The sequence below is a fragment of the Streptomyces coffeae genome (assembly GCF_016741875.1).
GTDB classification, from domain to species: Bacteria; Actinomycetota; Actinomycetes; order Streptomycetales; family Streptomycetaceae; genus Streptomyces; species Streptomyces coffeae.
The window spans coordinates 1-55,287 of sequence record NZ_JAERRF010000042.1 but is presented as its reverse complement, the minus strand read 5'-3'; the positions used below and the strand labels follow the sequence as shown (position 1 = coordinate 55,287).

The 55,287-nt window shown below is 68.6% G+C and carries 64 protein-coding genes and 3 tRNA genes (1 of these 67 only partly in view); 8 read left to right on the top strand and 59 right to left on the bottom strand.

Annotated elements, in window-relative coordinates; genetic code table 11:
- From rpsD to JK363_RS37950, 32 genes are all read right to left on the bottom strand, one after another.
- A protein-coding gene (rpsD, locus tag JK363_RS38105) for a 30S ribosomal protein S4 (RefSeq protein ID WP_201882642.1) crosses the window boundary here: on the bottom strand, positions 1-9 show its 5' end (the start). 618 nt of this gene lie to the left of the window's left edge; only the first 9 of its 627 coding nucleotides appear in the window; its start codon is at positions 7-9; the stop codon falls past the left edge of the window.
- Between the two features lie 27 nt (positions 10-36).
- Positions 37-441: a 30S ribosomal protein S11 gene (rpsK, locus tag JK363_RS38100; RefSeq protein WP_009715860.1), complete on the bottom strand. Its 405-nt coding sequence runs from the start codon at positions 439-441 to the stop codon at positions 37-39.
- A 66-nt stretch (positions 442-507) separates the two neighbouring features.
- Positions 508-888 carry a 30S ribosomal protein S13 gene (gene rpsM, locus JK363_RS38095; RefSeq protein ID WP_009715861.1) on the bottom strand — a complete coding sequence of 127 codons (381 nt, stop codon included), beginning with the start codon at positions 886-888 and terminating at the stop codon, positions 508-510.
- Between the two features lie 185 nt (positions 889-1,073).
- Positions 1,074-1,187 (bottom strand): 50S ribosomal protein L36, encoded by a 114-nt coding sequence (rpmJ, locus tag JK363_RS38090; RefSeq protein WP_003956441.1) that lies wholly within the window; start codon positions 1,185-1,187, stop codon positions 1,074-1,076.
- A gap of 29 nt (positions 1,188-1,216) precedes the next feature.
- Positions 1,217-1,438: a translation initiation factor IF-1 gene (infA, locus tag JK363_RS38085; RefSeq protein ID WP_003956442.1), complete on the bottom strand. Its 222-nt coding sequence runs from the start codon at positions 1,436-1,438 to the stop codon at positions 1,217-1,219.
- A 178-nt stretch (positions 1,439-1,616) separates the two neighbouring features.
- On the bottom strand, positions 1,617-2,453 hold the full coding sequence (gene map / locus JK363_RS38080; RefSeq protein WP_201882640.1) for a type I methionyl aminopeptidase: 837 nt from the start codon (positions 2,451-2,453) through the stop codon (positions 1,617-1,619).
- 92 nt (positions 2,454-2,545) lie between these two features.
- On the bottom strand, positions 2,546-3,202 hold the full coding sequence (locus JK363_RS38075) for an adenylate kinase (RefSeq protein ID WP_201882638.1): 657 nt from the start codon (positions 3,200-3,202) through the stop codon (positions 2,546-2,548).
- Positions 3,202-4,515: a preprotein translocase subunit SecY gene (secY, locus tag JK363_RS38070; protein WP_201882636.1), complete on the bottom strand. Its 1,314-nt coding sequence runs from the start codon at positions 4,513-4,515 to the stop codon at positions 3,202-3,204. The genes JK363_RS38075 and secY overlap by 1 nt, the downstream gene beginning before the upstream one ends.
- A 204-nt stretch (positions 4,516-4,719) precedes the next feature.
- Positions 4,720-5,175 (bottom strand): 50S ribosomal protein L15, encoded by a 456-nt coding sequence (gene rplO, locus JK363_RS38065; RefSeq protein WP_201882635.1) that lies wholly within the window; start codon positions 5,173-5,175, stop codon positions 4,720-4,722.
- Position 5,176: 1 nt separating this feature from the next.
- Complete coding sequence (rpmD, locus tag JK363_RS38060; protein WP_009715866.1) at positions 5,177-5,359, bottom strand: 50S ribosomal protein L30; 183 nt, start codon at positions 5,357-5,359, stop codon at positions 5,177-5,179.
- A 2-nt stretch (positions 5,360-5,361) separates the two neighbouring features.
- Positions 5,362-5,967, bottom strand: coding sequence for a 30S ribosomal protein S5 (gene rpsE, locus JK363_RS38055; RefSeq protein WP_201882633.1), 606 nt, complete (start codon positions 5,965-5,967; stop codon positions 5,362-5,364).
- 43 nt (positions 5,968-6,010) lie between these two features.
- The gene (gene rplR / locus JK363_RS38050) at positions 6,011-6,394 is read right to left on the bottom strand and encodes a 50S ribosomal protein L18 (protein WP_201882623.1); all 384 of its coding nucleotides are present in this window, start codon (positions 6,392-6,394) and stop codon (positions 6,011-6,013) included.
- Between the two features lie 4 nt (positions 6,395-6,398).
- The gene (rplF, locus tag JK363_RS38045) at positions 6,399-6,938 is read right to left on the bottom strand and encodes a 50S ribosomal protein L6 (RefSeq protein WP_201882621.1); all 540 of its coding nucleotides are present in this window, start codon (positions 6,936-6,938) and stop codon (positions 6,399-6,401) included.
- Positions 6,939-6,961: 23 nt separating this feature from the next.
- Complete coding sequence (rpsH, locus tag JK363_RS38040) at positions 6,962-7,360, bottom strand: 30S ribosomal protein S8 (protein WP_055556099.1); 399 nt, start codon at positions 7,358-7,360, stop codon at positions 6,962-6,964.
- Positions 7,361-7,568: 208 nt separating this feature from the next.
- The gene (locus tag JK363_RS38035; protein ID WP_003948630.1) at positions 7,569-7,754 is read right to left on the bottom strand and encodes a type Z 30S ribosomal protein S14; all 186 of its coding nucleotides are present in this window, start codon (positions 7,752-7,754) and stop codon (positions 7,569-7,571) included.
- Between the two features lie 3 nt (positions 7,755-7,757).
- Positions 7,758-8,318: a 50S ribosomal protein L5 gene (gene rplE / locus JK363_RS38030; protein ID WP_176181322.1), complete on the bottom strand. Its 561-nt coding sequence runs from the start codon at positions 8,316-8,318 to the stop codon at positions 7,758-7,760.
- Positions 8,318-8,641, bottom strand: a complete 324-nt coding sequence (rplX, locus tag JK363_RS38025) for a 50S ribosomal protein L24 (RefSeq protein WP_014054173.1) — start codon at positions 8,639-8,641, stop codon at positions 8,318-8,320. The genes rplE and rplX overlap by 1 nt, the downstream gene beginning before the upstream one ends.
- A 3-nt stretch (positions 8,642-8,644) precedes the next feature.
- On the bottom strand, positions 8,645-9,013 hold the full coding sequence (gene rplN, locus JK363_RS38020; protein ID WP_003998823.1) for a 50S ribosomal protein L14: 369 nt from the start codon (positions 9,011-9,013) through the stop codon (positions 8,645-8,647).
- Positions 9,014-9,116: 103 nt separating this feature from the next.
- Positions 9,117-9,404, bottom strand: coding sequence for a 30S ribosomal protein S17 (gene rpsQ / locus JK363_RS38015; RefSeq protein ID WP_014054172.1), 288 nt, complete (start codon positions 9,402-9,404; stop codon positions 9,117-9,119).
- Positions 9,404-9,628, bottom strand: a complete 225-nt coding sequence (gene rpmC / locus JK363_RS38010; protein ID WP_065963002.1) for a 50S ribosomal protein L29 — start codon at positions 9,626-9,628, stop codon at positions 9,404-9,406. The genes rpsQ and rpmC overlap by 1 nt, the downstream gene beginning before the upstream one ends.
- Positions 9,628-10,047 (bottom strand): 50S ribosomal protein L16, encoded by a 420-nt coding sequence (rplP, locus tag JK363_RS38005; protein WP_009715875.1) that lies wholly within the window; start codon positions 10,045-10,047, stop codon positions 9,628-9,630. Before rplP ends, rpmC begins: the two co-directional genes overlap by 1 nt.
- 5 nt (positions 10,048-10,052) lie before the next feature.
- Entirely contained in the window at positions 10,053-10,883 is an 831-nt protein-coding gene (gene rpsC, locus JK363_RS38000) for a 30S ribosomal protein S3 (RefSeq protein ID WP_201882620.1), read from the bottom strand.
- Entirely contained in the window at positions 10,883-11,230 is a 348-nt protein-coding gene (gene rplV, locus JK363_RS37995) for a 50S ribosomal protein L22 (RefSeq protein WP_014054168.1), read from the bottom strand. Before rplV ends, rpsC begins: the two co-directional genes overlap by 1 nt.
- A gap of 43 nt (positions 11,231-11,273) precedes the next feature.
- Positions 11,274-11,555: a 30S ribosomal protein S19 gene (gene rpsS, locus JK363_RS37990; RefSeq protein ID WP_009715878.1), complete on the bottom strand. Its 282-nt coding sequence runs from the start codon at positions 11,553-11,555 to the stop codon at positions 11,274-11,276.
- A gap of 12 nt (positions 11,556-11,567) precedes the next feature.
- On the bottom strand, positions 11,568-12,404 hold the full coding sequence (gene rplB, locus JK363_RS37985) for a 50S ribosomal protein L2 (protein WP_201882619.1): 837 nt from the start codon (positions 12,402-12,404) through the stop codon (positions 11,568-11,570).
- Between the two features lie 47 nt (positions 12,405-12,451).
- Complete coding sequence (gene rplW / locus JK363_RS37980) at positions 12,452-12,778, bottom strand: 50S ribosomal protein L23 (protein WP_201882618.1); 327 nt, start codon at positions 12,776-12,778, stop codon at positions 12,452-12,454.
- Positions 12,778-13,431, bottom strand: coding sequence for a 50S ribosomal protein L4 (gene rplD, locus JK363_RS37975; protein WP_201882617.1), 654 nt, complete (start codon positions 13,429-13,431; stop codon positions 12,778-12,780). Before rplD ends, rplW begins: the two co-directional genes overlap by 1 nt.
- Positions 13,432-13,439: 8 nt before the next feature.
- The gene (rplC, locus tag JK363_RS37970) at positions 13,440-14,084 is read right to left on the bottom strand and encodes a 50S ribosomal protein L3 (RefSeq protein WP_201882616.1); all 645 of its coding nucleotides are present in this window, start codon (positions 14,082-14,084) and stop codon (positions 13,440-13,442) included.
- A 13-nt stretch (positions 14,085-14,097) separates the two neighbouring features.
- Positions 14,098-14,406, bottom strand: coding sequence for a 30S ribosomal protein S10 (rpsJ, locus tag JK363_RS37965; protein WP_003948644.1), 309 nt, complete (start codon positions 14,404-14,406; stop codon positions 14,098-14,100).
- Positions 14,407-14,814: 408 nt separating this feature from the next.
- Positions 14,815-15,510: a hypothetical protein gene (locus tag JK363_RS37960; protein WP_201882615.1), complete on the bottom strand. Its 696-nt coding sequence runs from the start codon at positions 15,508-15,510 to the stop codon at positions 14,815-14,817.
- 43 nt (positions 15,511-15,553) lie between these two features.
- Entirely contained in the window at positions 15,554-17,845 is a 2,292-nt protein-coding gene (locus JK363_RS37955; protein ID WP_201882614.1) for a hypothetical protein, read from the bottom strand.
- On the bottom strand, positions 17,842-18,261 hold the full coding sequence (locus JK363_RS37950) for a type VII secretion target (protein ID WP_201882612.1): 420 nt from the start codon (positions 18,259-18,261) through the stop codon (positions 17,842-17,844). Before JK363_RS37950 ends, JK363_RS37955 begins: the two co-directional genes overlap by 4 nt.
- 239 nt (positions 18,262-18,500) lie before the next feature.
- On the opposite strand from JK363_RS37950, the gene JK363_RS37945 reads away from it, so the two are divergent.
- Positions 18,501-20,648 carry a PIG-L family deacetylase gene (locus JK363_RS37945; RefSeq protein WP_215911654.1) on the top strand — a complete coding sequence of 716 codons (2,148 nt, stop codon included), beginning with the start codon at positions 18,501-18,503 and terminating at the stop codon, positions 20,646-20,648.
- A gap of 52 nt (positions 20,649-20,700) precedes the next feature.
- On the opposite strand, the gene JK363_RS37940 is transcribed toward JK363_RS37945, so the two are convergent.
- The 16 genes from JK363_RS37940 to JK363_RS37865 form a co-directional block, all read right to left on the bottom strand.
- Entirely contained in the window at positions 20,701-21,726 is a 1,026-nt protein-coding gene (locus tag JK363_RS37940) for an SRPBCC family protein (protein ID WP_201882611.1), read from the bottom strand.
- A complete protein-coding gene (locus JK363_RS37935; protein ID WP_201882609.1) occupies positions 21,719-22,234 on the bottom strand; it encodes a hypothetical protein in 516 nt (171 codons plus the stop codon). The genes JK363_RS37940 and JK363_RS37935 overlap by 8 nt, the downstream gene beginning before the upstream one ends.
- Positions 22,235-22,387: 153 nt before the next feature.
- On the bottom strand, positions 22,388-23,581 hold the full coding sequence (gene tuf / locus JK363_RS37930; RefSeq protein ID WP_201882607.1) for an elongation factor Tu: 1,194 nt from the start codon (positions 23,579-23,581) through the stop codon (positions 22,388-22,390).
- A gap of 228 nt (positions 23,582-23,809) precedes the next feature.
- Positions 23,810-25,930: an elongation factor G gene (gene fusA / locus JK363_RS37925; RefSeq protein ID WP_201882606.1), complete on the bottom strand. Its 2,121-nt coding sequence runs from the start codon at positions 25,928-25,930 to the stop codon at positions 23,810-23,812.
- A 38-nt stretch (positions 25,931-25,968) separates the two neighbouring features.
- On the bottom strand, positions 25,969-26,439 hold the full coding sequence (rpsG, locus tag JK363_RS37920) for a 30S ribosomal protein S7 (RefSeq protein WP_014178748.1): 471 nt from the start codon (positions 26,437-26,439) through the stop codon (positions 25,969-25,971).
- A 2-nt stretch (positions 26,440-26,441) separates the two neighbouring features.
- Positions 26,442-26,813, bottom strand: a complete 372-nt coding sequence (rpsL, locus tag JK363_RS37915) for a 30S ribosomal protein S12 (RefSeq protein ID WP_014054153.1) — start codon at positions 26,811-26,813, stop codon at positions 26,442-26,444.
- A 332-nt stretch (positions 26,814-27,145) separates the two neighbouring features.
- Positions 27,146-31,045, bottom strand: a complete 3,900-nt coding sequence (locus JK363_RS37910; protein WP_201882605.1) for a DNA-directed RNA polymerase subunit beta' — start codon at positions 31,043-31,045, stop codon at positions 27,146-27,148.
- A gap of 100 nt (positions 31,046-31,145) precedes the next feature.
- Entirely contained in the window at positions 31,146-34,628 is a 3,483-nt protein-coding gene (rpoB, locus tag JK363_RS37905) for a DNA-directed RNA polymerase subunit beta (protein ID WP_201882604.1), read from the bottom strand.
- Positions 34,629-35,210: 582 nt separating this feature from the next.
- Positions 35,211-35,600 carry a 50S ribosomal protein L7/L12 gene (rplL, locus tag JK363_RS37900; RefSeq protein ID WP_201882644.1) on the bottom strand — a complete coding sequence of 130 codons (390 nt, stop codon included), beginning with the start codon at positions 35,598-35,600 and terminating at the stop codon, positions 35,211-35,213.
- A 78-nt stretch (positions 35,601-35,678) separates the two neighbouring features.
- Complete coding sequence (gene rplJ, locus JK363_RS37895) at positions 35,679-36,242, bottom strand: 50S ribosomal protein L10 (protein WP_201882603.1); 564 nt, start codon at positions 36,240-36,242, stop codon at positions 35,679-35,681.
- Positions 36,243-36,530: 288 nt separating this feature from the next.
- The gene (locus JK363_RS37890; protein ID WP_504752584.1) at positions 36,531-37,412 is read right to left on the bottom strand and encodes an SCO4651 family lipoprotein; all 882 of its coding nucleotides are present in this window, start codon (positions 37,410-37,412) and stop codon (positions 36,531-36,533) included.
- Between the two features lie 132 nt (positions 37,413-37,544).
- Positions 37,545-38,267: a 50S ribosomal protein L1 gene (gene rplA / locus JK363_RS37885; RefSeq protein WP_201882601.1), complete on the bottom strand. Its 723-nt coding sequence runs from the start codon at positions 38,265-38,267 to the stop codon at positions 37,545-37,547.
- A gap of 201 nt (positions 38,268-38,468) precedes the next feature.
- Positions 38,469-38,903, bottom strand: coding sequence for a 50S ribosomal protein L11 (gene rplK / locus JK363_RS37880; protein ID WP_009715899.1), 435 nt, complete (start codon positions 38,901-38,903; stop codon positions 38,469-38,471).
- 174 nt (positions 38,904-39,077) lie between these two features.
- Positions 39,078-39,920, bottom strand: coding sequence for a transcription termination/antitermination protein NusG (gene nusG, locus JK363_RS37875; RefSeq protein ID WP_201882600.1), 843 nt, complete (start codon positions 39,918-39,920; stop codon positions 39,078-39,080).
- A gap of 81 nt (positions 39,921-40,001) precedes the next feature.
- On the bottom strand, positions 40,002-40,292 hold the full coding sequence (gene secE / locus JK363_RS37870; RefSeq protein ID WP_201882598.1) for a preprotein translocase subunit SecE: 291 nt from the start codon (positions 40,290-40,292) through the stop codon (positions 40,002-40,004).
- A 107-nt stretch (positions 40,293-40,399) separates the two neighbouring features.
- Positions 40,400-40,472 (bottom strand) — tRNA-Trp (locus JK363_RS37865).
- A gap of 238 nt (positions 40,473-40,710) precedes the next feature.
- On the opposite strand from JK363_RS37865, the gene JK363_RS37860 reads away from it, so the two are divergent.
- Both JK363_RS37860 and JK363_RS37855 read left to right on the top strand, forming a co-directional pair.
- The gene (locus tag JK363_RS37860; RefSeq protein WP_201882595.1) at positions 40,711-41,949 is read left to right on the top strand and encodes a pyridoxal phosphate-dependent aminotransferase; all 1,239 of its coding nucleotides are present in this window, start codon (positions 40,711-40,713) and stop codon (positions 41,947-41,949) included.
- Positions 41,950-42,106: 157 nt separating this feature from the next.
- Positions 42,107-43,120, top strand: coding sequence for an adenosine deaminase (locus JK363_RS37855; protein ID WP_201882593.1), 1,014 nt, complete (start codon positions 42,107-42,109; stop codon positions 43,118-43,120).
- Between the two features lie 25 nt (positions 43,121-43,145).
- Here the strand turns inward: JK363_RS37855 and JK363_RS37850 are convergent, their stop codons facing one another.
- From JK363_RS37850 to JK363_RS37825, 6 genes are all read right to left on the bottom strand, one after another.
- Positions 43,146-44,201, bottom strand: a complete 1,056-nt coding sequence (locus JK363_RS37850; protein ID WP_201882591.1) for a UDP-N-acetylmuramate dehydrogenase — start codon at positions 44,199-44,201, stop codon at positions 43,146-43,148.
- 112 nt (positions 44,202-44,313) lie between these two features.
- Complete coding sequence (locus JK363_RS37845) at positions 44,314-44,748, bottom strand: MaoC family dehydratase (RefSeq protein ID WP_201882589.1); 435 nt, start codon at positions 44,746-44,748, stop codon at positions 44,314-44,316.
- Positions 44,745-45,209: a MaoC family dehydratase N-terminal domain-containing protein gene (locus tag JK363_RS37840; protein ID WP_201882587.1), complete on the bottom strand. Its 465-nt coding sequence runs from the start codon at positions 45,207-45,209 to the stop codon at positions 44,745-44,747. The genes JK363_RS37845 and JK363_RS37840 overlap by 4 nt, the downstream gene beginning before the upstream one ends.
- A gap of 85 nt (positions 45,210-45,294) precedes the next feature.
- On the bottom strand, positions 45,295-45,459 hold the full coding sequence (rpmG, locus tag JK363_RS37835) for a 50S ribosomal protein L33 (protein WP_009715907.1): 165 nt from the start codon (positions 45,457-45,459) through the stop codon (positions 45,295-45,297).
- 85 nt (positions 45,460-45,544) lie between these two features.
- Positions 45,545-45,617 (bottom strand) — tRNA-Met (locus tag JK363_RS37830).
- Positions 45,618-45,674: 57 nt separating this feature from the next.
- Positions 45,675-45,747, bottom strand: a tRNA-Thr gene (locus JK363_RS37825).
- Positions 45,748-45,962: 215 nt separating this feature from the next.
- On the opposite strand from JK363_RS37825, the gene JK363_RS37820 reads away from it, so the two are divergent.
- Positions 45,963-47,264 (top strand): amidohydrolase family protein, encoded by a 1,302-nt coding sequence (locus tag JK363_RS37820; RefSeq protein ID WP_201882585.1) that lies wholly within the window; start codon positions 45,963-45,965, stop codon positions 47,262-47,264.
- Positions 47,265-47,355: 91 nt separating this feature from the next.
- Complete coding sequence (locus JK363_RS37815; RefSeq protein ID WP_201882583.1) at positions 47,356-48,021, top strand: SDR family oxidoreductase; 666 nt, start codon at positions 47,356-47,358, stop codon at positions 48,019-48,021.
- A 15-nt stretch (positions 48,022-48,036) separates the two neighbouring features.
- Here the strand turns inward: JK363_RS37815 and JK363_RS37810 are convergent, their stop codons facing one another.
- Both JK363_RS37810 and JK363_RS37805 read right to left on the bottom strand, forming a co-directional pair.
- Positions 48,037-48,492 carry a DUF3574 domain-containing protein gene (locus JK363_RS37810; RefSeq protein WP_236076466.1) on the bottom strand — a complete coding sequence of 152 codons (456 nt, stop codon included), beginning with the start codon at positions 48,490-48,492 and terminating at the stop codon, positions 48,037-48,039.
- 353 nt (positions 48,493-48,845) lie between these two features.
- Positions 48,846-49,697, bottom strand: coding sequence for a DUF1206 domain-containing protein (locus JK363_RS37805; RefSeq protein ID WP_307822032.1), 852 nt, complete (start codon positions 49,695-49,697; stop codon positions 48,846-48,848).
- Positions 49,698-49,907: 210 nt separating this feature from the next.
- Between JK363_RS37805 and JK363_RS37800 the strand changes: the two genes are divergently transcribed.
- Positions 49,908-51,194 (top strand): amidohydrolase family protein, encoded by a 1,287-nt coding sequence (locus JK363_RS37800; protein WP_236076465.1) that lies wholly within the window; start codon positions 49,908-49,910, stop codon positions 51,192-51,194.
- 236 nt (positions 51,195-51,430) lie between these two features.
- On the opposite strand, the gene JK363_RS37795 is transcribed toward JK363_RS37800, so the two are convergent.
- The 3 genes from JK363_RS37795 to JK363_RS37785 form a co-directional block, all read right to left on the bottom strand.
- Positions 51,431-52,090 (bottom strand): hypothetical protein, encoded by a 660-nt coding sequence (locus JK363_RS37795; protein WP_201882577.1) that lies wholly within the window; start codon positions 52,088-52,090, stop codon positions 51,431-51,433.
- A gap of 183 nt (positions 52,091-52,273) precedes the next feature.
- Entirely contained in the window at positions 52,274-52,558 is a 285-nt protein-coding gene (locus JK363_RS37790; protein ID WP_201882576.1) for a hypothetical protein, read from the bottom strand.
- Between the two features lie 110 nt (positions 52,559-52,668).
- On the bottom strand, positions 52,669-52,920 hold the full coding sequence (locus tag JK363_RS37785; RefSeq protein ID WP_201882575.1) for a ricin-type beta-trefoil lectin domain protein: 252 nt from the start codon (positions 52,918-52,920) through the stop codon (positions 52,669-52,671).
- A 227-nt stretch (positions 52,921-53,147) separates the two neighbouring features.
- Here JK363_RS37785 and JK363_RS37780 point away from each other — a divergent pair, with 227 nt between their 5' ends.
- A complete protein-coding gene (locus JK363_RS37780; protein WP_372444934.1) occupies positions 53,148-54,245 on the top strand; it encodes a methyltransferase in 1,098 nt (365 codons plus the stop codon).
- Between the two features lie 14 nt (positions 54,246-54,259).
- Positions 54,260-55,087 carry a menaquinone biosynthetic enzyme MqnA/MqnD family protein gene (locus tag JK363_RS37775; RefSeq protein WP_201882573.1) on the top strand — a complete coding sequence of 276 codons (828 nt, stop codon included), beginning with the start codon at positions 54,260-54,262 and terminating at the stop codon, positions 55,085-55,087.
- Positions 55,088-55,287 lie beyond the last annotated feature (200 nt).

Genomic DNA, 55,287 nt, shown 5'->3' with positions numbered 1-55,287 from the left:
ACGCGCCATTGTCCAGTTGTCTCCTGCTTCGACGGGTCAGACGCGCCGGCGCTTCGGCGGGCGGCAGCCGTTGTGCGGAGTCGGGGTGACGTCCTGGATCGAGCCCACCTCGAGGCCGGTGGCCTGGAGCGAGCGGATCGCGGTCTCACGGCCGGAGCCCGGACCCTTGACGAACACGTCGACCTTGCGCATGCCGTGCTCCTGGGCGCGGCGGGCGGCCGACTCGGCGGCCATCTGCGCGGCGAACGGAGTGGACTTGCGCGAGCCCTTGAAGCCGACGTGGCCGGCCGAGGCCCAGGAGATCACGTTCCCGGTGGGGTCGGTGATCGAAACGATGGTGTTGTTGAACGTGCTCTTGATGTGAGCGTGCCCGTGGGCGACGTTCTTCTTCTCCTTGCGGCGCACCTTCTTGGCGCCGGCCGTACGGCTCTTCGGAGGCATTCCTGAATTCTCCCGTGGAGGTGGTCGGTCCTACAGCCCGGACCGCTTGGCGGCGTCCGGTGTGGACTACTTCTTGCCCGGCTTCTTCTTACCGGCGATGGCGCGACGCGGGCCCTTGCGGGTGCGGGCGTTGGTGCTGGTGCGCTGACCGTGGACCGGCAGGCCGCGGCGGTGACGCAGACCCTGGTAGCAGCCGATCTCGACCTTGCGGCGGATGTCAGCCTGGATCTCGCGACGGAGGTCACCCTCGGTCTTGATGTTGTTGTCCACGTACTCGCGGATCTTGACCAGGTCCTCTTCGGCCAGGTCGCGAACGCGGGTGTCCGGGTTCACACCGGTGTTGGCGAGCGTCTGCTGGGCAAGGGTGCGACCGATGCCGAAGACGTAGGTGAGGGCGACCTCGACGCGCTTTTCGCGCGGGAGATCAACGCCTGCGAGGCGTGCCATGAATCTGGCTCCAGATGGTTGTCGGAGGTCTTCCGCAGCACCGCTCCCGGCTCTCGGGCCGGGTCCCCGGCCTCCGACCGGGGGTGTCGTCCCCGCGGCAACGGGAACGGGTGACTGCGTATGTACATGTCGTTATGCGTCGCGCGAAGATGCTGCGAAAGTGCAGGTCTGCGGCCGGACGTGCGTCAGCCCTGGCGCTGCTTGTGGCGCAGGTTGTCGCAGATGACCATGACCCGGCCGTGGCGGCGGATCACCTTGCACTTGTCGCAGATCTTCTTGACGCTCGGCTTGACCTTCATGGGATGTGAGGTTCTCCGGGTCGTGAGATCTACTTGTAGCGGTAGACGATCCGTCCGCGCGTGAGGTCGTACGGAGAGAGCTCCACCACGACCCGGTCATCGGGCAGGATGCGGATGTAGTGCATGCGCATCTTGCCGCTGATGTGCGCGAGGACCTTGTGACCGTTCTGGAGCTCCACCTTGAACATCGCGTTCGGCAGAGACTCGATCACGGTGCCCTCGATTTCGATGGCGCCTTGCTTCTTGGCCATGTCCTGCTTTCGGGATCGGCTACCTTGATCGGCTCGCGACATGCGGGAGGGCATGCGTGAGCCGACGTGTCAGTCTACGTCAGCGCATCCCGAAACACGAATCCAGGCCAGCATGCCCGAATCCTGAGATCTTTATGCAACGGTTCACGCCCACGGGTAGAGCGGGGCGGAGCGGGCTTTACGCCAGTGGGTCGGGAGCGGTCTCCACGCCCAGCTCGGCCAGCTTGGCCTTGCCGCCGTCCACGGCGGTCAGCACCAGCGGCCCCTCCTCGGTCAGCGCGACCGAGTGCTCCCAGTGACTGGACCAGGTCCCGTCGTCGGTCTTGACGGTCCAGTCGTCGGCCAGGACATGGGTCTTCGCGGTGCCCAGGCTCACCATGGGCTCGATCGCGATACAGAAGCCGGGCACCAGCTTCGGTCCCTTGCCGCGCTTGCGGGAGACGTAGTTCAGCAGATGCGGGTCCATGTGCATCTGGCTGCCGATGCCATGGCCGCCGTAGTCCTCGATGATCCCGTACTTGCCGGAGGCCGGACGCGGCTGCCGCCGGATGTAGCCCTCGATCGCCTTGGAGATGTCGACCAGCCGGTTGCCCTTGCGGACCGCGGCGATCCCGGCCCACATCGACTCCTCGGTCACCCGGCTGAGCTCATGCAGCTCCGGAGCGTGACCTTCGCCGACGAAGACGGTGAAGGCGGCGTCGCCGTGCCAGCCGTCGATGATCGCGCCCGCGTCGATGGAGATGATGTCGCCGTCCTTGAGCACGGTCTCCCGGTCCGGGATGCCGTGCACCACGACCTCGTTCACCGAGGTGCAGATGGTGGCGGGGAAGCCCCCGTAGCCCAGGAAGTTCGACTTGGCGCCATGGTCGGCGATCACCTTGCGGGCGACGTCGTCCAGGTCCTTGGTGGAGGCGCCGGGGACGGCCGCCTCACGTGTCGCCTGGTGGATGGCGGCGACGACCAGCCCCGCCTCGCGCATCTTCGCGATCTGCTCGGGGGTCTTGATCTCCACCATCGTCCATACCTTCCGCAACACGTCGGTCGTCTTTGCAACAGTACGGCCGCGACGCCCGTGCCGGGCATCGCGGCCGTAGCCGTACCGCTTGCTCAGGCCGCCTTGGCGGCCAGGGCGTCCATGGCCCGCTGGGTGACCTCGTTCACCTTGCCGAGCGCCGAGATCGTCACGACCAGGCCCTTGGACTTGTAGTAGTCGATGATCGGCTCCGTCTCGCGGTGGTAGACCTCCAACCGCTTGCGGACCGTCTCCTCGCTGTCGTCCTCGCGCTGGTACAGCTCACCGCCGCACTCGTCGCACACGCCCTCGGCCTCGGGCTTCTTGTACTCCACATGGAAGGTGTGTGCGCTGTCGTTGCGGCAGGTCCGGCGGCCGGCGATGCGCTTGACCACCTCGGCCTCGGGGACCTCCAGGTCCAGCACCGCGTCCAGCGAGAGGTCGTGCTCGCGCAGGTAGCCGTCCAGGGCCTCGGCCTGGGCCAGGTTCCGGGGGAAACCGTCGAGCAGGAAGCCGCCCGCGGCGTCCGGCTGGTTCATCCGGTCCTCGGCCATGCCGATGGTGACCTCGTCGGGGACCAGCTGGCCGGCCCGCATGTACTCCTGCGCCTGCTTGCCGAGCGGTGTGCCCTGGCTGATGTTGGCGCGGAAGAGGTCGCCCGTGGAGATGTGCGGGATCGACAGGTTCTCGGCGAGGTACGCAGCCTGCGTACCCTTGCCGGCTCCAGGAGGCCCGACGAGGACGATTCGCATCAGCGGAGGAACCCTTCGTAGTGTCGCTGCTGAAGCTGGCTCTCGATCTGCTTCACGGTCTCCAGGCCGACACCCACGATGATCAGGATGCTCGTGCCGCCGAACGGGAAGTTCTGATTGGCGTTGAGCGTCACCAGTGCCACCGTGGGCACGAGGGCAATCAACCCCAGGTAGAGCGCGCCAGGCCACGTGATGCGATTCAGCACGTAGCTCAGGTACTCCGCAGTGGGACGACCAGCCCGAATACCCGGGATGAACCCACCATACTTCTTCATGTTGTCGGCAACTTCTTCGGGGTTGAAGCTGATGGCGACGTAGAAGAAGGCGAAGAAGACGATCAGCAGGAAGTACGTGGCGATGTAAATGGGGTGGTCACCCTTGACGAAGTTCTGCGAAATCCAGTTCGCCCACCCCGCCTTCGACTGACTGAACTGGACGATCAGCGCCGGGATGTAGAGCAGCGATGAGGCGAAGATCACGGGGACCACACCCGCCTGGTTGACCTTCACCGGGATGTAGGTGGACGTACCGCCGTACGATCGACGGCCGATCATGCGCTTGGCGTACTGCACCGGGATCCGGCGCTGTGCCTGCTCGACGAAGACCACCAGGCCGACCATGGCCAGACCGCAGGCGATGACGAGGCTGAACTCCAGCCACCCGCCGAGGATCTTGCCCTGCTGCTTGATGCTCCACATGGAGCCGGGGAAGGCGGCGGCGATCGAGATGAACATCAGGATCGACATGCCGTTGCCGATGCCGCGGTCGGTGATCAGCTCACCGAGCCACATGATCAGCGCGGTACCGGCGGTCATGGTGATGACCATCACGACGGTGGTGAAGATCGTGTCGTCGCGGACGATCTGGTTGCCGACCGGGCAGCTCTGGAAGAGCTGGCCACTGCGGGCGGTAGCCACCAGTCCGGTGCCCTGGAGGATCGCGAGGGCCACCGTCAGATACCGGGTGTACTGCGTGATCTTCGCCTGCCCGGCCTGGCCCTCCTTCTTCAGGGCCTCGAGACGCGGGATCACCACGGTCAGCAGCTGAAGGATGATGCTCGCCGTGATGTACGGCATGATCCCGAGCGCGAAGATGGTGATCTGAAGCAGCGCGCCGCCGCTGAGCATGTTGACCAGGCCGAAGAGACCTTGCTGGCCCTTGGCCAGGTCCATACACGTCTGGACGTTCTTGTATTCGATGCCCGGCAGCGGGACATGTTGTCCGAGCCGGAAGAGCACGATGATGCCCAGCGTGAACAGCAGCTTCTTGCGCAGGTCGGGCGTCTTGAACGCTCGGGCGAACGCGGTGAGCACGGTGCCTCCTGCGCCCCCCGCGTGCATGCGCGAGAGGTGACGGTCTTGAGGATCGACGAATACTTATCAGCCAGGACCCGCACGGAGACGTACCGCGCGGAAGGTAACAACGCACGCCACCTTACCGGCGACCTGGCTCCCCTTGGAACGACCAACCGGGGATGCCCCAGAAGTGGGGCATCCCCGGCCAGTTGTGCACCGTGCTCAGACGAGCTCGGTGACGGTGCCACCGGCAGCGGTGATCTTCTCCTTGGCGGAACCGGAGACGGCGTCGACCGTCACCTGGAGCGCCACGGAGACCTCACCGGAACCCAGCACCTTGACGAGCTGGTTCTTGCGAACCGCACCCTTGGCGACCAAGTCGGCCACCGTGACCTCGCCACCCTGCGGGTAGAGCGCGGCCAGCTTGTCCAGGTTCACGACCTGGTACTCGGTGCGGAAGGGGTTCTTGAAGCCCTTGAGCTTCGGGAGACGCATGTGGAGGGGCATCTGCCCACCCTCGAAGCGCTCCGGAACCTGGTAGCGGGCCTTGGTGCCCTTGGTGCCACGACCAGCGGTCTTACCCTTGGACGCCTCACCACGACCGACACGGGTCTTGGCGGTCTTGGCGCCCGGGGCGGGCCGGAGGTTGTGGACCTTCAGCGGGTTGCTCTCCGCCATGTCAGTCGACCTCCTCGACCGTCACGAGGTGCCGCACGGTCGTCGCCATGCCGCGGAACTCGGGGCGGTCCTCCTTGACAACCACGTCGCCGAGCTTCTTCAGCCCGAGCGAACGCAGGGTGTCGCGGTGGTTCTGCTTGCTGCCGATGTACGACTTCGTCTGCGTGATCTTCAGGCGGGCCATGCTCACACACCCACCCCGGCACGCGCCCGCAGCAGAGCGGCGGGGGCGACGTCCTCGAGCGGCAGACCACGACGGGCGGCGATCTCCTCGGGACGCTGAAGTCCCTGGAGGGCCGTCACCGTGGCGTGCACGATGTTGATCGGGTTCGACGAACCGAGCGACTTGCTGAGCACGTCGTGGATGCCCGCGCACTCCAGCACGGCGCGCACCGGGCCACCGGCGATCACACCGGTACCGGGCGACGCCGGCTTGAGCAGCACGACACCCGCGGCCTTCTCACCCTGAATCGGGTGCGGAATGGTGCCCTGGATCCGGGGGACCTTGAAGAAGTGCTTCTTGGCCTCCTCCACACCCTTGGCGATGGCGGCCGGCACCTCCTTGGCCTTCCCGTAACCGACACCCACGGTGCCGTCACCGTCGCCCACCACGACCAGCGCGGTGAAGCTGAAGCGACGACCACCCTTCACAACCTTGGCGACGCGGTTGATCGCGACAACGCGCTCGACGTAAGCGGTCTTCTCGGCAGCTGCGCCGCCGTCCCGCCGGTCCTTCCGGTCCCGCCGCTCGCCGCCACCGGCGCCGCCACCGCGGCGCTGGGGTCCAGCCATTGGATTTACCTCTCTCGTTTCCGCTTTGCGTTGGAACCGGGGCTCAGAACTTCAGCCCGGCCTCGCGGGCGGCGTCCGCCAGAGCGGCGATCCGCCCGGCGTACTGGTTGCCACCACGGTCGAACACCACGGCCTCGACGCCCGCGGCCTTCGCCCGCTCGGCGACCAGGGCGCCGACCTGCTTCGCCTGTGCGCTCTTGTCGCCCTCGCCACCACGGATGGACGTGTCCAGGGTCGACGCCGAGGCCAGGGTGTGGCCCGCGATGTCGTCGATGACCTGCGCCACCATGTGGCGGTTGGACCGCGTCACGACCAGGCGGGGACGGACCGGCGTACCGGAGATCCGCTTGCGGACGCGAATGTGGCGGCGCTTGACGGCGGCAGCCTTGCGGGCGTTGCCCTTGGCGATCTTCACACCGTATGCCATGGCTTTACTTACCAGCCTTTCCGACCTTGCGGCGGATGACCTCGCCCGCGTACTTGACGCCCTTGGCCTTGTACGGGTCAGGCTTGCGCAGCTTGCGGATGTTCGCGGCGACCTCGCCGACCTTCTGCTTGTCGATGCCCTCGACGCTCAGCTTGGTCGGGGATTCCACCTTGAAGGTGATGCCCTCCGGGGCCTCGACCAGGATCGGGTGGCTGTAGCCCAGCGCGAACTCCAGGTTGGAGCCCTTCGCCTGGACTCGGTAGCCGACACCGCTGATCTCGAGCGCCTTGCTGTAGCCCTGGGTCACGCCGGTGATCATGTTCGCCACCAGCGTGCGGGACAGGCCGTGCAGGGCCTTGTTCTGACGCTCGTCGTTCGGGCGGGTGACAACGAGGTTGTTGTCCTCACCCTTGGCGACCTCGATCGGCGCGGCGACGGTGTGCGAGAGAGATCCCTTGGGACCCTTCACGGCGACCGTGCGGCCATCGATGGTGACGTCCACGCCAGCGGGAACCTGGATGGGCAGCTTGCCAATGCGCGACATTGACTTCTTTCCTCCGTTCCCTGTTACCAGACGTAGGCGAGGACTTCCCCACCCACGCCCTTCTTGCCGGCCTGCTTGTCGGTGAGGAGCCCGTGCGACGTGGAGATGATCGCCACGCCCAGGCCGCCGAGCACCTTCGGCAGGTTGGTGGACTTTGCGTAGACCCGCAGGCCCGGCTTCGAAATCCGCTTGATGCCGGCGATCGAGCGCTCGCGGTTCGGGCCGAACTTCAGCTCGAGGGTGAGGTTCTTGCCGACCTCGGCGTCCTCGACCTTCCAGCCGGTGATGTAGCCCTCCTGCTGGAGGATCTCCGCGATGTGCGACTTGATCTTGCTGTGGGGCATCACGACGGAGTCGTGGTACGCCGAGTTCGCGTTTCGCAGACGGGTCAACATGTCTGCGATCGGATCGGTCATGGTCATGATGGCCTTCGGCCTCTCTCGCCGGGGTTTCCTATCTGCGCCATCCCTCTCACCCACTCATGGTGGGCACGGGTGCGGCGCGGGGACCTACGGCGTAGTAAGGATTCAGGGCGGCGAGCGCCCAACCCTTCCACTCTACGGGAGTGGAAGAGCGGGGCTCGCCATCCTTATTGCTTACCGAGAGTCCGGTACCAGCCCGTAAGGGCTGTTACCAGGAGCTCTTGGTCACGCCCGGCAGCTCGCCACGGTGAGCCATCTCACGAAGGCACACGCGGCACAGGCCGAACTTGCGGTACACGGAGTGCGGACGGCCGCAGCGCTGGCAGCGGGTGTACCCACGCACGCCGAACTTGGGCTTGCGGGCGGCCTTGGCAATAAGAGCCTTCTTCGCCACGGCTCACGCCTCCTTGAACGGGAAGCCGAGGTGACGCAGCAGGGCCCGGCCCTCTTCGTCGTTGGTCGCCGTGGTCACCACGGTGATGTCCATACCCCGGACGCGGTCGATCTTGTCCTGGTCGATCTCGTGGAACATGACCTGCTCCGTGAGACCGAAGGTGTAGTTGCCCCGGCCGTCGAACTGCTTCGGCGACAGACCACGGAAGTCGCGGATGCGCGGCAGCGCGAGCGAGACCAGGCGGTCCAGGAACTCCCACATACGGTCACCCCGGAGGGTGACGTGGGCACCGATCGGCTGGCCCTCACGCAGCTTGAACTGCGCGATGGACTTACGAGCCTTGGTGACGGCCGGCTTCTGGCCGGTGATCGTGGTGAGGTCACGGATGGCGCCCTCGATCAGCTTGGAGTCGCGGGCGGCGTCGCCCACACCCATGTTGACCACGACCTTGGTCAGACCCGGGATCTGCATGACGTTCTCGTAGGAGAACTGCTCACGCAGCTTGCCCTGGATCTCTTCGCGGTAGCGCGTCTTGAGACGCGGTGCAGTGGTGGTGGCAGTCATCAGATGTCCTCACCGGTCCGCTTGGCAACGCGGATCTTGTTGCCCTCGTCGTCGAAGCGGTATCCGACGCGGGTGACGACCTTGTTGCCGTCCTTCTCCACCACGAGCTGCACATTGCTCACGTGGATCGGGGCCTCGGTCGTCACGATGCCGCCGGTCTTCGACCCACGAGCGGTCTGTCCGGCCTTGGTGTGCTTCTTGACCCGGTTGACACCCTCGACCAGGACGCGGTCCTCGCGCGGGAAGGCCGCGATGACCTTGCCCTGCTTGCCCTTGTCCTTACCGGTGATGACCTGGACCAGGTCGCCCTTCTTGATCTTCATCGGTTACAGCACCTCCGGCGCGAGCGAGATGATCTTCATGAACTTCTTCTCGCGCAGCTCACGGCCCACGGGGCCGAAGATACGGGTGCCGCGGGGGTCGCCATCGTTCTTGAGGATGACGGCCGCGTTCTCGTCGAAGCGGATGTACGAACCGTCCGGGCGGCGGCGCTCCTTGACGGTGCGCACGATGACCGCCTTGACGACGTCACCCTTCTTCACGTTGCCACCGGGGATCGCGTCCTTGACGGTGGCGACGATGACGTCACCGATGCCCGCGTAGCGGCGACCGGAGCCACCGAGAACACGGATGCAAAGGATCTCCTTCGCGCCCGTGTTGTCGGCGACGCGCAGTCGCGACTCCTGCTGGATCACGTCTATCTCCTGATCGTCTGCCGGTTCCCGGCGAGCTCCGCACGTGACGTGCGGAGCTCGCCGAGCCTGGCGGAACTGTCCAGAAGGCTGTTGCCTTCAGGAATTACTTGGCCTTCTCGAGGATCTCGACGACGCGCCAGCGCTTGGTCGCGGACAGCGGCCGGGTCTCCATCAGGAGGACGCGGTCGCCGACACCCGCGGCGTTCTGCTCGTCGTGCGCCTTGAGCTTGTTGGTACGGCGGATGACCTTGCCGTACAGCGCGTGCTTGACGCGGTCCTCGACGGCGACGACGACGGTCTTGTCCATCTTGTCGCTGACGACCAGACCCTCACGGGTCTTGCGGAAGCCGCGGTTCTGCGTTGCGTTCTCAGTCACATTCGTCTCGCTCATCAGGCGCTCTCCACCGTCTCGATGCCGAGCTCGCGCTCCCGCATCAGGGTGTAGATCCGGGCGATGTCCTTGCGGACGGCCTTCAGCCGGCCGTGGTTTTCGAGCTGTCCGGTCGCCGCCTGGAAGCGGAGGTTGAACAGCTCTTCCTTGGCCTCACGCAGCTTGGCAACGAGGTCCTCGTTGTTCAGCTCACGCAGCTCGGACGCCTTGGTACCGGCCGCCATCACGACTCACCTGCCTCGCGCCGCACGATCCGGCACTTCATCGGGAGCTTGTGAGCAGCGCGGGTGAGCGCCTCACGCGCAGTCTTCTCGTTCGGGTAGGACAGCTCGAACATCACCCGACCGGGCTTGACGTTCGCGACCCACCACTCCGGCGAACCCTTACCGGAACCCATGCGGGTCTCGGCAGGCTTCTTCGTCAGCGGACGGTCCGGGTAGATGTTGATCCAGACCTTGCCGCCACGCTTGATGTGGCGGGTCATCGCGATACGAGCGGCCTCGATCTGACGGTTGGTGACGTACGCCGGGGTGACGGCCTGGATGCCGTACTCGCCGAACGCCAGCTCCGTACCGCCCTTGGCCATACCGGACCGCTTGGGGTGGTGCTGCTTGCGGTGCTTGACCCTGCGAGGGATCAGCATGTCGGTCAGGCCTCCGTTCCGGTGCTCTCAGCGGCCGGAGCGGCAACGGCCTCGGCCTTGGGGGCCTCGGCAGCGGGGGCGCTCTGCTGCTGCTGCGGCTTACGGCCGCGGCCACCGCGCTCGCCACCACGGCGCTGCGGGCGGTCGCTGCCACCGCGCGACGGGCGGTTGCCGGCGCGGGCGGCGGCGTTCTCGGCACGGACCTCGGCGATGTTCTTCACGTCGCCCTTGTAGATCCACACCTTGACGCCGATGCGGCCGAAGGTGGTCTTGGCCTCGAAGAAGCCGTAGTCGACGTTGGCGCGGAGCGTGTGCAGGGGCACGCGGCCCTCGCGGTAGAACTCCGAGCGCGACATCTCGGCACCGCCGAGACGGCCACCACACTGGATCTTGATGCCCTTGGCGCCGGCCTTCATCGTGGACTGCATGCTCTTGCGCATGGCACGACGGAAGGAGACGCGGGAGGACAGCTGCTCGGCGACGGCCTGCGCGACCAGCTGAGCATCGGTCTCGGGGTTCTTGACCTCGAGGATGTTCAGCTGCACCTGCTTGCCGGTGAGCTTCTCCAACTCGCCGCGGATACGGTCGGCCTCCGCGCCGCGGCGGCCGATGACGATGCCCGGCCGGGCGGTGTGGATGTCGACGCGGACGCGGTCACGGGTGCGCTCGATCTCCACCTTGGAGATACCGGCGCGCTCCATGCCCTTCGTCATCATCCGGCGGATGGCGACGTCTTCCTTGACGTAGTCCTTGTACAGCTTGTCGGCGTACCAGCGGGACTTGAAGTCCGTGGTGATGCCGAGCCGGAACCCGTGCGGGTTAACCTTCTGGCCCATTACCGGGTTCCTTCCTTGCTGCTGACGACCACGGTGATGTGGCTGGTCCGCTTGCGGATCCGGTAGGCGCGGCCCTGGGCACGCGGACGGAACCGCTTCAGGGTCGGGCCCTCGTCGACGTAGGCCTCGGAGATGACGAGGCTGTCGGCGTCGGTGTGGTCGTAGTTGTGCGCCGCGTTGGCAATGGCGCTGTCCAGCACCTTGCCGACGGGCACGCTCGCGGCCTGCGGGGCAAAGCGCAGGACCGCCTGAGCCTCCGTGGCGCTCATGCCACGGATGAGGTCCACCACGCGGCGGGCCTTCATGGGCGTGACGCGGATGTACCGCGCCTGGGCCCTGGCTTCCATGGTTGTCCCTTCGGTGTCAGTCATAGTCTTCGCACTCCGCCGATCAGCGACGACGCGACTTGCGGTCGTCCTTCTCGTGGCCGCGGAAGGTGCGGGTCGGCGCGAACTCGCCGAGCTTGTGGCCGACCATCGACTCGGAGACGAACACCGGGACGTGCTTGCGGCCGTCGTGCACCGCGATCGTGTGGCCGAGCATGGCCGGGACGATCATCGAGCGGCGGGACCAGGTCTTGATGACGTTCTTGGTGCCGGCTTCGTTCTGGACATCCACCTTCTTGATCAGGTGGTCGTCGACGAAGGGCCCCTTCTTGAGACTGCGCGGCATCTAAACCCGCTCCTAGCGCTTCTTGTTCGTCTTGCGGCGGCGGACGATGTACTTGTTGCTGGCCTTCTTCGGCGAGCGCGTACGGCCCTCCTTCTGACCCCACGGCGAGACCGGGTGGCGACCACCGGAGGTCTTGCCCTCACCACCACCGTGCGGGTGGTCGACGGGGTTCATGACCACACCACGAACGGTCGGGCGGACGCCCTTCCACCGCATGCGGCCGGCCTTGCCCCAGTTGATGTTCGACTGCTCGGCGTTGCCGACCTCGCCGACAGTGGCGCGGCAGCGGACGTCGACCAGGCGGATCTCACCGGACGGCATACGAAGGTGGGCCATGGAGCCCTCCTTCGCCAGCAGCTGCACGGAGGCACCCGCGGAGCGGGCGAACTTCGCGCCGCCGCCGGGCCGCAGCTCGATGGCGTGGATCGTGGTACCGACCGGGATGTTGCGCAGCGACAGGTTGTTACCGGGCTTGATGTCGGCACCGGGGCCGTTCTCAATCCGGTCGTTCTGCTTCAGGCCACGCGGGGCGAGGATGTAGCGCTTCTCGCCGTCGGCGTAGTGCAGCAGCGCGATGCGCGCGGTGCGGTTGGGGTCGTACTCGATGTGCGCGACCTTCGCCGGGACGCCGTCCTTGTCATGACGGCGGAAGTCGATCACGCGGTACGCACGCTTGTGACCGCCACCCTGGTGGCGGACCGTGATGCGGCCGGCGTTGTTACGACCACCCTTGCTGTGCAGCGGGCGGACCAGCGACTTCTCCGGCGTGGACCGCGTGATCTCGACGAAGTCGGCGACGCTGGAGCCACGACGGCCCGGGGTCGTCGGCTTGTACTTGCGGATACCCATTTCTCAGTCCTCGGAAGATTCCGGACTTCTGGACGTTCCGATCTCCGTTAGGAGACCGGGCCGCCGAAGATGTCGATGCGGTCGCCCTCGGCGAGGGTCACGATGGCGCGCTTGGTGTCCTTGCGCTTGCCGTAGCCGGTCTTGGTCCGCTTGCGCTTACCCTGCCGGTTGATCGTGTTGACCCCGGTGACCTTGACCGAGAAGACCGCCTCGACGGCCTGCTTGATCTGGGTCTTGTTGGCGCCGGGCGCGACGATGAACGTGTACTTGTTCTCGTCGAGCAGCGCGTAGCTCTTCTCCGAGACCACCGGCTTGACGAGAACGTCGCGGGGGTCCGTGAAGGTCTTGCTGGTGACAGCGGTCGCCTCAGTCATCAGGCGGCGCTCCCTTCGGTCTTCTCAGCGGCCTTGGGACCAGCCACGAAGGACTCGAAGGCGGCCTTGGTGAAGACCACGTCGTCGGAGACGAGCACGTCGTACGTGTTCAGCTGGCCCGGCTCCAGGATGTGCACCTGGGGCAGGTTGCGGGCGGACAGCCACGCGGCCTCGTCGCTCCGCTCGGCGACCAGGAGCACGTTCTTGCGCTCGCTGATCTTGCCCAGCAGGACCTTCGCGGCCTTGGTGGAGATGTCGCCGTCGACCACACCGGTCACCACGTGGATGCGGCTGTGACGCGCCCGGTCGGAGAGGGCACCGCGCAGGGCGGCGGCCTTCATCTTCTTCGGGGTGCGCTGGCTGTAGTCGCGCGGCACGGGGCCGTGCACAACGCCACCGCCGGCGAACTGCGGCGCGCGGGTCGAGCCCTGGCGGGCGCGGCCGGTGCCCTTCTGGCGGTACGGCTTCTTGCCACCGCCACGGACCTCGCCGCGGGTCTTGGTCTTGTGCGTGCCCTGGCGGGCAGCGGCCAGCTGTGCGACGACGACCTGGTGGATCAGCGGAACGCTGACCTGCGCGTCGAAGATCTCCGTGGGGAGTTCGACGGTCCCGGCCTTGTCGCCTGCCGGCGAAAGGATGTCAATGGTGCTCATCGGTTACCTCAGGCCCCCTTGGCCGCGGTACGGACCAGGACGAGGCCGCCGTTCGGACCAGGAACCGCTCCCTTGATCAGGAGCAGACCCTTCTCCGCGTCAACGGCGTGGACGGTCAGGTTCTGGGTGGTGACCCGCTCGTTGCCCATGCGGCCGGCCATGCGCAGGCCCTTGAACACGCGGCCCGGGGTGGCGCAGCCACCGATGGAGCCCGGCGAGCGGTGCTTGCGCTGGGTGCCGTGGCCGGCGCCGAGGCCGGCGAAGCCGTGGCGCTTCATGACACCGGCGGTGCCCTTGCCCTTGCTGGTGCCGGTCACATCGACCTTCACACCGGACTCGAACACCTCGGCGGTGACCTCCTGGCCGAGCGTGTACTCGCTGGCGTCAGCGGTACGCAGCTCCACCAGGTGGCGGCGCGGGGTGACGTCGGCCTTGGCGAAGTGGCCCTTGAGGGGCTTGTTCACCTTGCGCGGGTCGATCTCGCCGAAGGCGATCTGGACGGCGTTGTAGCCGTCCGCGTCATCGGTACGGACCTGGGTCACGACGCAGGGACCGGCCTTGACGACGGTGACCGGGACGACGCGGTTGTTCTCGTCCCACACCTGCGTCATGCCGAGCTTCTCGCCCAGGACGCCCTTGATCTGCTTAGCCATCTCGCGCGTCACCTCAGAGCTTGATCTCGATGTCGACGCCCGCCGGCAGGTCGAGACGCATGAGCGAGTCGACGGTCTTCGGCGTGGGGTCGAGGATGTCGATGAGGCGCTTGTGCGTACGCATCTCGAAGTGCTCGCGCGAGTCCTTGTACTTGTGCGGCGACTTGATGACGCAGTACACGTTCTTCTCTGTGGGCAGCGGCACCGGGCCCGCGACCGACGCACCAGTGCGGGTCACCGTCTCGACGATCTTCTTCGCCGAGGAGTCGATGACCTCGTGGTCGTAGGCCTTGAGCCGGATGCGGATCTTCTGTCCCGCCATGGCTACTTCGTAGTCCTGTCTCTCGTAACGCTCTGGGACCCGGTGGAGTACGCGGCTCCCTCCCACCGACTCCCGACCCACGCGGTCGGGCGTGTCGCGCCCCTTCTCATAGCTCTCCATCGGAGAAATCCCTGATGAAGGGGTTGGCTGGGGGAGAAAGTCACCCACCGGGCGCCTGGCTGGGGCCCCGCTGACACTTCCCGGAAGATTCCCGTACTTCCGCCCCTGAGCAGGGACGACGAGTACTGCGGGACTCGCTTCCAGTCCTCCCGGCGGGAGGCGCGCAGCATCGGCACTCAACCGAGCAACCTGGCTAGTGTGCCATAGCGGCTGCTCCGGACGCCAATCAGGAGCGGGGAAGCATACCCCCCGCGCGGGAGCGCTCAAACCCGGCGCACCGCGCCCCTGTCACGCCCGGTGGGTCCACCACCAGCGCCAGTCCTTCAGGGGGTGCGACGGCCTACGGTACGCGGCCGGCGGCCGGGGCCGCACGGCCTCCGCCGGGACCCCGGCCTCCTCGGCGCAGCCGAGCTTTTCGGCCATGGCCCGGGTCACGGACGTCAGGATGGTCATCCCGGCCCGGCCCTGTTCGGCCGCGGGCAGCTCCGAGCGGCCCGCGGCCCCCTCCGGACGGTGGAAGCCCGGCAGCGACAGGGAGCCCATGAGGAACGGCGGGCCGTTCCGGTGCAGCCCCTCGGTGCAGGGGAAGACGATCTCCGCCCCGCGCCCGCTCGAAGAGCCATAGATGCCCACGCGATAGGAGTCGCCGTCCGCGGGCAGCCGGTCCGGCCAGTCCGTCAGCGCGTCGAGGTGGACGAACTCGACCGTGAACAGGGCGTCGGCCGCGTCGTCCGCCGGGCGGTGCACCCGGCACACCTCGGTGCGGGTGGTCGGCACGTCCGCCCGGCGGCGCAGCCGCGGGACGGCCCGGTCGAAGGGCACCCCCTTCCGCTCCCGCAGGGCCGACTCCCCGCTCAGCCGGTCCAGGGCCCGCCGGGCGTCCACGTCGAGGGAGGACCCGCACAGCGTCGTGGAGGGAACGCCCTCGGCTTTCGGCTCTTCGGTCCCGGCCGCGCAGGAGGCCGCGGCCAGGGCCGTGGCCACGGCCAGAGCGAGCGGCGCCGCCCGGCGGCGCCGGACCCCGCGGTCATCCCGGGTAGGGCTTGCGGCCCAGATGAGCGGCTTCCCCCGCCCCGGTCCCGTGGTACTTCTCCTTGAGGTCATCGGCGAGATCCCCCTCGGCGTCCAGCTCGTTCCCGTGCCCCTTGAAGTACTGCGCCGCCACCTCGCCGAACTGGTTCTCCCCCCGCCGGTAGAACTCCGACGCGTCCTGCGGGGGCTCGGGCAGATCCGGTCCACCGAAGATCGCGTCGTTGTGGAAGACCTTCGCGAACTCCTGGCCCGCGCTCACCGCGACGGGCACCACGAGCCCCCACGGTCCCGCCTTGCCCACCACGCTCACGATGCCCTGGCTCACCACGGGCGTACTGGCGTTGTATCCGACCCTCGTCCAGTTCGACGACTCCTGGAACGCCTTCTGTGCCTCGGCGCTGTCATGGGCGTAGGTCGCCTCGATCTGAGCGGCGCGGGACTGGTCGAGGACACCGCGCGCCTCGGCCTCGGTGAGCAGCGCCCTGCGGCCCATCGCGTAGTTCTCCGCCCCGTCGGCCGGAGGATGGGCCGCGATCTGGCTGAGGGTGTAGAGGTGCTCGGCCTGGTTCATGATCCCGTGCGAGGTCTCGTTCTGGCCGAGCACACTGAGGAAGTTGAGCGCGCCGTCGCGGCCGAAGTCGGCCCGGCCCCGGTACGCGGGCGGGAAGGCATCGCCGCTCTTGCTGTGCTCGCCCACTCCGGACATGTGGTAGTTGATGTCGTCCACATACGCCCCGCCCATACGCCCCAGGCTCGTCGCCATCCCCGGCTGGTCGTGCAGCAGCCCGGGGCCGTCCTCGCCCCCGTAGACGGCGACGACCTGCTCCATCACATCCGCCGTCGCCGCGGTCCGCCGGTCGCCGCCGTGCCGGAAGATCTCCGGGTCCTTGCCCGCGACCTCGTCGGCATCCCAGGCGTAGCCCGTCGTCGCCGCGGTCAGGGCGTGGCCGAGGGCCTCATGGCCCGGGAGGGTGCGGGGGCCGCCCTGAGTGTTGCCGTCGAAGATCCAGTTGCGGTCCTGGGTGAGGTACTCGAAACGGGGATTGAGCCCGCCGCCGGCGGGCTTGTGGAAGAACTCGGTGGACGCCTCCGGGCTGTGGCCGAGCCCTTCCAGGAAGCCGGTCATCGCGTCCATGCCGTTGTCACCGCGGCGACCGATCAGATTCAGCGCGTCGGTGTCGCCGGTGTTCGACCAGTAGGCGAAGCCGTCCTTGGTGTTGTTCTTCTTGTCCCAGGCCACGAGCTTGTCGCCGTAGGTGTTCAGGAAGTCCTTGTCGTACGTCCCGGTGCGCATCAGGTTGCTCATGAGCTGGAAGCCGTAGGGGTGGGTGCGCCCGCCGGAGTCCTCCAGCCGCTGCGGGCCCAGGCGGATCATCTCGTCCTTCCACGCCGCCATGGCGGGGGTGTCCGCGTGGGAGGCGGTGGCCAGGGTCGTCCCCAGGCTCTGCTGGAGGCTCTTCGCCGACTTCCACCACGCCGTGTCGTCGACGTCGGTATCGGGGTACAGCGGGTTGTGCGGATGCGTCGCGTTGTACCAGAGCTTGAGGGTGCGCTCCGCGCCCAGCTTCGTGGCGAACTGCTCGGCGAACTCGGGATCCTGGCTGTGCCGGGCCATCAGCACCGACAGCTGGGCCAGTTGGGGGGAGGACAGCCGGCCGTTCTCGGTCCCGGCCAGCTCGATGGCCTTCTTCAGGTCCTTCGCGGTCGCCTTCCGGGCCTGGTCCAGGCTGTTGTAGGCGTGGTCGTTGAAGCCGCGCCGCTCACCGTTGACGTCCGCGGTCAGGGCCTGGACCAGGGCGCTGTCCGCCTCCGCGGCCAGCTCCAGCGCCGTGCGGGTGCGCTCGCGGTAGTGGGCGAAGGTGTCCTGGTAGGACTTGGTCAACGCCGCGCGGTTCTGCTCCTGGTCGTCGGGCAGATCGAGATAGACCGAGCCGTCGTGCTTGTTGAGCTTCAGATACTGGTGACCCTCGAGCTCCTTCTCGATGGCGTCCAGGGTGTTCTTGGCCGACGTGAACTTCTCCAGCCCCTGCTTCATGACGTTGTGCACCCGGCGGGCCTCCTCGGCCGCGGCGAGGATCTGCCGCCGCACCGCGCGCAGCGTGCGCCAGGCCGCGTCGGCCGCCTCGCCGTGCCAGTCGGAGTGGGCCAGCCCCTTGGTGACATCGGTACCGAAGTTGGTGTCGATCTGCTGGAACTTCCCCGGCGCCTGGCTCCACTTGGTGACGGCCTCGCGGAGCGGGGTGAGGTTCGCGTTCTTCACCTCGGTGTAGCCGAGCTGCTCGCTCACGAATGCTTCCCCCTGTCCACGCGGTAGCCCAGGGCCTGCTTCCGGTCCTCGTGGGTGAAGGCGTCGGCGGCGGTGCGCAGGGCGGACGCGGTGCTGCTGAACTGCGCCTTCACAGAGGCCATTTGGTCCTTCCAGCGCTCCAGGAAGGTGTCGATGGCCTTGTCGGTGGCGAAGCCCGTGAGGGTGCCGCTGACCTGGCCGGTCTCGGTCATGACCTCGTCGTCCGCGGTCAGGAACTGCCCCCGTACCGTCTCGGCCTTGCCCGCGCGCCCGCGCAGCACGGAGGCCGTCACATGGAGCTTCTGCCGGCCCCCCGGCCCACTGCCGCACCCGGACGAGTTCAGCCGTGTCCCCGTGGCCGCCGACGGCGCGTGGGCGGCCGCCTTGAGCTGCGCCCACTCCTCCTCGAACGTCATCCGTCCCCCTGTTGTGTCGATGACGAGCCCCCCGCATGAGGCGGCACGAACGTAATGCGCCGAAACGAACGGGAGATGACCGCGGCGGGGGCGACGACTGAACGCCGGGGCCCGGGCGTTGTCCGTGCTGTGACCAAGACCTCCCGCTCACCGGACAACCCTGGAAGATCACAAACCGTCCCCTCTCTACGGGAGAGCAGCCGGAGATCACGTGCTGCCCAAGTGACAGGGTCACCGAATTGAACAGTCGATGGATTCCGTCCGGCACCACGCGGAGGCAGACACTGGCCGCGCTGGCGGCCCTCACCGCCGCCACCGCCGTCGGCACCGCCGGGTGCGTCGGACAGTCCGGCTCGTCCGCCGGGCCCGCCGCACCGGCCCGCCCGACCAAGCCGGGCGCGGCCGAGCCGTTCACCTCGGCGTCGGGCGACAAGGACACCCTGCTGCTCCAGATCCTGGCCCATCCCGATGACGACCTGTACTTCATGAACCCGGACGCCGAACACGTGCTGCGCTCCGGAGTCCCCGTGGTCAGCGTCTACGTCACCGCGGGCGAGGCGCGCGGCATCAACTACGTGGCCGGACGGCCCGTACCGGCACCGGACAAGGCCGACTACTCCGCCGCCCGCCACCAGGGGCTGCGCCAGGCGTACGCGCAGATGCTGGGGCTCAACCAGTTCGCCGACTGGAAGCGCTCGGTGCTGCGGCTGCCCGGCGGTGCCACCGCGGAGACCAACGTCCTGGCCAACGGCGCCCGCAGCGTCCGGCTGATCTTCCTCAACATCGCGATGCTCTCGGAGGGCGGGGTGCGGATCCCCGCCCTGTGGGACACCCCCGGCGCCGTGATGCGCACCCTTCAGGCCACCGGCTCACCCGTGGCGCACCCCAGCTCCTACGTTCACCAGACACTGGTCGATGTGCTCGCCGAGATCATGCACCGCTATCGGCCCACCCTGATCCACACCCTCGACCCGGACCCGGACTTCCAGGTGCATGACGCGCTGCATCCCAGGGACAACGACCAGCCGGGCTGCTCCGACCACCGCGACCACACCCCGGTGGCTCTGTTCACCTGGAAGGCGATCACCCAGTGGGTCGCGGACTCCACCCGGCGCGACAAGCAGGCGCCGCGCTTCGCCACCACCGCGTTCCGCGGCTACTACAACCAGCGCTGGCCGCACAATCTGCCGCCCGCCGTGCTGGCCGACAAGGCCCGACTGATCAAGTCCTACGGCGGCTCCCCCACGTGGAAGTGCGGCAACAACGCGGGCTGCGGCGACTACAGCCAGGGCGGGCAGCGCCCGCTGAAGAACCGCAAGGGCTGGATCCGCTCCACCCACTACCGCTACCCCGGCGCCCTGCCCGCCCCCACCACCGACCGCGAAGGCCGTCTCGTCGCCTACGGCGTACTGAGCACCCAGGCCGTGCGCTGGCGCGAGACCTCGGCCGGGAGCGGGCGGTTCGGTGCGCCACAGGGGCTCGGCGGCGGTCCGCTGGCCCCCGCGCTGTCCGCGGTGCGCGACGCCGAGGGGCGGCAGCTGCTCCTCGCGCTGCGGTTCGCCGCACTGGGCGGCCAGGGCTCGACCGGACTGCGGGAGATCGTGGCGCTGGAGCAGCGCAGTCCCGACGGGCCGTTCCGCACCTGGACCAGCCTCGGGACCCCCGACTCGGACCCCGAGCGCGGGCGCCGTACCGGCTGCCCGGTGGCGGTCGCCGCCCCGGACGGGCGGATCCACCTGTTCGTACGGACCTCGGACAAGGGCCTGGCCACCCGGGTACGGGACACAGCGGGCCGCTGGGGTCCCTGGCAGCGCCTCGGCGGCGGGGAGATCCAGGACGGGCTGACCGCCGCCCTGGACGGCGAGGGCCGCGTCCATGTCGTCGCCGCGGGCCGCGACACCGTCCACCACTGGGGCCAGCAGCGCGTCGACGGGCCGGTGACCCTGCTGCCGCCGACCGGGCTGCCGCGCCCCGGCGACCAGCCGGGCGCCGCGGTGGCCCCGGACGGCTCGCTCTCGCTGGTCTATCGCACGCCCGCGGCCACCGTGCCCGGTGTGCACAAGCTCGGCGACATGGCCGGGGCCGGGGCCGGGCTCACCGTGCGGCACTTCGAGGGCTACGGCCCGGTCGCCGTGCACACCGTGGCCAAACCGGGCGGCGGCCGCAAGGCCAGGACAACGGTGCTGCTCGGCCGTGACCTCGACGGCAAGGTCCAGATCCAGTACGGCACGGGGTCCCGCGGCAGGCCGCTGCGCGCGCCCGGACGGCTGATCCCGGTGGGCACCCCGGCGCTGCTGACGGAGGGGCGCAAGGAAGTGGCCGTGGTCGGTATCGCGCCCGACGCCGCCCCATGGATCTGGCGCCCGCGCCCCACATCGCGGGCATAGGCACCAGCGCTCCCCGGGCCCGCGCGGCGCGACCCGGGGGCGGGCGCGAGGGTCAGCGGCGGACGGGCTCCCGCTCCTCGGCCTCCGCCTCCGCCTCGTCCTCCTCGTCCTCGGCCTCGTCCTCGTCCTCGTACGCGGGGTCGTGCCCAGCCTCGTCTTCGTCCTCGTACTCCTCGCCGGGTTCGAGCTCCTCCTCGTACCCCTCGTCCCCATCGAGGGCCGCGTCTTCGGCATCGTCCTCGTAAGCGTCCTCCGGCTCATCGGCCTCTCCCCCGGCCTCCGCGCGCTCTTCCTCCTCCACGGCGGTCCGGTGGTCCATGACCACCTCGCCGTCCCGGATCTCGCCGCGCCAGCCGTCCGTGGCCTCGCCGCGCATCATGATGAACTTGCGGTAGAGCTTGAGGTCGAGCCGGGCCCGACGGCCCTGGGCGCGCCAGAGGTTGCCGGTCTTCTCGAAGAGCCCCTTCGGGACGTACTCCAGGACCAGCAGCACCTTGGTGAGGTTGTCGCCGAGCGGGTGGAAGGTGACCACGCCCTTGACGGTGCCCTTGGCTCCCTCGGTGGTCCAGGTGATCCGTTCGTCGGGCACCTGCTCGGTGACGTCCGCCCGCCAACTGCGGGTGGACTTGGCAACCTTCACCTTCCAGTTGCTGTTCAGCTCGTCGCCCTGCTCGACGCTGACAACGCCCTTGGCGAAGGTGCTGAACTCCTGGAACTGGGTCCACTGGTCGTATGCCTCGCGGACCGGCACCCCGACGTCGATGTCCTCGACGATCGTCACGGTCTTCGACGTGCCACCGCCGCTCTTGCCGCGGCCCGTGCCGAACAGCCCTGTGATTTTTTCCTTGACGGACTCCTTGAGCTGCGCGGTTCCGGCCTTCAGCGCGGCCCGGCCCGGTGACTTCCCCTCGGCCAGCGCCTGCGTGCCCTTGGCCAGACCGCCGCTCAGTCCGCCGCTCAGTCCGGTGAGCGCATGGCCGGCCCGGGCCCGGAGATAGCTCTGGAGCTCGTCCTTGAGGCGGTCGGCGGCCGGGTTCCTGGCGATCTCGTCCTTCAGCCTGCCCAGCGTGTCAGCCACGGCGGCCTCCCGCGGTCTTCTTCGCCCTGGGGGCGGAGGAGGAAGCGGTCTTCCGGGTAGGGCGGGCCGGGGCCTTCGACGCCGCCTTGGAGGCGGTCTTCTTGGCGGGGGCCGTACGGCGTGCCCTCGGGGCCCGTTCGCGCTCCTCCTCGGCCTCGCCCTCGGCCTCGTCCTCGCGCTCCTCCTCGGCGTCCGCGGAGGCTTCGTCGCGCTCCCCCCGCAGGCTCAGCGTGCGGTCGTGGAGGGAGTCGGCGAGGGTGTTGGCCCGGTCGGTCACCGCCTTGGTCGCGGCCGTCCTCGCGGCGTCGACCAGCTCCTTGCGCGCCTGCGCGTTCAACCCGCTGAGCAGCGGGGAGTCGGCGAGGGCCTTCGCCAACGCTTGCGGATCAAGGGAGATCTTCTTCCCGGCCAGCATCATGCCGAGCCCGAAGGCCAGCTTCGCCTTCTTCGTGCGCCCGAGGAGATAACCTCCGGCAACCGCTATAGCGATCTTGCCGTTGCTCGTCATCTGTTCGCTCCCGAGGGTCGGACTCAGCGTCGATGTGGCTGCCGAGTACCCACATACGACGGAGCCCCACATACGGCCGAGCCCCACATACGACGGAGCCCCACCCGCCGTCCTGCGGCGAATGGGGCTCCGAATGCTCCGGGGAGCGTCAGGTCACTTGTTGATCTTGGTGACCTGGCCGGCGCCGACGGTCCGGCCACCCTCACGGATGGCGAACTTCAGGCCCTCCTCCATGGCGACCGGCTGGATCAGCTGGACCGACATCTCGGTGTTGTCGCCCGGCATGACCATCTCGGTGCCCTCGGGGAGGGTCACAACGCCCGTCACGTCCGTGGTACGGAAGTAGAACTGCGGACGGTAGTTGTTGAAGAACGGCGTGTGGCGGCCACCCTCGTCCTTGGACAGGATGTACGCCTGGGCCTCGAACTCGGTGTGCGGGGTGACCGAGCCCGGCTTGATGATGACCTGGCCGCGCTCGACGTCCTCGCGCTTGATGCCGCGGAGCAGCAGACCGACGTTCTCACCGGCCTGGCCCTCGTCGAGCAGCTTGCGGAACATCTCGATGCCGGTGACCGTGGTGGTGGTCTTCTCGGTCTTGATGCCGATGATGTCGACGGTCTCGTTGACCTTGAGGACACCACGCTCGATACGACCGGTGACGACGGTGCCACGACCGGTGATCGTGAAGACGTCCTCGATCGGCATCAGGAACGGCTTGTCGACATCGCGCTCCGGCTGCGGGATGGACTCGTCGACGGCCTTCATCAGGTCGAGGACGGACTTGCCCCACTCGGCGTCGCCCTCGAGCGCCTTGAGCGCCGAGACCTTGACGACCGGAACGTCGTCGCCCGGGAACTCGTACTCGGAGAGCAGCTCACGGACCTCGAGCTCGACGAGCTCCAGGATCTCCTCGTCGTCCACCATGTCGGCCTTGTTCAGGGCGACAACGATGTACGGCACGCCGACCTGGCGGGCCAGGAGCACGTGCTCCTTGGTCTGCGGCATCGGGCCGTCGGTGGCGGCGACCACGAGGATGGCGCCGTCCATCTGAGCGGCACCGGTGATCATGTTCTTGATGTAGTCCGCGTGACCGGGGCAGTCAACGTGCGCGTAGTGACGCGACTCGGTCTGGTACTCGACGTGCGCGATGGAGATGGTGATACCGCGCTGGCGCTCCTCAGGAGCCTTGTCGATCTGGTCGAAGGCCGAGGCCTCGTTCAGGTCCGGGTACGCGTCGTGCAGCACCTTGGTGATCGCCGCGGTAAGGGTCGTCTTACCGTGGTCGATGTGACCGATGGTGCCGATGTTGACGTGCGGCTTAGTCCGCTCGAACTTCGCCTTCGCCACTGGGGTCCTCCTGTGGAGTGGTTCTGTACGCATCCACACTTTGCGGATGGGTTCAGGTGGTCTTACCGAACCGGCCAGGACCCCGAGGGGGATGCCCTTCGCCGTATTCGTATGGGGGGCCGGCGGCCGGGGCCCCGCCATGGACCGCCCGGTACGGACGATCTATGACGGAATGCCCCGATGCCTTTTGCTCCAGCCTAAAGGGTGAGCAATCGGGATGAACCCGACTTACTCGCCCTTGGCCTTCGCGATGATCTCCTCGGCGACGTTCTTCGGAACCTCGGCGTAGGAGTCGAACTGCATGGAGTAGCTGGCGCGGCCAGAGGTCTTGCTGCGCAGGTCGCCCACGTAGCCGAACATCTCCGACAGCGGAACCAGACCGGTGACCAGCTTGGCGCCGCTCCGGTCCTCCATGGACTGGATCTGTCCACGACGGGAGTTGATGTCGCCGATCACATCGCCCATGTAGTCCTCGGGCGTGGTGACCTCGACCTTCATCATCGGCTCGAGCAGGGCCGGACCGGCCTTGCGGGCGGCCTCCTTGAAGGCCATCGAACCGGCGATCTTGAAGGCCATCTCGGACGAGTCGACCTCGTGGTACCCACCGTCGAGAAGGGTGACCTTGACGCCGGTCAGCGGGTAGCCGGCGAGCACGCCGAACTCCATCGCCTCCTGGCAGCCCGCGTCCACGGACGGGATGTACTCCCGCGGGATACGGCCACCGGTGACCTTGTTCTCGAACTCGTAGCCATCGCCCTCGAGCGGCGTGAGCGCGATCTGCACCTTCGCGAACTGGCCGGACCCACCCGTCTGCTTCTTGTGGGTGTAGTCGTACCGCTCGACCGTCTTGCGGAGGGTCTCGCGATAGGCCACCTGCGGCTTACCGACGTTGGCCTCGACCTTGAACTCCCGGCGCATACGGTCGACCAGCACGTCCAGGTGCAGCTCGCCCATACCGGAGATGATCGTCTGGCCGGTCTCCTCATCGGTCTTGACGCGGAAGGACGGGTCCTCCTCGGCAAGACGCTGAATGGCGACGGCCAGCTTCTCCTGGTCGCCCTTGGACTTCGGCTCGATGGCCACCTCGATGACCGGGGCCGGGAAGTCCATGGACTCCAGGATCACCGGGTTCGACGCGTCGGAGAGGGTCTCACCGGTGGTGGTCTGCTTCAGACCCATGACGGCGACGATGTCGCCGGCACCCACCGACTCGATCTCCTCACGCTTGTTCGCGTGCATCCGGTAGATCTTGCCGATGCGCTCCTTCTTGCCCTTCACGGAGTTCAGCACCTGGGTGCCGGCGTCCATGCGGCCGGAGTACACACGGATGAAGGTGAGCTTGCCCAGGTGCGGGTCGCTCGCGATCTTGAACGCCAGGGCCGACAGCGGCTCTTCCTCGGAAGGACGACGCTTGATGACCTCGTCGGGGTCCTTGACCGAGTGGCCCTCGATCGCCTCGATGTCGATCGGCGACGGCAGGTAGCGGACCACGGCGTCGAGCAGGGGCTGCACGCCCTTGTTCTTGAACGCGGTGCCACAGAACACCGGGGTGACGGTGGTGCCGCCGCCCTTGCCGGAAGCGATAGTGATACGGCGGATCGCCGCGTAGAGCTGCTCCACGGTGGGCTCCTGGCCCTCCAGGTACAGCTCCATCATCTCTTCGTCGTTCTCGGCGACGCCCTCGAGCAGCTTGCCGCGCCACTCGTCGGCGGCCTCGGTGTGGGTGTCCGGGATGTCGACGGTGTCGTACATCTCGCCCTTGGTCGCCTCGGCGGACCAGACCAGCGCCTTCATGGTGACGAGGTCGACGACACCCTTGAAGTCGGCCTCGGTGCCGATCGGCAGCTGCATGACCAGCGGCACCGCGCCCAGGCGGTCCGTGATCATGTCGACGCAGCGGTGGAACTCGGCACCGGTGCGGTCCAGCTTGTTCACGAAGCAGATACGCGGAACGCCGTAGCGGTCCGCCTGACGCCACACCGTCTCGGACTGCGGCTCCACACCGGCGACGCCATCGAACACCGTGACGGCACCGTCGAGGACGCGCAGCGAGCGCTCCACCTCGACCGTGAAGTCGACGTGGCCCGGGGTGTCGATGATGTTGATGGTGTGATCGACGTTCTCAAGCGGCCAGTGACAGGTCGTCGCGGCCGACGTGATGGTGATGCCGCGCTCCTGCTCCTGCTCCATCCAGTCCATGGTGGCAGCGCCATCGTGGACTTCACCGATCTTGTAGCTCACGCCGGTGTAGAACAGGATCCGCTCGGTGGTGGTCGTCTTGCCCGCGTCGATGTGGGCCATGATCCCAATGTTGCGGACCTTGGCCAGGTCAAGTGAAGTGGTGGCCATATGGCTCAGTCTTCTCTCGGTTCTCGATGGGGTAGCGACTACCAGCGGTAGTGCGCGAAGGCCTTGTTGGACTCGGCCATCTTGTGGGTGTCCTCACGCCGCTTGACAGAGGCGCCCAGACCATTGCTGGCGTCCAGCAGCTCGTTCATCAGCCGCTCGGTCATGGTCTTCTCGCGACGAGCGCGCGAGTAGCCCACGAGCCAGCGCAGCGCGAGGGTGGAGGAACGGCCGGGACGGACCTCGACCGGAACCTGGTAGGTGGCGCCACCGACACGACGGGAGCGGACCTCGAGGGTCGGCTTCACGTTCTCCAGCGCGCGCTTGAGGGTGATGACCGGGTCGTTGCCGGACTTCTCGCGCAGGCCCTCCATGGCGCCGTAGACGATGCGCTCGGCGGTGGAGCGCTTGCCGTTCAGCAGCACCTTGTTGATGAGGGACGTCACCAGAGGAGAGTTGTAAACCGGGTCGATGATGACCGGGCGCTTCGGGGCGGGACCCTTACGAGGCATTCTTACTTCTCCTTCTTGGCGCCGTAGCGGCTGCGAGCCTGCTTGCGGTTCTTGACGCCCTGCGTGTCGAGGGAGCCGCGGATGATCTTGTAACGAACACCCGGCAGGTCCTTCACACGACCGCCACGCACGAGCACGATGGAGTGCTCCTGCAGGTTGTGCCCCTCACCCGGGACGTAGGCGGTGACCTCGATCCCACTGCTCAGCCGGACACGCGCGACCTTGCGGAGCGCCGAGTTCGGCTTCTTCGGCGTCGTGGTGAACACGCGGGTGCATGTACCACGGCGCTGCGGCGACCCCGCGAGGGCGGGGGTCTTGTTCTTCTCGACCTTGTCCTGGCGGCCCTTGCGGACCAGCTGCTGGATCGTAGGCACCGTTTCTCCGGTTTCTGTGTGCCGTCTCGGTAAAGCTAACCTGGGATTTCTCCGACCCACGCGGTCGGGTGTGTCGCGCACCGCAGACCCCTGCGAATGTCAGGAGAGTGCGAATTGTTGGTGTCGACACCTCGGGCCCCCGAGCGGTCTAGAAGCGCGCACAGGAGCCCAGGGACACCCCAGGCACAAGGTCAGAGCGTACCTACCGCATCGGCTCCGGTCAAAACAAATGCACACGCGCTGGACACACCAACCCGGAGCATAGCCGCAGGGCGGCCACCCCCGCCATGGGGTGACCGCCCTGTGAACGTTTACCAGCCCTCGGGCCGGTCCTACTGGTTGTACGGACCGTAGTCGTAGTCCTCCAGCGGGACCGCCTGGCCGGAGCCCGTGCCGAAGGGCGAGTAGTCGATGTCGTCGTAACCGACGGCCGAGTACATCGCGGCCTTCGCCTCCTCGGTCGGCTCGACCCGGATGTTCCGGTAGCGGGACAGGCCCGTACCGGCCGGGATGAGCTTACCGATGATCACGTTCTCCTTGAGGCCGATCAGGGAGTCCGACTTGGCGTTGATCGCCGCGTCGGTGAGCACCCGGGTCGTCTCCTGGAAGGACGCCGCCGACAGCCAGGACTCGGTCGCCAGCGATGCCTTGGTGATACCCATCAGCTGCGGACGGCCGGAGGCCGGGTGGCCGCCTTCCTGGACCACACGGCGGTTCTCGCCCTCGAAGCGCGACCGCTCCACGAGCTCGCCCGGCAGCAGCTCCGCATCGCCGGACTCGATGATCGTCACTCGGCGCAGCATCTGCCGGATGATGATCTCGATGTGCTTGTCGTGGATCGACACACCCTGCGAGTTGTAGACCTTCTGGACCTCGCCCACCAGGTGCACCTGGACGGCGCGCTGGCCGAGGATGCGCAGCACGTCGTGCGGGTTGACCGCACCGACGGTCAGCGGCTGGCCGACGTCCACGCGGTCGCCCTCGCCCACCAGCAGACGGGCCCGCTTCGAGACGCCGAAGGCGGTCTCGTCGGAGCCGTCGTCCGGGGTGACGACGAGCTTCTTGGTCTTCTCGGTCTCCTCGATCCGGACGCGGCCGGCCGCCTCCGAGATCGGGGCGACACCCTTGGGCGTACGGGCCTCGAAGAGCTCGACGACACGCGGCAGACCCTGGGTGATGTCGTCACCGGCCACACCACCGGTGTGGAAGGTACGCATCGTCAGCTGGGTGCCGGGCTCACCGATGGACTGGGCGGCGATGATGCCGACCGCCTCGCCGATGTCCACCAGCTTGCCGGTCGCCAGCGAGCGGCCGTAGCACATGGCGCAGGTGCCGACGGCGGACTCGCAGGTGAGCACCGAGCGGGTCTTGACCGTCTCCACGCCGTGGCGGACCAGCTCGTCGATGAGCACATCGCCCAGGTCGGTACCGGCCGGGGCCAGCACCTTCCCGTCCACGACGATGTCCTCGGCGAGGCAGCGCGCGTACACGCTGGTCTCGACGTCCTCGGCCTTGCGCAGCACACCGTCGGCGCCGCGGCCGGCGATCTCCAGCTTCAGGCCGCGGTCGGTGCCGCAGTCCTCCTCGCGGATGATCACGTCCTGGGAGACGTCCACCAGACGACGGGTCAGGTAACCCGAGTCGGCGGTCCGCAGCGCGGTGTCCGCGAGACCCTTTCGGGCACCGTGGGTGGAGATGAAGTACTCCAGCACGGAGAGACCCTCACGGAACGACGCCTTGATGGGCCGCGGGATGGTCTCGTTCTTCGCGTTGGACACCAGACCACGCATACCGGCGATCTGACGCATCTGCATCATGTTTCCGCGCGCGCCCGAGTCGACCATCATGAAGATCGGGTTGGTCTTCGGGAAGTTCGCGTTCATCGCCTCGGCAACCTCATTGGTCGCCTTGGTCCAGATCGCGATCAGCTCCTGGGTGCGCTCGTCCTTGGTGATCAGACCGCGCTCGTACTGCTTCTGGACCTTCTCGTCCTGCGCCTCGTAGCCCTCGATGATGGCCTTCTTGGCCTCGGGCACGACCACGTCGGAGATGGCGACGGTGACACCGGAGCGGGTGGCCCAGTGGAAACCGGCCGCCTTCAGGTTGTCCAGCGTCGCCGCGACGATGACCTTGGGGTAGCGCTCGGCGAGGTCGTTGACGATCTCGGAGAGCTGCTTCTTGCCCACCGAGTAGTCGACGAACGGGTAGTCCTCGGGCAGCAGCTCATTGAAGAGCGCACGGCCCAGGGTGGTGCGCAGCCGGAAGCTGTCGCCCTGCTGCCAGGGCAGCTCACCCTCTTCGGGGGCGGGCGGGGTCCAGCCGCGGGGCGGCACCGTGCCGATCGGGAAGCGGATGTCGATCTTCGCCTGGAGCGAGAGCTCCCGGGCGTCGAACGCCATGATCGCCTCGGCGGCCGAACCGAAGGACCGGCCCTCGCCCTTGACGACCCGCTCCTCCTCGTCGGTGGTGAGGAAGAACAGGCCCAGCACCATGTCCTGGGTGGGCATGGTCACCGGACGGCCGTCGGCCGGCTTGAGGATGTTGTTCGAGGACAGCATCAGGATGCGGGCCTCGGCCTGCGCCTCCGCGGACAGCGGCAGGTGCACGGCCATCTGGTCACCGTCGAAGTCCGCGTTGAACGCGGTGCAGACGAGCGGGTGGATCTGAATGGCCTTGCCCTCGACCAGCTGCGGCTCGAACGCCTGGATACCGAGGCGGTGCAGGGTCGGCGCACGGTTCAGCAGCACCGGGTGCTCGGCGATGACCTCTTCGAGCACGTCGTACACGACCGTGCGGCCGCGCTCGACCATGCGCTTGGCCGACTTGATGTTCTGCGCGTGGTTCAGGTCCACCAGGCGCTTCATCACGAACGGCTTGAAGAGCTCCAGCGCCATGGCCTTGGGCAGACCGCACTGGTGCAGCTTGAGCTGCGGGCCGACGACGATGACCGAACGGGCCGAGTAGTCGACTCGCTTACCGAGCAGGTTCTGACGGAACCGGCCCTGCTTACCCTTCAGCATGTCGCTGAGGGACTTCAGCGGACGGTTACCGGGACCGGTGACCGGGCGACCGCGGCGGCCGTTGTCGAACAGCGCGTCGACGGCCTCCTGGAGCATCCGCTTCTCGTTGTTCACGATGATCTCGGGCGCACCGAGGTCGAGCAGACGCTTGAGGCGGTTGTTCCGGTTGATCACACGGCGGTACAGGTCGTTCAGGTCGGAGGTCGCGAAGCGGCCACCGTCCAGCTGCACCATCGGACGCAGGTCCGGCGGGATCACCGGGATGCAGTCCAGCACCATGCCGTTGGGGCTGTTGCGGGTCTGGAGGAAGGCGGAGACGACCTTGAGGCGCTTGAGCGCACGGGTCTTCTTCTGGCCCTTGCCGGTCCGGATGATCTCGCGGAGCTTCTCGGCCTCCTCATCGAGGTCGAAGGACTCCAGGCGCTTCTGGAGCGCGGCGGCGCCCATACCGCCCATGAAGTACGTGCCGAAGCGGTCACGCAGCTCGCGGTAGAGCAGCTCGTCGCCCTCCAGGTCCTGGACCTTGAGGTTCTTGAAGCGGTTCCACACCTCGTCGAGACGGTCGATCTCGCGCTGGGCACGGTCGCGCAGCTGCTTCATCTCGCGCTCGGCGCCCTCGCGCACCTTGCGGCGCACATCGGCCTTGGCGCCCTCGGCCTCCAGCTCGGCGAGGTCCGCCTCGAGCTTCTTGGCGCGGGCTTCCAGGTCGGCGTCACGGCGCTGCTCGATCTGCTGGCGCTCGACGGAGACATGGGCCTCCAGCGAGGGCAGGTCGCGCGTACGGCGCTCCTCGTCCACCCACGTGATCATGTAGGCGGCGAAGTAGATGACCTTCTCGAGGTCCTTCGGGGCGAGGTCGAGCAGGTAGCCCAGACGGCTGGGCACGCCCTTGAAGTACCAGATGTGGGTGACGGGAGCGGCAAGCTCGATGTGGCCCATCCGCTCACGGCGCACCTTGGCGCGGGTGACCTCGACACCGCAGCGCTCACAGATGATGCCCTTGAAGCGGACGCGCTTGTACTTACCGCAGTAGCACTCCCAGTCCCGGGTCGGACCGAAGATCTTCTCGCAGAAGAGTCCGTCCTTTTCGGGCTTCAGGGTGCGGTAGTTGATGGTCTCCGGCTTCTTGACCTCACCGTGGGACCACTGACGGATGTCGTCAGCAGTGGCGAGGCCGATCCGCAGCTCGTCGAAGAAGTTGACGTCGAGCACTTGTCGTCAATCCCTCTTTCAGGGTCGTGTCTTCGGGTCTGACTGGGGGTCCGGGGAGAGGCCGGGGCGTCCGGTGGAACAGCCGCCCCGGCCAGACCCGTCAGACCTCTTCGACGCTGCTCGGCTCGCGCCGGGACAGGTCGATACCGAGCTCCTCCGCAGCGCGGAAGACGTCCTCGTCGGTGTCGCGCATCTCGATGGACATGCCGTCCGAGGACAGCACCTCCACGTTGAGGCACAGGGACTGCATCTCCTTGATGAGCACCTTGAAGGACTCGGGGATGCCGGGCTCGGGAATGTTCTCGCCCTTGACAATGGCCTCGTAGACCTTCACGCGGCCGGTGACGTCGTCGGACTTGATGGTCAGCAGCTCCTGGAGGGCGTACGCGGCGCCGTAAGCCTCCAGCGCCCACACCTCCATCTCACCGAAGCGCTGGCCACCGAACTGAGCCTTACCACCCAGCGGCTGCTGGGTGATCATCGAGTACGGACCGGTGGACCGGGCGTGCAGCTTGTCGTCCACCAGGTGGTGCAGCTTGAGGATGTACATGTAGCCGACGGAGATCGGGTCCGGGAACGGCTCACCGGAGCGGCCGTCGAAGAGCCGGGCCTTGCCGGACGACTGGACCAGGCGGTCGCCGTCGCGGTTCGGGATCGTCGAGTCGAAGAGACCGGCGATCTCGTCCTCACGGGCGCCGTCGAAGACCGGGGTCGCGACGTTGGTGCCGGGCTTGACCTCGTCGGCGCCGATCACCTTCAGCCGCTGCATCCACTCTTCGGAGCCCTCGACCTTCCAGCCCCGGGAGGCCAGCCAGCCGAGGTGGATCTCCAGGACCTGTCCCGGGTTCATTCGGGACGGGACACCCAGCGGGTTGAGGATGATGTCGACCGGGGTGCCGTCCTCCAGGAACGGCATGTCCTCGACCGGCAGGATCTTGGAGATGACGCCCTTGTTGCCGTGACGGCCGGCCAGCTTGTCACCGTCGGTGATCTTGCGCTTCTGCGCCACGTAGACGCGGACCAGCTGGTTCACGCCCGGGGGCAGCTCGTCGCCCTCCTCGCGGTCGAAGACGCGGACGCCGATGACCTTGCCGGTCTCGCCGTGCGGCACCTTCAGCGAGGTGTCACGGACCTCACGGGCCTTCTCGCCGAAGATCGCGCGCAGCAGGCGCTCCTCCGGGGTCAGCTCGGTCTCACCCTTCGGGGTGACCTTGCCGACCAGGATGTCCCCGGCGATGACCTCGGCGCCGATGCGGATGATGCCGCGCTCGTCGAGGTCGGCCAGGACCTCCTCGGAGACGTTCGGGATGTCCCGGGTGATCTCCTCGGGGCCCAGCTTGGTGTCCCGGGCGTCGACCTCGTGCTCCTCGATGTGGATCGAGGAGAGGACGTCGTCCTGCACCAGACGCTGGCTGAGGATGATCGCGTCCTCGTAGTTGTGGCCCTCCCACGGCATGAACGCCACGAGCAGGTTCTTGCCGAGCGCCATCTCGCCGTCCTCGGTGGACGGGCCGTCGGCCAGCACCTGACCGGTGATGACGCGGGCGCCCTCGTCCACGACCACCTTCTGGTTGAAGGAGGTGCCCTGGTTGGAGCGGGAGAACTTGGCCACCCGGTAGGTGGTGTAGGTGCCGTCGTCGTTGGCCACCGTGACGTAGTCGGCGGAGACCTCCTGGACGACACCGTCCTTCTCGGCCTTGATGACATCGCCGGCGTCGACCGCGCAGCGGTACTCCATACCGGTGCCGACCAGCGGGGACTCCGCCTTGATCAGCGGCACGGCCTGGCGCATCATGTTCGATCCCATGAGCGCGCGGTTGGCGTCGTCGTGCTCGAGGAAGGGGATCATGGCGGTCGCGACCGACACCATCTGGCGCGGCGAGACGTCCATGTAGTCGACCTCGGAGCCGGGGACGTAGTCGACCTCACCGCCACGGCGGCGGACCAGGACCCGGGCCTCGGCGAAGCGGTTGTCATCGGCCAGCGGCGCGTTGGCCTGGGCGATGACGAAGCGGTCTTCCTCGTCGGCGGTCAGGAAGTCCACGCCGTCGGTGACAACGCCGCCCTCGACCTTGCGGTACGGGGTCTCGACGAAGCCGAAGGCGTTGACCCGGCCGTAGGAGGCGAGCGAGCCGATCAGACCGATGTTCGGGCCTTCCGGCGTCTCGATCGGGCACATCCGGCCGTAGTGCGAGGGGTGCACGTCACGGACCTCGAAGCCGGCCCGCTCACGGCTCAGACCACCCGGGCCCAGCGCCGACAGACGGCGCTTGTGGGTCAGACCCGACAGCGGGTTGGTCTGGTCCATGAACTGGGACAGCTGGCTGGTGCCGAAGAACTCCTTGATGGAGGCGACGACCGGCCGGATGTTGATCAGGGTCTGCGGCGTGATCGCCTCGACGTCCTGGGTGGTCATGCGCTCGCGGACGACGCGCTCCATCCGGGCCAGACCGGTGCGGACCTGGTTCTGGATGAGCTCGCCGACGTTGCGCAGACGGCGGTTGCCGAAGTGGTCGATGTCGTCGGTCTCGACGACGATCGTGGTGCCGCTCTCCCCGGCCGTCTCGGTCTCGCCCGCGTGCAGCTTGACCAGGTACTTGATGGTCGCGATGACGTCATCGGTGGTCAGCACACCGGCGTCGAGCGGGGCGTCCGCGCCGAGCTTCTTGTTGACCTTGTAGCGGCCGACCTTGGCCAGGTCGTAGCGCTTGGGGTTGAAGTAGAGGTTCTCCAGCAGCGTCTGCGCGGCCTCACGGGTCGGCGGCTCGCCCGGGCGCAGCTTGCGGTAGATGTCGAGCAGCGCGTCGTCCTGGCCCTGGGTGTGGTCCTTCTCCAGGGTGGCGCGCATGGACTCGTACTCGCCGAACTCCTCGAGGATCTGCTCGGTGGTCCAGCCGAGCGCCTTGAGCAGGACGGTGACGGACTGCTTGCGCTTGCGGTCGATACGGACACCGACCATGTCGCGCTTGTCGATCTCCATCTCCAGCCAGGCACCCCGGGACGGGATGATCTTGGCCGAGAAGATGTCCTTGTCGGACGTCTTGTCGATGGAGGAGTCGAAGTAGACACCGGGGGAACGGACCAGCTGCGAGACGACAACACGCTCGGTGCCGTTGATGCAGAAGGTGCCCTTCGGGGTCATGAGCGGGAAGTCGCCCATGAAGACCGTCTGGGACTTGATCTCACCGGTCTCGTTGTTGGTGAACTCGGCGGTGACGAAGAGCGGCGCGGCGTAGGTGAAGTCGCGCTCCTTGCACTCGTCGATCGAGTTCTTCGGCGGCTCGAAGCGGTGATCACGGAAAGTCAGGGACATCGACCCGGAGAAGTCCTCGATCGGGGAGATCTCCTCGAAGATCTCTTCCAGACCGGACTTGGTGGGGACGTCCTGACCGCTGTCCAGCGCAGCCTCGACGCGAGCCTTCCAGGCGGCATTGCCGAGCAGCCAATCGAAGCTCTCGGTCTGCAGTGCAAGGAGGTTCGGAACCTCGAGAGGCTCCTTGATCTTCGCAAAGGAGATGCGCAGCGGGGCGGTGCTGGCGCCATTGTTCGTATTGGCAGTCGAGGCGTTGCGCGAGGCGGCCAAGAGGGGGTCCTTCCGAGGGCTCGGACTCACTACGCGCGTACCGGTCCCACCGAGAGCCCATGGATGAAATCCCTGGTCAGGGCGTTTTCATCGGCTGTGCTCGAAGGTGGGCATGCCCCTGGTGACGGGCAGGGAGCAGCTAACAGGCAGCGCAAAGGGTCAGTGTAGCCACTTGGCACACTGATGTCCAGCGCCGAGTTTGTGAGACCGGCAGTGCCAATCTCTCCCTCCGGTGAGGGGCTCGCCCCTCGTTGTCTTCACAGCCCTGTCCGGCGGCCACCCGCCGGGAGCGCATATCGATACTGCCCGCTTCGCCGACGATCCATGCCTCGGAGTTTGGATCGCTGTGACGTCGCGTCCTGAGAATTGCGCGCTGCGTGCCGTTCGTCAAGGCCCCCCACTCCGGCGAGATCGTCACAGGGCGTGGCGACGGGCAACGAAGATCACCATACCTGTCGCAACCGACAAGACAACGTAGCCGTCACGGGTACGCCGAAGGGCGACCACCCGAACGGGTGATCGCCCTTGCGGAGTCCGGCCTCACCGCCGTGCGCCGAAGGCGCGTGGCGATGGGCCGAAAGGTCACTTGACCTCGACGGAGGCGCCGGCGCCCTTGAGGGACTCGGCGGCCTTGTCCGCGGCCTCCTTGTTGACCTTCTCGAGGACCGGCTTCGGGGTGCCGTCGACGAGGTCCTTGGCCTCCTTCAGACCCAGCGAGGTCAGCTCACGCACGACCTTGATGACCTGGATCTTCTTGTCGCCGGCGCCGGTGAGGATGACGTCGAACTCGTCCTTCTCCGGCTCGGCCTCGGCGACGGCGCCCGGGGCACCCGGGGCGACGGCGACGGCGGCCGGGGCGGCGGCGGTGACGTCGAACTTCTCCTCGAAGGCCTTCACGAACTCGGAGAGCTCGATGAGGGTCAGGTTCTCGAACTGCTCGAGGAGCTCTTCCTGGCTGAGCTTCGCCATGATGGCGGTCCTTCCACTAAGTCGGCAGGTGCCGGATGTACATGTCGGCGGGCTTACGGGCCCGCTGCGACCGGGGCCTGATTACTCGGCGGCCTCGGCCTCGGCGGGAGCCGGGGTGTCGGCACCGCCCTGGTCGGCCTGCTTCTGCCGGAGCGCCTCCGCGGTGCGGACGAACTTCGACAGCGGGGCCTGGAAGAGCGCCGCAGCCTGGGACTGCTTGGCCTTCATCGCACCCGCCAGCTTGGCGAGCAGCACCTCGCGGGACTCGAGGTCCGCGAGCTTCTTGATCTCGTCGGCGGACAGCGCCTTGCCGTCGAGCACGCCGCCCTTGATCACAAGAGCGGGGTTTTCCTTGGCGAAGTCACGGAGACCCTTCGCCGCCTCGACCGGGTCACCGGTCACAAAGGCGACGGCCGACGAACCCACGAACAGGTCGTCGAGCTGGTTGATCCCGACCTCGTTGGCCGCGATCTTGGTCAGCGTGTTCTTCACCACACGGTACTGAGCGTTCTCACCGAGCGAACGGCGCAGCTCCTTGAGCTGGGCAACGGTGAGACCGGTGTACGCGGTCACGACGGCAGCGTTGGAGCTGCGGAACTTCTCCCGCATCTCCTCGACGGCTGCGACCTTGTCAGGACTCGCCATGATCCTCGGCCTCCTTCCGGGTGATGAGGACCGCTTCGGCCTGAAGGAAGGAGGCTGAACAACGCGAAAACGCCCCGGCGCAGGCGCTCGGGGCGTGACTCGACCTTGCGGACCCAGCGGGCCCGTTCGGGAGTTCAACCACAGTCACCTGCGCAGGTCGTCCGCAGCTAGCGGATCCTTCAGCCACCGTGTCCCCTTGCGGAGGCACAGCGACAACCAGCGGTCTTTGGCTTCTGAAGCAGATTACGCGAACGGGCCGCGGCCAGGCAAATCAGGTCGCCGGCGGCCTCACTGGCCGCTGATGTCCTCGAAGTTCACGGTGTCCGAGGAGGCCGGCTCGTCGACGGCGACCTTGGTGCCGTAGTCCGAGTAGAAGACGGTGGAGTCGTAGCCGCCGTTGTTGCTCTTGGCCTGCTCACGCTTCTTGACCAGCAGGTCGTTGCCGTCGATCCACAGGTCGATGGTCTCGGTCTCCATACCGGACTGCTCGAGCTGCTTCTGGAGCCCCTCGAGGTCGGACTCGCTGAGGTCCTTGGACTGCATCTTGGCCAGCTCCGAGACCTTGACCGTGCCCGTGTAGTGGGTGGCCTTGGTGCCCTTCACCTTCTCCGAGCCGACGCTCTTGACCTTGCCGGTGGCGATCAGCAGCTGCACCGAGCGCGCCGGGTCGGTGTTCTGCATCTGGTCCTTCAGGAAGGCGCCGGACGGGCCCGCCTTCTCGGCGAGCACGTCGTAGTCGTACTTGACCCAGTGCTTGCCGTCACCCGCCTGCGCGGCGAACTCGTCGCCCAGGTTCATGAACATCGCGTCGGGCGTGTAGCGGGCGGGCATCGGCTTGCCGGCCAGCGGCGAGGAGGCCGCGGCGCCACCGTTCTGCGTGATGGTCATGTTGGCCCGCATACCGTCGGCCCAGTCCATCTCACCCTTCATGGACGAGTTGGCCTCGCCCATCGTGGTGGTGCCCTCGACCTTGGCCGAATGCTGCTGGTCGGTGCGCTGCGAAGCCTTCTTCAGCGCCGCCAGCGGGCTGCTGACCTGCTCCTGCGCCGTGTCGCCCGACTTCTTTCCGCCACCGTCGGACTTCTCGCTCCCGCACGCGGTGAGCCCGACCATCAGGACGACGCTCCCGGCCGCTATCACGGCTCGCGTAGCAAACTGAGTCCCGCGCACAGGGTCCCCCTCTTTAACTGTCTTTTATGACTGGCTGAGAACTGTAGCCCAGGGGACCGACAGCAAAGCCGCCGGGCCCCCGCACCAGTTGACGTGGTACGGGGGCCCGGCGGCTGCACGGGACGTGCTGGGTCAGACGGCCTCGTCCTCGACCAGCAGGTTGCGGGTGCGGTTGGCGTCCAGCGGGATGCCGGGGCCCATGGTGGTGGTCAGGGTCGCCTTCTTGATGTAGCGGCCCTTCGCGGCGGACGGCTTGAGACGGTTGATCTCCTCGAGCGCCGCGGCGTAGTTCTCCACCAGCTGCGTCTCACCGAACGACACCTTGCCGATGATGAAGTGCAGGTTGGAGTGCTTGTCGACGCGGAACTCGATCTTGCCGCCCTTGATGTCCGTGACGGCCTTGGCCACGTCCGGGGTGACGGTGCCGGTCTTCGGGTTCGGCATCAGACCACGCGGACCGAGCACCCGGCCCAGGCGGCCGACCTTGCCCATGAGGTCCGGGGTGGCGACGACGGCGTCGAAGTCCAGACGCCCCTTGGACACCTCGTCGATGAGCTCGTCGGAGCCGACGATGTCGGCGCCGGCGGCCTCCGCGGCTGCGGCACGGTCACCGGTCGCGAAGACCAGGACCCGGGCGGTCTTACCGGTGCCGTGCGGCAGGTTCACGGTGCCGCGGACCATCTGGTCGGCCTTGCGCGGGTCGACGCCCAGGCGCATGGCGACCTCGACGGTCGCGTCGAACTTGGTGTTGCTGGAGGTGTCCTTGGCGAGACGGACGGCCTCGAGCGGGGCGTAGACGCGCTCCCGGTCGATCTTGGCGTCCGAAGCGCGGAGGGTCTTGCTGCGCTTGCTCACTGCTGCTCCTGAGGTTTTTCGTTCGGAGTCGTGGTCCGGGCCAGCGCTTGGCCCTGCCACTTCAATGGGGTTCGCTCGCCTCTGGGCGCTCAGACCCGGTGTCGACGCTCTTCGACCCGCGCTCGTTCCTCGCTCGGTCTCATCACTTTCAACACCGGCGCGCCCTCCGGCTCGCTCACGATGGTGGTGCTACGGGGTGTGTCAGCCCTCGACCGTGATGCCCATGGAACGGGCGGTGCCGGCGATGATCTTCTCGGCGGCGTCCAGGTCGTTGGCGTTCAGGTCGGGCATCTTGGTGGTGGCGATGTCACGGACCTGGTCGCGGGTGATCTTGGCGACCTTGGTCTTGTGCGGCTCGCCGGAGCCCTTCTCCACGCCCGCGGCCTTCAGGATCAGCTTGGCGGCCGGCGGAGTCTTGGTGATGAAGGTGAAGGAACGGTCCTCGTAGACCGTGATCTCCACCGGCACGACCATGCCACGCTGCGACTCGGTCGCGGCGTTGTAGGCCTTGCAGAACTCCATGATGTTGACGCCGTGCTGGCCCAGCGCGGGGCCGACCGGCGGGGCCGGGTTCGCGGCGCCGGCCTGGATCTGGAGCTTGATCAGCCCCGTGACCTTCTTCTTCTTGGGAGGCATGCTCTCTCCGGGTCTTAGTGAGAGGTAGATCGCCCCCGAACCGGATCATCCGGATGGAGGCATACCGCACAACGATAACGGGTATGGCTGTGCGCCTTAAAACCGAGCAGGTCAGACCGGCCACAAGGGCCCGTCTGACCTGTTCGGAAGCGTGGACTCCGGTGGGGACCGGTGTCAGTTCTTCTGGATCTGGTCGAAGCTCAGCTCGACCGGGGTCTCCCGGCCGAAGATCTCGACCAGGCCCTTGACCTTCTTCGAGTCGGCGTTGATCTCGTTGATCGTCGCCTGGAGGGTCGCGAACGGGCCGTCGGTGACCGTGACCGAGTCGCCCACCTCGAAGTCCAGCACCTGGACCTCGACCTTGCGGCTGGGGGCCGGCAGACCGCCCTCCTCGGCGGCGGCCTTGGCGGCCTTCTCCTCGGCCTCCGGGGCGAGCATCTTGACGATCTCGTCCAGGGTCAGCGGGTACGGGTCGTAGGCGTTGCCCACGAAGCCGGTGACGCCCGGGGTGTTACGGACGACGCCCCACGACTCGTTCGTCAGGTCCATGCGCACCAGCACATAGCCGGGGAGCTTGTTCTGGCGGACGGTGCGGCGGTCGCCGTTCTTGATCTGGACAACCTCTTCCTGCGGCACCTCGGCCTGGAAGATGTAGTCCTCCACGTTCAGCGAGACGGCCCGCTGCTCGAGGTTGGTCTTCACGCGGTTCTCGTAGCCCGCGTAGGTGTGGATCACGTACCACTCACCGGGGAGGGTGCGGAGCTCCTCACGCAGGGCCTCGACCGGGTCGACCGCCTCTTCCTCGGCCTCGCCCTCGACGGCCTCGACCTCACCGGTGGCCTCGGCGGCCTCGGGCTCCGTCTCGTCCTCGACGTGGAGCGCTGCCTCCTCGGCCGGCTCGCCGGCCGCGGCGTCGGCCGCTTCAGCCTGGTCGGAATCCGCCGCCTCGACGATGTCGAGCTCGTCCTCACGGGACTCGACGGGCTCGGCGGCGTCGTTCAGGTTCGGGTCAGACACGGTGGCTGCTTCTTCCTGGCTTCAAGGGGTGGAACGTGCGAAGAGGCGAACGCCGGGACAGCGGTCGCCTTCCGCGGGTCATCAGCCAAAGACGTACTTGATGGCGTGGTTGAACCCATAGTCAATCACGGTCACGATGCCGATCATGATGACAACAAAGACGATCACCACAGTGGTGTACGTCGACAGCTGACTGCGGGTGGGCCATACAACCTTGCGCAGCTCAGCGACGATCTGGCGGTAGAAGAGCGCGAGACGGCCGAAGGGACCCTTCTTACCGCGCTTGCCACCACGGCGGCCCTTCTTGGTCGCCACCTCGTCCTCGGGACGACCGCTCTCAGGCGTCGCGGTGGAGCCAAGGGCTTCCGTCACTCATCCTCACCTGAATCCGGGTCGTGGCCGTGCCGCGTCCGGCCCGGCCGCACAGCGGTGCATTGTCCTTGCGTACGCATACAGCACCCTGATCGAAGTGCGTGTAGCAGGGCCGGAGGGACTTGAACCCCCAACCGCTGGTTTTGGAGACCAGTGCTCTACCAATTGAGCTACGACCCTTTGCGGCACTCCCAACCTACCGCATCCACCCGGCTGCACGGAGTGTGCGGGGCGGAACGGCCGTTGAGCGGCCAACGACGCATGAGTGTACGTGCTTGACGCCCGGTCGTCGAACGAGAAGCCGTCCAGGGGGTGTCCCGGCCGTGCGCCGCCCCTCGGCGGCCGGGAACCGGGGCCCGCGCGGAGCGGCCCGTAAACCCCCGTGTCGCCCCACGCGCGGGTCTGCGACGATGCAGGTATGACCGCTGCTACTCCCCCAGTACAGTCCCCGACCGACCGGCGGGTGTCAGCCCGCATCGGCTCCATCTCCGAGTCGGCCACGCTCGCCGTGGACGCCAAGGCGAAGGCCCTCAAGGCCGCCGGGCGCCCGGTGATCGGCTTCGGCGCGGGCGAGCCGGACTTCCCCACGCCCGACTACATCGTCGAGGCGGCCGTCGCCGCGTGCCGCGACCCCAAGTACCACCGCTACACCCCGGCCGGCGGCCTGCCCGAGCTCAAGGCCGCGATCGCCGCGAAGACGCTGCGCGACAGCGGCTACGAGGTCGAGGCGGCGCAGGTCCTGGTGACCAACGGCGGCAAGCAGGCGATCTACGAGGCGTTCGCCGCGATCCTCGACCCGGGCGACGAGGTCATCGTGCCGGCGCCGTACTGGACCACCTACCCGGAGTCGATCCGGCTGGCCGGCGGTGTCCCGGTGGACGTCGTCGCGGACGAGACGACCGGCTACCGCGTCTCCGTCGAGCAGCTGGAGGCGGCCCGGACCGAGCACACCAAGGTGCTGCTCTTCGTCTCGCCCTCCAACCCGACCGGCGCGGTCTACAGCCGTGAGCAGATCGAGGAGATCGGCCGCTGGGCCGCCGAGCACGGGCTGTGGGTGCTCACCGACGAGATCTACGAGCACCTGGTCTACGGCGACGCCGAGTTCCACTCGCTGCCCGTGGTGGTGCCCGAGCTGCGCGACAAGTGCATCGTGGTCAATGGCGTCGCCAAGACGTACGCCATGACCGGCTGGCGGGTGGGCTGGATCATCGGCCCCAAGGACGTGGTGAAGGCCGCGACCAACCTCCAGTCGCACGCCACCTCGAATGTGAGCAATGTCGCTCAGGTCGCCGCGCTGACCGCCGTCTCGGCCGACCTCGACGCGGTCGCCGCGATGCGCGAGGCGTTCGACCGCCGCCGCCGCACCATCGTGCGGATGCTCAACGACATCGACGGCGTGGAGTGCCCGGAGCCGGAGGGCGCGTTCTACGCCTACCCGTCGGTGAAGGGGCTGCTCGGCAAGGAGATCCGCGGCAAGCGCCCGGAGAACACCGTGGAGCTGGCCGCGCTGATCCTGGAGGAGGCCGAGGTCGCGGTGGTGCCGGGTGAGGCGTTCGGCACCCCGGGCTATCTGCGGCTGTCCTACGCCCTGGGCGACGAGGACCTCGTCGAGGGCGTCTCGCGGATGCAGAAGCTGCTGGGCGAGGCGCGGGCCTGATCCCGTCCGGCGCCCGTCACCGACGGCCCCTGTCCTCCGCCGCGGCGGAAGGCGGGGGCCGCCCCCTTCGGGGGCGCGGACCGGACACCTCTGTTCGGTCACCCCCCGTTCGGTGAAAGCGGTACCGATGGCCATCGCCGTACGGCAGGATCACCAGATGGCACGTGATGTACATCTGCTCCCCAAGGCGCATCTGCATCTCCACTTCACCGGCTCCATGCGCCCCTCCACCCTCCTGGAACTCGCCGACAAGTACGGCGTCCATCTGCCCGACGCGCTGAGCGGCGGCGAGCCGCCGAAGCTGCGCGCGACCGATGAGCGCGGCTGGTTCCGCTTCCAGCGGCTGTACGACATCGCGCGGTCCTGTCTGCGGACGCCGGAGGACATCCAGCGGCTGGTGCGCGAGGCGGCCGAGGAGGATGTGCGGGACGGGGCCGGATGGCTGGAGATCCAGGTCGACCCCACGTCGTACGCCCCACGGCTCGGCGGGCTGCTCCCGGCGCTGGAGGTCATCCTGGACGCGGTCGAGACCGCCTCCCGGGACACCGGGCTCGGGATGCGGGTGCTGGTCGCCGCCAACCGTACGAAGCATCCGCTGGAGGCCCGCACCCTGGCCCGGCTCGCGGTGCGCTACGCCGACCGCGGCGTTGTCGGCTTCGGCCTCTCCAATGACGAGCGGCGCGGCTTCGCCCGGGACTTCGACCGCGCCTTCGCCATCGCCCGGGACGGCGGGCTGCTGGCGGCTCCGCACGGCGGTGAGCTGTCCGGCCCGGGCAGCGTCCGCGACTGCCTGGACGACCTCGGCGCGGGCCGGGTGGGCCACGGGGTGCGGGCCGCGGAGGACCCACGGCTGCTGGCCCGGCTGTCCGAGCGCGGGGTGACCTGCGAGGTGTGCCCGTCGTCCAACGTGGCGCTCGGGGTCTACGAGAAGCCGGAGGACGTGCCGCTGCGCACGCTCTTCGACGCCGGTGTGCCGATGGCGCTGGGCGCCGACGACCCACTGCTCTTCGGCTCCCGGCTGGCGGCCCAGTACGAACTGGCCCGGGAGCACCACGGCTTCACCGACCCCGAACTGGCCGAGCTGGCCCGCCAGTCCGTCCGCGGCTCCGCCGCCCCCGAGCCGGACCGCGCACGCCTGCTGGACGGCATCGACGCCTGGCTGGCGACCTGATCCGGCCCTGAGGCGGTGTCAGGCATCAGAGGCTGACGCCCACCGTCACCGGCTCGTTGACCAGGCGGACGCCGAACGCGGTCTCGACTCCGGCCACCACCTCACGGGCGAGGGCCAGCAGGTCTTCGGTGGTGGCCGCACCGCGGTTGGTGAGGGCCAGGGTGTGCTTGGTGGAGATCCGGGCCGGGCCGGAGCCGTAGCCCTTGGTGAAGCCCGCCCTGTCGATCAGCCAGGCGGCGGAGGTCTTGACGTGGCCGTCGCCCGCCGGGAAGGCGGGCGGCGCGGTGTCCGGGCCGAGGCGTTCGGCGACGCGGGCGAGGAAGGCGGTGTACGCGGCCTCGTCCAGCACCGGGTTGGTGAAGAAGGACCCGGCGGACCAGGTGTCGTGGTCCTCGGGGTCGAGCACCATCCCCTTGCCCGCGCGCAGGCCGAGGACGGTCTCACGGGCGATGACGGCGGGCACCCGGTCCCCGACCTCGACGCCCAGCACCCGCGCGGTCTCGGCGTAGCGGACCGGTGCGGACAGCCCGCCGGCGTCCTCCAGTTCGAAGCGGACCCGCAGCACCACGTGGCGGTCGGGGTCGGCCTTGAAGCGGCTGTGGCGGTAGGAGAAGGCGCAGTCGGTGTTCGGGATGGCCACCACCTCGTCGGCGCGCCGGTCGTAGGCGATCACCTCGGTGATGGTGGCGGAGACGTCCTGGCCGTACGCCCCGACGTTCTGGATCGGCGTGGCACCGGCGGAACCGGGGATTCCGGCCAGGCATTCGATCCCGGCCAGCCCCGCCTCGACGGTGCGGGCGACCGCGTCCGACCAGTTCTCGCCCGCGGCCAGCTCCAGACGGGTGCCGTCGAGGGTGAAGCCGCGGGTGGCGATGCGCAGGGCGGTGCCGTCGAAGCCCTTGTCGGAGATGACCAGATTGCTGCCACCGCCGATCAGCAGCAGCGGGATACCGGTCGCGTCGGCCTCGCGGACCGCGGCGATCACCTCGTCGTCGGTGGTGGCCGTGATCAGCCGGGTCGCCGGTCCGCCCAGGCGGAACGTGGTCAGCGGGGCGAGGGAGGCGTCGTGGAGTTCCTGCACGCGCACAAGAGTACGGGGGCGCCCATGGGGCCCCATGAGGCGGCCGCCCCCGGCACGGAGACCGGGGGCCGGCGGGGGCTCGGCGGCCCGGCGGCAAGCCGCCCCGGGCGGCTCAGCCGAGCCGGACCACCGCGCGGGCCCGGCCCAGCACCCTCTGCCCGCCACTGGTGGCCGTGATGTCCAGGCGCACCGTACGGGCCTCGTCGTCCAGCTTGACGGCGACCTTGGCGGCGATCTCGATGACCGCGCCCTTGTCGTCGTTGGGGACCACGACCGGCTTGGTGAAGCGCACGCCGTACTCGACGAGGGCTCCGGGGTCACCGGTCCAGTCGGTCACCACCCGCCCCGCCTCGGCCATGGTGAACATGCCGTGGGCGATGACGTCCGGCAGACCGACGTCCTTGGCGAACTTCTCGTTCCAGTGGATGGGGTTGAAGTCGCCCGACGCCCCCGCGTAGCGGACCAGACCGGCGCGGTCCACGCGGAACTCGCGCGGCGGCACCTCGGTGCCGACCTCCACGTCCTCGTAACGGACCTTGGCCGTCATCTGCTCTCCTCCGCCTCGGCGGCGCGGGCCACCAGGGTCGTGAACGAGGTCACGACGTGCTCGCCCGCCTCGTCATGGACTTCGCCGCGCACGGACAGCACGTCGTTGCCCGCGAGTGACTTGATCGAGTCGATGGTCGAGGTGACCCGCAGCCGGTCACCGGCCCGGACCGGGCGGGTGTACGCGAACTGCTGGTCGCCGTGGACGACCCGGCTGTAGTCCAGCCCCAGCGCCGGGTCCTCGACCACCTGGCGCCCCGCGGCCTTGAAGGTGATCGCGAACACGAAGGTGGGCGGGGCGATCACATCGGGGTGGCCGAGTGCCCGCGCCGCCTCGGGGTCGGTGTAGACCGGGTTGGTGTCACCGATGGCCTCGGCGAATTCCCGGATCTTCTCCCGGCCGACCTCGTACGGGGCGGTGGGCGGATAGCTCCGCCCGACGAAGGACTGGTCGAGCGCCATCGGCTCGCACCTCCTGCGATTGATTACCAACAAAACGAGGCCACCCCCCGCGTGGGGAGGCGGCCTCGTCAGGAGAGCTTATTGCTCAGCGCGTCTCGCGGTGCGCGGTGTGCGCGTTGCACCGCGGGCAGTGCTTCTTGATCTCAAGACGATCCGGGTCATTGCGCCGGTTCTTCTTGGTGATGTAGTTCCGCTCCTTGCACTCCACGCAGGCCAGCGTGATCTTCGGGCGGACGTCGGTGGCAGCCACGTGAGTGCTCCTTGACGAACGGATGGGATTTAACGCAGAAAGAGTAGCCGATCGAAGGACCGAGCCCACAATCGGCTACTGTCAGTAGCGGTGACCGGACTTGAACCGGTGACACAGCGATTATGAGCCGCTTGCTCTACCGACTGAGCTACACCGCTGCGATGTGATGGATACCCCGCCCGACCGGAGTCGAAGCGGGAAACCTGACACATCAGAGCCCCAATACGGAATCGAACCGTAGACCTTCTCCTTACCATGGAGACGCTCTGCCGACTGAGCTATTGGGGCGAGCGATGAAGACATTACACGCTCGGCCGCCGAAGGTGAAATCCGTATCGGCGCACGGTCACAGGGTCATCGGGCACCACACCGGTACGACTATTCGGCTCCTCCGCGAAGCCGCCCCCACCGCGTCCTAGGCTCGGGTCAGGCCGAGTGATCTTGGCTGCTCATGCGCCCGTCACCGGCCCTCTTTGCGCCCCTCACACGCCCCGCGGAGTGCGATGCCCGACAGCCAGCCGCAGCAGCCTCAGCAGCCCCCCAGGAACGACGCGGCACCCGGGCCCGGCGGTGCGCTGGTGCTCGGCGGCGCCCGGCTCGCCGACGGCCGCACGGTGGACGTCCGGCTCAGCGGCGGGCGCATCGAGGCGGTGGGCACGGCGGGCAGCCTCGTCCCCGGTCCCCGGCTGGACCTCAGCGGCTATCTGCTGCTGCCCGCCCCCGCCGAACCGCACGCCCACTGCGACACCGCGCTCACCGCCGAGATCGCGGGCCCGGTCCCGCACACCCCCGAGGACGTCCGGCGGCGCACCACCGAGGCGGCACTGCTGCATCTCGGCCACGGGGCGACGGCGCTGCGCACCCATGTACGGGTCGGCGGGGTGCACGGACTGCGCTCCCTGGAGGCCGTCCTCCAGGCGGGCCACACCCTGCGCGGGCTCACCGACCTCGGCGCGGTGGCGGTGCCGAGAGTGCTGACCGGCGCGGCCGGGGCGGACGGGCTGGCGATGCTGCGGGACGCGGTGAAGATGGGCGCCGCCGTGATCGGCGGCTGCCCCGATCTCGACCCCGATCCCACCGGTCACGCGGAGGCCGTGCTCGACCTCGCCGCGCGCCACGGCTGCGCGGTCGATCTGCACACCGACGGTGACGACCCGGCGCGGCTCGCCCGGTTCGCGGCCATGGCCGGCGGGCTGCGGCCGGGGGTGACCATCGGCCCGTGCGCGGGACTCGCCCGGCTGCCGCGGGAGGTGGCGGCACGGCTAGCGGACCGGCTGGCGGCCGCCGGTGTCACCGTGGTCTGTCTGCCGCAGGGCGACTGCGGCGGGCTGGAGGACCGGGGCGCGCGCGGCGCGTCCGGCCCGGCGGGCCCGTCCGCCCCCGGCTGCGCTCCGGTGCGACTGCTGCGGGCGGCGGGCGTCCGGGTGGCCGCGGGCAGCGGCGCCCTCCGGGACGCCGTCAACCCGGTGGGCCGCGGTGACCCGCTGGAGGCCGCCTTCCTGCTGGCGTCCCGGGAGGGGCTGGATCCGGCGGAGGCGTACGAGGCGGTGTGCGGGCGGGCCCGGGCGGCGCTGGGGCTGGCCGAGGTGCGGGTGGAGGCCGGGTTCCCGGCCGAGCTGCTCGCGGTGCGCGGGGAGGGGCTCGCCGGTGTGCTCTCCCTGGCGTACAGCCGGGTGGTGGTGCATCAGGGGCGGGTGGTGGCCCGGACCAGCGCGGTGCGGGAGTACTGCGACTCGGCCGCGGCGGTCGCGCTGGACCTGCCGCGGCAGACGCGGGCGCAGAACCAGGACGGCGAGCAGGCGTAGGGCGCGGGCCGCCCGGGGCCCCCTTCCCGCGGCGTGCGGCGCCCCGGTTCCGGGCGAGCGGCCCGGCGACGCACGGCGTACGGTCGGGGTCATGCGCATTGTCATCGCTGGTGGACATGGACAGATCGCGCTGCGGCTGGAGCGGCTGCTCTCCGCGCGCGGGGACGAGGTGGCGGGCGTCGTCCGCCGGCCCGAACAGGCGGGTGACCTGCTGGCGGCGGGCGCCGAACCGGTCGTCTGCGACCTGGAGTCGGCCTCCGTGGAGGACGTGGCGAAGTATCTGGAGGGCGCGGACGCGGCGGTGTTCGCCGCCGGCGCCGGGCCCGGCAGCGGCGCGGCCCGCAAGGAGACGGTCGACCACGCGGCAGCGGTGCTCTTCGCGGACGCGTCCGAGGCGGCGGGGGTCCGGCGGTTCCTCATCGTCTCCGCGATGGGCGCGGAGGGCGAGATCCCGGAGGGCACGGACCCGGTCTTCGCCACCTACCTGCGCGCGAAGGGCGCCGCGGACGCGAACGTACGGGGGCGCGGCGGCCTCGACTGGACGGTGCTGCGGCCCGGCATGCTGACGAACGACCCGGGCACGGGCCTGGTCGAACTGGCGGAGCGCACCGAGCGCGGCCCGATCACCCGCGATGACGTGGCCGCGGTCCTGGTCGCCCTTCTCGACGAGCCGCGCACGGCGGGCCGCACCCTGCAACTGGTCAATGGCGCCACGCCGGTGGCGGAGTCGGTGCGGGCGACCGTCGGGCAGGGCTAGCGGTCTGCCCCGGTTTCAGAAGTCCACGCGGGTCGGGGCGTCGGCGCGGGCCACGGACTCCTGGGCGTATTTCCGTTCGTAGGCCGTCCGGATGCGCTCGATGTGCGGGTCGTGGGCGCGCGCCTCGGACACCGGGTAGAGCAGGACCACCTCGTACGAGCGCTCGCGCTCGATCGCCCCGGTCCGGTCCCGCCACTGCCCCCGCCCGTCCCGGATCGTCAGCCCGGCCGGGAAGCGCGGGGTGATGGTGCGGTCCACGAACGCGAGGAACTGCTTCTCGGTGACGGGCGGCCCGCCGCCGGGCCGTTCCGTCCCGAAGAAGAGCCGGGTCTCGACGTACGCCGCACCCCTGGCCGGGGCGGAGACGGCCGTTTCCGGCCCGGTGTCGAGCGCGGCGTGGGCGACGACGGGCGTGGCGGCGGCGAACGCGACCGCCACCCCGACGGCGGCGATCCGGGTGCGCGAGGTCATGCCCGGCATGCTCCCGTCCCCCGAAGCCCACCGGAAGACCACCGCGCCGAGGTCGAGCGGGACACGAGCGGTACTCGTCCGGCGTTCAGCCGGCGGGCCGTCATGGCACCGTGTCGAGCGGGTGCCGGGCCGCGGCCGTTGGATCCTCCGACCGACCCCCCGCTGGTCCGGCGTCCGCCACTGACAGCGGGGGCTACGGCTCGGTGCGCCCATCCCGAAGCGACGCCCACCTCCCAGCGCCCTACGGACCAGCCTGTGCGGCCTGCCCGGGGTGAGGCCAGTCACCGCACGGCGCGGGCCGCGCGCCGTGGGGCCCGCGACCGGCTGCCGCCCCGCGGGGCATCGGCATCGGCTCAGACGCGGCGCCAGCGGGCCATGGCGAAGGAGAAGACGCCGAACAGAGCCAGACCCACCGCCACGGCCACCAGCAGCCAGGGGCCCGCCGATGTGCCGGCGAAAGCGCGGAGGGTGTCGTCGAGCCCCTTCGCCTCGTCCGGGTCGTAGCGCCTGGCGGCGGTGACCGCGAAGCCGCCCGCCACCGCGAACACGACCCCGCGCGCCGCCCCGCCGCATACGCCCAGCGCGTACACGGTCCGCTTGACCTTCCGCGGCGTACCGGCCATCGCGAGGTGCTTGCGGAAGCCGCGCCGGACGGCGCGTAGGGCGATCCAGATCCCCGCCACGGTCACCGCGGCTCCGGCGATGCCGACCAGCCAGCTGCCGTACGGCAGGTCGAGGGCGTGTGCCGTGACGTCCTGGGACTGCTTGTCGCTGGAGCCGCTGCCCTGCTCCCCGGCCGCGAAGGAGAGCACGGAGGAGGCGACGACGCCGTAGAAGACCGCGCGAGCCGTGGAGGCCAGCCGCTTCTTCGCCGTGCGTCCGTCCGGTCCCGCCGCACCGAAGGCCGCCTCGGACAGCCGCCACAGCGCCATCCCGGCGACCCCCACGCCGACCGCCCAGACCAGGACCGAGCCGAAGGGCTGCCCGGCCAGCACCTCCAGGGCCCCGCCCCGGTCGGCCTGTTCGCCGCCGTCGCCGAAGGCGATCCGCAGCGCCAGCAGTCCGACCAGCAGGTAGAGGACACCGCGCGCGGTGAGCCCGCAGCGGGCCGCCGCCTCGATGGCCCGGTCGGCCGCCTCGCCCGGGGTGCGGGTGCGTGCGCGCGGCGCCGAGCCGAGTCCGCGTGCGATCGACGATGCGTTCACCGTTACCTCCCGGCCATTGCCGTGTGCACTGCGTTTGCCCTGCGCGCGCGGCCGAAAACGGGACATGCGGAGAGCCTCTCCGGTCGCCGCGGAGCGCATCCCTTGTTGCTTGGAGCGGTGCCGCCTACTCTGCCCATACCTGACGGGTCGTCAGATTCGGTTTCCTCCGGCGGTCTGCGCGACCGCCGGGCGAGAAGGGGAGTTGGCGGGATGACGGGCACAGCGGTGAGCGGATCGGTGAGCGCGGCGGCCGGGGCGGACGGGACGGACGGCAGGGCCGGGCTGCCCAGGGTCATCAGCGTGGACGACCATGTGATCGAGCCCGCGCACCTCTTCGAGCGCTGGCTTCCGGCCAAGTACCGGGACCGCGGACCCAAACCGCTCACGGCCGGGATCGGGGAGCTGGCGTACATCGGCGGCAAGTACCGGATCACCACCGATCCGGACGGTCCGCTCACCGACTGGTGGGAGTACGAGGGGGGCCTCTTCCCGTACAAGCGCATCATCGCGGCCGTCGGCTTCTCCCGGGACGAGATGACGCTGGAGGGCATCACCCGCGACCAGATGCGCCGTGGCTGCTGGGACCCCAAGGCCCGGCTCGCCGACATGGACATGAACCACGTCGAGGCGTCCCTGTGCTTCCCGACCTTCCCCCGCTTCTGCGGCCAGACCTTCGCCGAGGCGGACGACAAGGAGGTCGGCCTCGCCTGCGTGCGCGCGTACAACGACTGGATGGTCGAGGAGTGGTGCGGTGACAGCGGCGGACGGCTGATCCCGCTCTGCCTGATCCCGCTGTGGGACGTGGAGCTGGCGGTCCAGGAGATCCGCCGGAACGCGGCGCGCGGGGTACGGGCGGTGACCTTCAGCGAGATCCCCACCCATCTGGGTCTGCCCAGCATCCACAGCGGCTACTGGGATCCCTTCTTCGCCGAATGCGCGGCCACCGGCACGGTGGTGTGCATGCACATCGGCTCGTCCTCGCAGATGCCCGCCGCCTCCCCGGACGCCCCGCCCGCCGTCCAGGCGTCGCTGAGCTTCAACAACGCCATGGCGTCGATGATGGACTTCCTCTTCAGCGGGGTGCTGGTGAAGTTCCCGCGGCTCAAACTCGCCTACGCCGAGGGCCAGATGGGCTGGATCCCCTACGCCCTGGAGCGCGCGGACGATGTCTGGGAGGAGCACCGGGCCTGGGGCGGGGTGCGCGATCTGATCCCCGAACCGCCGTCCACGTACTACTACCGGCAGATCTACTGCTGCTTCTTCCGCGACAAGCACGGGGTCGCCTCGCTGGAGACGGTCGGGGAGGACAACGCGACGTTCGAGACCGACTATCCGCATGTGGACTCGACCTGGCCGCACACCCGGCGGATCGCGGCCGAGCATGTGGCGGGGCTGTCGGCGGAGACGACGTACAAGATCCTGCGGGGCAACGCGATCCGGATGCTGGAGCTGGACTTCGACCGGGACCGGGGGCGGGACCCGGGGCGCGCTCGCTAGGGTCCGTCGGCGGCCGTGGGGGCGGGCTCCCGGACCCGCCGCCGCCGGCCGAGTTGAGCACACAGGCCGCGGCCCGCGGCGACGAGCACGTGGTGCAGTTCACCGAGGCGTCTCCGCGCGAGTACGGCCGGACGCGCCGTAGCGGGTCCGGCCCAGGGTCCGGCAGGAAACCTGCCGTGACGATCGGGGCATCACCTGCCGGTACGGCCCACAGCCCCGCTCGAAGGTCCCTGCCGTCAGACCGGAGTACCCGGCAGCGGGGTGAACCCGGGGGCACACGCCGTCGCAATGTTCGTCGGGGTGAGGGCTCCTGCGGTGGAGATGGTGCACCGGGCCTGGTGAATGACTCCGTCACCCGCCAGCAGGGTGATGAAGAGGTGGCCAGGGTCGCTCTCGGTCACCGACAGGGCCGTGTCCTGCGTGCAGGTCGGAGCACCGGCAACAAGGCCGAGGTCGATCCAGACGCCCGGGCCCCGGCTGTCGTTGAGGAAGGCGTGCCCCAAGCGGTCCGTCGCCGCATGGAATTGCGTCTCGAACAGGGGGGCGCCCCCATAGTCCACGACGGTGGAGCTGACGTCGCGCTCCCGCGAGAAACAGCTTCCACCCGGGGGCGTGATGGGAGAGGCCGATGGAGCGGCGGACGACGGATCGTCCGATGGAGCAGCGGACGGGGCGGCCGACGGATCGTCGGATGGCGCGGCCGACGGATCGTCGGATGGGGCGGCCGTTGGAGCGGACGACGGAGCAGCCGACGGGGCAGCCGTTGGAGCGGACGACGGATCGTCCGCGACCGCGGGCACGGCCACGAGCGCCCCGACGAGGAGAGCTCCCGAGACGGCCGCGAGCCCCTTGACCGGCCGAGCGAACTTCTTCATCATTCCTGCCTTTCTGGCCATGGATGCAAAGGAAAAAGACCCTGCCGAAAGGCGACATTCCACTGAAGATGCATATTCTTGTATATTGTTTGCTTAATCACCCATGGGGAGCATGCCCGTGCCCCTGATGGAGCACGGGAGCGTCGCCGCGCGGCGGCGGCAGGCCGTAGCGGGGTTCCCGTCAGATGGCGGCACAGCCGTGAATCAGCCGACGAGAAGGCGGACCGCCTGCCACACCAGAACACCGTGCAGCAGCAGACAGCTGACCCACCCCGCCGCTCCCCCGCCCCCCTCCCGCCGCACCTGGACCCATCCCGCGACCGTCAGCGCCGCGGCCACGCCCCACAGCGGCCACGCCACCATGCGCCACGGTGTGGACAGCGAGGTGGCGAGCCCGATGGCCGCGACGGGGATGAGCACGATCAGCGGGATGGCCCAGCGCGTTTGCGCGGCAACGTCGGCGGATTCCCCCGTGGTTCCTGTTGTCATGGAACGTATCCCCGTATGCGGTGCGGTCGTTGTGCCGGCCACTGTTCAGCCAAGCAGAGTCACGGGGGAATGGCCCGGCAACGGCCGGTAGGGGCCGAGTGATCCGCGACTCACCCGCCCTCCGCGCAACGGCCCCGGGCCGCGCGTGTGCGCAGCCGGGGGCCGTTTCCCTGTTGTTGCGACACCGGGCTTGAGCCCAGTGGGTTCGTGGCGGCGGAGCCAATGGCGTGGCATTTACCGGAGTAGACGTTCCACAGGGTCTTACTGTCGCTGTCGTACCACCACTTCTCGTCGATCGCGCCGTTGCGGGTGTATTGGATCACCTTGGCGCTGTTGTCGAGTTTGGACCGACTCCTGGGCACTTTCCCATGCCCTCCGTTGATCCATACGGCCCGGCACCTGGTGGGCGGCGGCCTTCAAAGCGCGGCCGTGCGGCGACGTCCATGACGGCGGACAATCGAAATATGTTCTGCCTTCAATCAATTCGGAAATGCGAGATGGCGCACACCAAAACCGCTTGGCCCGCCCGAATACGCTGGTGTTAATCTGGCGCTCAGTAACCCTGTGGGTCTTTACCGGCAGGCCGTGAATGGGGGATGTACGGGTGAGCTTATCCGGCATGCGCACAGAGGACAGTCAGGGCGTTACGGCGACGGTTGCGCGATTAGCCCACGGGCACATGGCGGCGCAGGTGGTGCGCGTCGCGGCCCGGCTCTCCGTGGCCGACCTGCTGCGGGACACCACGCGTACGTCGGCCGATCTGGCGCGCGCATGCGGGGCCGATCCACAGGCCATGCACCGGCTGCTGCGCGCGATGGCGGGGCTGGGGCTTCTCTCGGAGGACGAGGGTGAGCGATTCTCGCTCACGGAGGCCGGATCACTGCTGCGCACGGACCGCCCGGATTCCCTGCACGCACTGGTCCGTCTGCTCACCGACCCCACCACCGTCGGCGCTTGGACGGGGCTGGAAGAGAGCGTCCGCACCGGGGGTCCGCACTTCTCCACGGCGTACGGGCAGGACTACTTCACCTACCTCGGCGGCGCCCCGCAGCTCTCCGAAGAGTTCAACGCGGCGATGAGCCAGGGCACCCGCATGGTGGCCGACCTGGTCGCGGAGCACTACGACTTCGGGCGCTTCAGCACGGTGGTCGACATAGGGGGCGGCCACGGCACCCTGCTGGCCGCCATCCTGCGCGCCCACCCCTCCCTGAAGGGTGTTGTCTTCGACTCCCCCGAGGGGCTGGAGGGCGCCGAGCGAAACCTGGCGGACCTCGGCGTCGGCGACCGCTGCACCCGCGAACCGGGGGACTTCTTCACTGCCGTCACGGAGGGCGGCGATGTGCACGTCCTCAAGAGCGTCCTGCACGACTGGAACGACGAGCAGTGCGTCACCATCCTCCGGCACTGCCGCGAGGCCCTGCCCGAGAGCGGCCGTCTGCTGCTCGTCGAGCGGGTGCTGCCCGACACCGCCACGGCGGGGGCGGACGAGCTGATGTATCTGAGCGACCTCAACATGCTGGTGAAGGTGGGCGGCCGGGAGCGCACCCGCGCCGACTGGGACGCGCTGCTGCACGCGTCGGGGTTCCGGCTCTCCGCCGTCACTCCGCTGCCCCGCCCCCAGCCGTTCTCGCTGATAGAGGGGACACCGGTCGTCCCGAGGCCGGTCGTCCCGAGGTCCGACCAGTGAGCGTGTCCGCCTCCATGAGGCACCGTCCGCGCGTCGGCCACATCGGATTCCTCAACTGCCTGCCCCTCTACTGGGGGCTCATGCGCACCGGTGCGCTCCTCGACCTGGAGCTCACCAAGGACACCCCGGAGCGGCTGAGCGATCTGCTGGTCGCCGGCGATCTCGACATCGGCCCGGTCTCGCTCGTGGAGTTCCTCCGGCACGCCGACGACCTCGCCGTGCTCCCGGGCATCGCGGTGGGCTGCGACGGAGACGTCATGTCCTGCGAGATCGTCTCCCGGAAGCCGCTGGCCGACCTCGGCGGGGCGCGCGTCGCGTTGGGCTCCACCTCGCGCACCTCCGTACGCCTGGCGAAGCTCATCCTCGCCGAGCGCCACCACACCCACCCCGACTACCACAGCTGCCGCCCCGACCTCGGGCGCATGCTCGAGGACGCCGACGCCGCCGTGGTCATCGGGGACGTCGGGCTCCAGGCCCATACGCGCCGGCTGCCCGCGCAGGGGCTGGACGTCCACGACCTGGGCCGGCTGTGGCACGACTGGACCGGGCTGCCGTTCGTCTTCGCCGTCTGGGCGGTCCGCCGCGACTTCCTGGCGAGGGAGCCCGAAACGGTGCACGAGGTGCACCGGTTGCTCCTCGCCGCGCGGGACCTCTCGCTGGAGCACCTCGACGAGATCGCGGTCCGTGCCGCGCGGTGGGCGCCCTTCGACCCGGCGCTCCTGGAGACGTACTTCAGCACGCTGGACTTCGGCCTCGGCCCGCGGCATCTGGGCGGGATGACCGAGTTCGCCCGGCGCATCGGCGCCACCACCGACTATCACTGGCTGGCGCCCGTCTCCTGATGCCACCCACCCCGGAATCGCGCCCGGGAAAAGGGTCTCAGGAGGGGCAGCGCCCTTGCCGACGCGTGGTTCACGCGACTTCACCACCGTGCCGGACAGACATATGAATGACGAGGGGATGACGGCAATGGACTCTGGCCTCAAGCGGGAGTTGGAGGAGAAGGTTCTCGCGGGGGAGCGGCTCTCCCGTGAGGACGGCC

Coding starts and splice junctions, on each gene's coding strand:
- rplP (WP_009715875.1), bottom strand. CDS start 10,047: ATGCTGATCCCTCGCAGGGTCAAGCACCGCAAGCAGCACCACCCCAAG.
- rpmC (WP_065963002.1), bottom strand. CDS start 9,628: ATGGCGGCCGGTACCAAGGCGTCCGAGCTGCGTGAGCTGAACAACGAG.
- JK363_RS37935 (WP_201882609.1), bottom strand. CDS start 22,234: ATGACGAGCAACGGCAAGATCGCTATAGCGGTTGCCGGAGGTTATCTC.
- rplJ (WP_201882603.1), bottom strand. CDS start 36,242: ATGGCGAGTCCTGACAAGGTCGCAGCCGTCGAGGAGATGCGGGAGAAG.
- rplC (WP_201882616.1), bottom strand. CDS start 14,084: ATGGCTAAGCAGATCAAGGGCGTCCTGGGCGAGAAGCTCGGCATGACG.
- JK363_RS37810 (WP_236076466.1), bottom strand. CDS start 48,492: ATGACCTCGCGCACCCGGATCGCCGCCGTCGGGGTGGCGGTCGCGTTC.
- JK363_RS37860 (WP_201882595.1), top strand. CDS start 40,711: ATGACCGCTGCTACTCCCCCAGTACAGTCCCCGACCGACCGGCGGGTG.
- rplB (WP_201882619.1), bottom strand. CDS start 12,404: ATGGGTATCCGCAAGTACAAGCCGACGACCCCGGGCCGTCGTGGCTCC.
- rplX (WP_014054173.1), bottom strand. CDS start 8,641: ATGAAGATCAAGAAGGGCGACCTGGTCCAGGTCATCACCGGTAAGGAC.
- infA (WP_003956442.1), bottom strand. CDS start 1,438: ATGGCCAAGAAGCAAGGCGCCATCGAAATCGAGGGCACCGTGATCGAG.
- rplF (WP_201882621.1), bottom strand. CDS start 6,938: ATGTCGCGCATTGGCAAGCTGCCCATCCAGGTTCCCGCTGGCGTGGAC.
- JK363_RS37855 (WP_201882593.1), top strand. CDS start 42,107: ATGGCACGTGATGTACATCTGCTCCCCAAGGCGCATCTGCATCTCCAC.
- rpsH (WP_055556099.1), bottom strand. CDS start 7,360: ATGACCATGACCGATCCGATCGCAGACATGTTGACCCGTCTGCGAAAC.
- rpsJ (WP_003948644.1), bottom strand. CDS start 14,406: ATGGCGGGACAGAAGATCCGCATCCGGCTCAAGGCCTACGACCACGAG.
- rplO (WP_201882635.1), bottom strand. CDS start 5,175: ATGGCGGAGAGCAACCCGCTGAAGGTCCACAACCTCCGGCCCGCCCCG.
- rpsK (WP_009715860.1), bottom strand. CDS start 441: ATGCCTCCGAAGAGCCGTACGGCCGGCGCCAAGAAGGTGCGCCGCAAG.
- JK363_RS37820 (WP_201882585.1), top strand. CDS start 45,963: ATGCCCGACAGCCAGCCGCAGCAGCCTCAGCAGCCCCCCAGGAACGAC.
- JK363_RS37780 (WP_372444934.1), top strand. CDS start 53,148: ATGGGGGATGTACGGGTGAGCTTATCCGGCATGCGCACAGAGGACAGT.
- JK363_RS37790 (WP_201882576.1), bottom strand. CDS start 52,558: ATGACAACAGGAACCACGGGGGAATCCGCCGACGTTGCCGCGCAAACG.
- rpmD (WP_009715866.1), bottom strand. CDS start 5,359: ATGGCCCGCCTGAAGATCACGCAGACGAAGTCGTACATCGGCAGCAAG.
- rpsC (WP_201882620.1), bottom strand. CDS start 10,883: ATGGGCCAGAAGGTTAACCCGCACGGGTTCCGGCTCGGCATCACCACG.
- JK363_RS37800 (WP_236076465.1), top strand. CDS start 49,908: ATGACGGGCACAGCGGTGAGCGGATCGGTGAGCGCGGCGGCCGGGGCG.
- rpsQ (WP_014054172.1), bottom strand. CDS start 9,404: ATGAGCGAGACGAATGTGACTGAGAACGCAACGCAGAACCGCGGCTTC.
- fusA (WP_201882606.1), bottom strand. CDS start 25,930: ATGGCCACCACTTCACTTGACCTGGCCAAGGTCCGCAACATTGGGATC.
- rpsG (WP_014178748.1), bottom strand. CDS start 26,439: ATGCCTCGTAAGGGTCCCGCCCCGAAGCGCCCGGTCATCATCGACCCG.
- rplK (WP_009715899.1), bottom strand. CDS start 38,903: ATGCCTCCCAAGAAGAAGAAGGTCACGGGGCTGATCAAGCTCCAGATC.
- rpsE (WP_201882633.1), bottom strand. CDS start 5,967: ATGGCTGGACCCCAGCGCCGCGGTGGCGGCGCCGGTGGCGGCGAGCGG.
- rplD (WP_201882617.1), bottom strand. CDS start 13,431: ATGAGCACCATTGACATCCTTTCGCCGGCAGGCGACAAGGCCGGGACC.
- rpsM (WP_009715861.1), bottom strand. CDS start 888: ATGGCACGCCTCGCAGGCGTTGATCTCCCGCGCGAAAAGCGCGTCGAG.
- JK363_RS37840 (WP_201882587.1), bottom strand. CDS start 45,209: ATGGCGCTCGACCAGTCCTTCGTCGGGCGGAGCTATCCGCCCACCGCC.
- rplW (WP_201882618.1), bottom strand. CDS start 12,778: ATGACTGAGGCGACCGCTGTCACCAGCAAGACCTTCACGGACCCCCGC.
- JK363_RS38075 (WP_201882638.1), bottom strand. CDS start 3,202: ATGCGAATCGTCCTCGTCGGGCCTCCTGGAGCCGGCAAGGGTACGCAG.
- map (WP_201882640.1), bottom strand. CDS start 2,453: ATGGTGGAGATCAAGACCCCCGAGCAGATCGCGAAGATGCGCGAGGCG.
- rplR (WP_201882623.1), bottom strand. CDS start 6,394: ATGGCATACGGTGTGAAGATCGCCAAGGGCAACGCCCGCAAGGCTGCC.
- rpsS (WP_009715878.1), bottom strand. CDS start 11,555: ATGCCGCGCAGTCTCAAGAAGGGGCCCTTCGTCGACGACCACCTGATC.
- rplV (WP_014054168.1), bottom strand. CDS start 11,230: ATGGAAGCCAGGGCCCAGGCGCGGTACATCCGCGTCACGCCCATGAAG.
- rplE (WP_176181322.1), bottom strand. CDS start 8,318: ATGACTGCCACCACCACTGCACCGCGTCTCAAGACGCGCTACCGCGAA.
- JK363_RS37795 (WP_201882577.1), bottom strand. CDS start 52,090: ATGGCCAGAAAGGCAGGAATGATGAAGAAGTTCGCTCGGCCGGTCAAG.
- JK363_RS37815 (WP_201882583.1), top strand. CDS start 47,356: ATGCGCATTGTCATCGCTGGTGGACATGGACAGATCGCGCTGCGGCTG.
- JK363_RS37845 (WP_201882589.1), bottom strand. CDS start 44,748: ATGACGGCCAAGGTCCGTTACGAGGACGTGGAGGTCGGCACCGAGGTG.
- JK363_RS37950 (WP_201882612.1), bottom strand. CDS start 18,261: ATGACGTTCGAGGAGGAGTGGGCGCAGCTCAAGGCGGCCGCCCACGCG.
- rpmJ (WP_003956441.1), bottom strand. CDS start 1,187: ATGAAGGTCAAGCCGAGCGTCAAGAAGATCTGCGACAAGTGCAAGGTG.
- JK363_RS37775 (WP_201882573.1), top strand. CDS start 54,260: ATGAGGCACCGTCCGCGCGTCGGCCACATCGGATTCCTCAACTGCCTG.